Annotated in this window: 42 protein-coding genes (2 of these 42 running past the window's edge); 29 read left to right on the forward strand and 13 right to left on the reverse strand. The window is 45.6% G+C overall.

Annotated features, from left to right (window positions below; all coding sequences use genetic code 11):
• The 4 genes from MKY44_RS14225 to MKY44_RS14240 all read left to right on the forward strand — a co-directional run.
• On the forward strand, positions 1-1,067 hold the 3' end of the coding sequence (locus MKY44_RS14225; protein ID WP_341007579.1) for an FAD-dependent oxidoreductase. It extends 1,165 nt beyond the left edge of the window; only the last 1,067 of its 2,232 coding nucleotides appear in the window; the start codon falls outside the window, past its left edge; the stop codon is at positions 1,065-1,067.
• A 17-nt stretch (positions 1,068-1,084) separates the two neighbouring features.
• Entirely contained in the window at positions 1,085-2,293 is a 1,209-nt protein-coding gene (locus MKY44_RS14230; protein ID WP_341007580.1) for a GDSL-type esterase/lipase family protein, read from the forward strand.
• Between the two features lie 271 nt (positions 2,294-2,564).
• Positions 2,565-7,628: a golvesin C-terminal-like domain-containing protein gene (locus tag MKY44_RS14235; RefSeq protein ID WP_341007581.1), complete on the forward strand. Its 5,064-nt coding sequence runs from the start codon at positions 2,565-2,567 to the stop codon at positions 7,626-7,628.
• A 339-nt stretch (positions 7,629-7,967) separates the two neighbouring features.
• Complete coding sequence (locus MKY44_RS14240; RefSeq protein WP_341007582.1) at positions 7,968-8,855, forward strand: cation diffusion facilitator family transporter; 888 nt, start codon at positions 7,968-7,970, stop codon at positions 8,853-8,855.
• A 128-nt stretch (positions 8,856-8,983) separates the two neighbouring features.
• Here the strand turns inward: MKY44_RS14240 and MKY44_RS14245 are convergent, their stop codons facing one another.
• From MKY44_RS14245 to MKY44_RS14255, 3 genes are all read right to left on the reverse strand, one after another.
• The gene (locus MKY44_RS14245) at positions 8,984-9,454 is read right to left on the reverse strand and encodes a ferritin-like domain-containing protein (protein WP_341007583.1); all 471 of its coding nucleotides are present in this window, start codon (positions 9,452-9,454) and stop codon (positions 8,984-8,986) included.
• Between the two features lie 106 nt (positions 9,455-9,560).
• Complete coding sequence (locus MKY44_RS14250) at positions 9,561-10,001, reverse strand: hypothetical protein (protein WP_341007584.1); 441 nt, start codon at positions 9,999-10,001, stop codon at positions 9,561-9,563.
• Positions 10,002-10,509: 508 nt separating this feature from the next.
• Positions 10,510-11,871 (reverse strand): alkaline phosphatase, encoded by a 1,362-nt coding sequence (locus MKY44_RS14255; protein WP_341009855.1) that lies wholly within the window; start codon positions 11,869-11,871, stop codon positions 10,510-10,512.
• A gap of 351 nt (positions 11,872-12,222) precedes the next feature.
• Between MKY44_RS14255 and MKY44_RS14260 the strand changes: the two genes are divergently transcribed.
• From MKY44_RS14260 to MKY44_RS14280, 5 genes are all read left to right on the forward strand, one after another.
• A complete protein-coding gene (locus MKY44_RS14260) occupies positions 12,223-14,037 on the forward strand; it encodes a family 43 glycosylhydrolase (protein WP_341007585.1) in 1,815 nt (604 codons plus the stop codon).
• 239 nt (positions 14,038-14,276) lie between these two features.
• A complete protein-coding gene (locus tag MKY44_RS14265; RefSeq protein ID WP_036615511.1) occupies positions 14,277-14,591 on the forward strand; it encodes an ArsR/SmtB family transcription factor in 315 nt (104 codons plus the stop codon).
• Positions 14,588-17,056, forward strand: coding sequence for an FAD-dependent oxidoreductase (locus MKY44_RS14270; protein WP_341007586.1), 2,469 nt, complete (start codon positions 14,588-14,590; stop codon positions 17,054-17,056). Before MKY44_RS14265 ends, MKY44_RS14270 begins: the two co-directional genes overlap by 4 nt.
• Positions 17,057-17,309: 253 nt before the next feature.
• Positions 17,310-18,128 (forward strand): MerR family transcriptional regulator, encoded by an 819-nt coding sequence (locus MKY44_RS14275; protein WP_341009856.1) that lies wholly within the window; start codon positions 17,310-17,312, stop codon positions 18,126-18,128.
• Between the two features lie 24 nt (positions 18,129-18,152).
• Positions 18,153-19,325, forward strand: coding sequence for an MFS transporter (locus MKY44_RS14280; protein ID WP_341007587.1), 1,173 nt, complete (start codon positions 18,153-18,155; stop codon positions 19,323-19,325).
• Between the two features lie 204 nt (positions 19,326-19,529).
• On the opposite strand, the gene MKY44_RS14285 is transcribed toward MKY44_RS14280, so the two are convergent.
• Positions 19,530-20,015, reverse strand: a complete 486-nt coding sequence (locus MKY44_RS14285) for a hypothetical protein (RefSeq protein WP_341007588.1) — start codon at positions 20,013-20,015, stop codon at positions 19,530-19,532.
• 153 nt (positions 20,016-20,168) lie between these two features.
• Here MKY44_RS14285 and MKY44_RS14290 point away from each other — a divergent pair, with 153 nt between their 5' ends.
• The 5 genes from MKY44_RS14290 (at position 20,169) to MKY44_RS14310 (ending at position 25,161) form a co-directional block, all read left to right on the forward strand.
• Positions 20,169-20,753 (forward strand): TetR/AcrR family transcriptional regulator, encoded by a 585-nt coding sequence (locus tag MKY44_RS14290; RefSeq protein ID WP_341007589.1) that lies wholly within the window; start codon positions 20,169-20,171, stop codon positions 20,751-20,753.
• Between the two features lie 160 nt (positions 20,754-20,913).
• Positions 20,914-21,783, forward strand: coding sequence for an NAD(P)-dependent oxidoreductase (locus MKY44_RS14295; RefSeq protein ID WP_341007590.1), 870 nt, complete (start codon positions 20,914-20,916; stop codon positions 21,781-21,783).
• Positions 21,784-21,812: 29 nt separating this feature from the next.
• Positions 21,813-22,865 carry an LLM class flavin-dependent oxidoreductase gene (locus tag MKY44_RS14300; RefSeq protein ID WP_133384898.1) on the forward strand — a complete coding sequence of 351 codons (1,053 nt, stop codon included), beginning with the start codon at positions 21,813-21,815 and terminating at the stop codon, positions 22,863-22,865.
• 56 nt (positions 22,866-22,921) lie between these two features.
• A complete protein-coding gene (locus tag MKY44_RS14305) occupies positions 22,922-23,875 on the forward strand; it encodes an alpha/beta hydrolase (RefSeq protein WP_341007591.1) in 954 nt (317 codons plus the stop codon).
• A gap of 317 nt (positions 23,876-24,192) precedes the next feature.
• On the forward strand, positions 24,193-25,161 hold the full coding sequence (locus MKY44_RS14310) for an ROK family protein (RefSeq protein WP_341007592.1): 969 nt from the start codon (positions 24,193-24,195) through the stop codon (positions 25,159-25,161).
• A gap of 198 nt (positions 25,162-25,359) precedes the next feature.
• On the opposite strand, the gene MKY44_RS14315 is transcribed toward MKY44_RS14310, so the two are convergent.
• Positions 25,360-26,169 (reverse strand): helix-turn-helix transcriptional regulator, encoded by an 810-nt coding sequence (locus MKY44_RS14315; protein ID WP_341007593.1) that lies wholly within the window; start codon positions 26,167-26,169, stop codon positions 25,360-25,362.
• Between the two features lie 134 nt (positions 26,170-26,303).
• Here MKY44_RS14315 and MKY44_RS14320 point away from each other — a divergent pair, with 134 nt between their 5' ends.
• Positions 26,304-27,725, forward strand: coding sequence for a family 43 glycosylhydrolase (locus MKY44_RS14320; protein WP_341007594.1), 1,422 nt, complete (start codon positions 26,304-26,306; stop codon positions 27,723-27,725).
• A 122-nt stretch (positions 27,726-27,847) separates the two neighbouring features.
• Here MKY44_RS14320 and MKY44_RS14325 read toward each other — a convergent pair whose 3' ends face one another.
• The gene (locus tag MKY44_RS14325; protein ID WP_341007595.1) at positions 27,848-28,762 is read right to left on the reverse strand and encodes an AraC family transcriptional regulator; all 915 of its coding nucleotides are present in this window, start codon (positions 28,760-28,762) and stop codon (positions 27,848-27,850) included.
• A gap of 217 nt (positions 28,763-28,979) precedes the next feature.
• On the opposite strand from MKY44_RS14325, the gene MKY44_RS14330 reads away from it, so the two are divergent.
• The 7 genes from MKY44_RS14330 (at position 28,980) to MKY44_RS14360 (ending at position 38,545) form a co-directional block, all read left to right on the forward strand.
• Positions 28,980-29,855: a fumarylacetoacetate hydrolase family protein gene (locus MKY44_RS14330; RefSeq protein ID WP_341007596.1), complete on the forward strand. Its 876-nt coding sequence runs from the start codon at positions 28,980-28,982 to the stop codon at positions 29,853-29,855.
• A 21-nt stretch (positions 29,856-29,876) separates the two neighbouring features.
• Positions 29,877-31,343, forward strand: coding sequence for an alpha-ketoglutaric semialdehyde dehydrogenase GucD (gene gucD / locus MKY44_RS14335; protein ID WP_341007597.1), 1,467 nt, complete (start codon positions 29,877-29,879; stop codon positions 31,341-31,343).
• Positions 31,344-31,359: 16 nt separating this feature from the next.
• Positions 31,360-33,336, forward strand: a complete 1,977-nt coding sequence (locus tag MKY44_RS14340) for a YjhG/YagF family D-xylonate dehydratase (RefSeq protein WP_341007598.1) — start codon at positions 31,360-31,362, stop codon at positions 33,334-33,336.
• A gap of 62 nt (positions 33,337-33,398) precedes the next feature.
• A complete protein-coding gene (locus MKY44_RS14345) occupies positions 33,399-35,015 on the forward strand; it encodes a glycoside hydrolase family 43 protein (protein WP_341007599.1) in 1,617 nt (538 codons plus the stop codon).
• Positions 35,016-35,287: 272 nt separating this feature from the next.
• Positions 35,288-36,508 (forward strand): sensor histidine kinase, encoded by a 1,221-nt coding sequence (locus MKY44_RS14350; protein WP_341007600.1) that lies wholly within the window; start codon positions 35,288-35,290, stop codon positions 36,506-36,508.
• Positions 36,505-37,152, forward strand: a complete 648-nt coding sequence (locus MKY44_RS14355; RefSeq protein WP_341007601.1) for a response regulator transcription factor — start codon at positions 36,505-36,507, stop codon at positions 37,150-37,152. The genes MKY44_RS14350 and MKY44_RS14355 overlap by 4 nt, the downstream gene beginning before the upstream one ends.
• 112 nt (positions 37,153-37,264) lie before the next feature.
• Entirely contained in the window at positions 37,265-38,545 is a 1,281-nt protein-coding gene (locus MKY44_RS14360; RefSeq protein ID WP_341007602.1) for an alpha/beta hydrolase, read from the forward strand.
• A 213-nt stretch (positions 38,546-38,758) separates the two neighbouring features.
• On the opposite strand, the gene MKY44_RS14365 is transcribed toward MKY44_RS14360, so the two are convergent.
• Positions 38,759-38,965 carry a hypothetical protein gene (locus MKY44_RS14365; RefSeq protein WP_341009857.1) on the reverse strand — a complete coding sequence of 69 codons (207 nt, stop codon included), beginning with the start codon at positions 38,963-38,965 and terminating at the stop codon, positions 38,759-38,761.
• 324 nt (positions 38,966-39,289) lie between these two features.
• On the opposite strand from MKY44_RS14365, the gene MKY44_RS14370 reads away from it, so the two are divergent.
• The 3 genes from MKY44_RS14370 (at position 39,290) to MKY44_RS14380 (ending at position 40,899) form a co-directional block, all read left to right on the forward strand.
• Positions 39,290-39,592 carry an immunity 53 family protein gene (locus MKY44_RS14370; RefSeq protein WP_341007603.1) on the forward strand — a complete coding sequence of 101 codons (303 nt, stop codon included), beginning with the start codon at positions 39,290-39,292 and terminating at the stop codon, positions 39,590-39,592.
• A gap of 41 nt (positions 39,593-39,633) precedes the next feature.
• Complete coding sequence (locus MKY44_RS14375) at positions 39,634-40,365, forward strand: hypothetical protein (RefSeq protein WP_341007604.1); 732 nt, start codon at positions 39,634-39,636, stop codon at positions 40,363-40,365.
• A 66-nt stretch (positions 40,366-40,431) separates the two neighbouring features.
• Positions 40,432-40,899, forward strand: a complete 468-nt coding sequence (locus tag MKY44_RS14380; protein WP_341007605.1) for an Imm26 family immunity protein — start codon at positions 40,432-40,434, stop codon at positions 40,897-40,899.
• A gap of 137 nt (positions 40,900-41,036) precedes the next feature.
• Here the strand turns inward: MKY44_RS14380 and sdaAA are convergent, their stop codons facing one another.
• The 4 genes from sdaAA to MKY44_RS14400 all read right to left on the reverse strand — a co-directional run bounded on the left by sdaAA (position 41,037) and on the right by MKY44_RS14400 (position 45,412).
• The gene (gene sdaAA / locus MKY44_RS14385) at positions 41,037-41,912 is read right to left on the reverse strand and encodes an L-serine ammonia-lyase, iron-sulfur-dependent, subunit alpha (protein ID WP_341007606.1); all 876 of its coding nucleotides are present in this window, start codon (positions 41,910-41,912) and stop codon (positions 41,037-41,039) included.
• A 45-nt stretch (positions 41,913-41,957) separates the two neighbouring features.
• Positions 41,958-42,626, reverse strand: a complete 669-nt coding sequence (sdaAB, locus tag MKY44_RS14390; RefSeq protein ID WP_341007607.1) for an L-serine ammonia-lyase, iron-sulfur-dependent subunit beta — start codon at positions 42,624-42,626, stop codon at positions 41,958-41,960.
• Between the two features lie 4 nt (positions 42,627-42,630).
• Positions 42,631-44,073 carry a M20 family metallopeptidase gene (locus MKY44_RS14395; RefSeq protein WP_341007608.1) on the reverse strand — a complete coding sequence of 481 codons (1,443 nt, stop codon included), beginning with the start codon at positions 44,071-44,073 and terminating at the stop codon, positions 42,631-42,633.
• 94 nt (positions 44,074-44,167) lie between these two features.
• A complete protein-coding gene (locus tag MKY44_RS14400) occupies positions 44,168-45,412 on the reverse strand; it encodes an MFS transporter (protein WP_341007609.1) in 1,245 nt (414 codons plus the stop codon).
• A gap of 146 nt (positions 45,413-45,558) precedes the next feature.
• Here MKY44_RS14400 and MKY44_RS14405 point away from each other — a divergent pair, with 146 nt between their 5' ends.
• Positions 45,559-47,628, forward strand: a complete 2,070-nt coding sequence (locus MKY44_RS14405; RefSeq protein WP_341007610.1) for a helix-turn-helix domain-containing protein — start codon at positions 45,559-45,561, stop codon at positions 47,626-47,628.
• A gap of 23 nt (positions 47,629-47,651) precedes the next feature.
• Here the strand turns inward: MKY44_RS14405 and MKY44_RS14410 are convergent, their stop codons facing one another.
• The gene (locus MKY44_RS14410) at positions 47,652-48,266 is read right to left on the reverse strand and encodes a TetR/AcrR family transcriptional regulator (RefSeq protein WP_047843147.1); all 615 of its coding nucleotides are present in this window, start codon (positions 48,264-48,266) and stop codon (positions 47,652-47,654) included.
• 176 nt (positions 48,267-48,442) lie between these two features.
• Between MKY44_RS14410 and MKY44_RS14415 the strand changes: the two genes are divergently transcribed.
• Entirely contained in the window at positions 48,443-49,180 is a 738-nt protein-coding gene (locus MKY44_RS14415) for an SDR family NAD(P)-dependent oxidoreductase (protein WP_076210575.1), read from the forward strand.
• A 131-nt stretch (positions 49,181-49,311) separates the two neighbouring features.
• Here the strand turns inward: MKY44_RS14415 and MKY44_RS14420 are convergent, their stop codons facing one another.
• Positions 49,312-50,184: a helix-turn-helix transcriptional regulator gene (locus MKY44_RS14420; RefSeq protein ID WP_074095228.1), complete on the reverse strand. Its 873-nt coding sequence runs from the start codon at positions 50,182-50,184 to the stop codon at positions 49,312-49,314.
• A gap of 208 nt (positions 50,185-50,392) precedes the next feature.
• Between MKY44_RS14420 and MKY44_RS14425 the strand changes: the two genes are divergently transcribed.
• A complete protein-coding gene (locus MKY44_RS14425) occupies positions 50,393-56,779 on the forward strand; it encodes a rhamnogalacturonan lyase family protein (RefSeq protein ID WP_341007611.1) in 6,387 nt (2,128 codons plus the stop codon).
• A gap of 286 nt (positions 56,780-57,065) precedes the next feature.
• Positions 57,066-57,671: the 5' end (the start) of a sensor histidine kinase gene (locus MKY44_RS14430; RefSeq protein ID WP_341007612.1), read on the forward strand. The gene runs 1,107 nt beyond the window's last position; 606 of the gene's 1,713 nt are visible here — the first part of the coding sequence; it begins with the start codon at positions 57,066-57,068; the stop codon falls past the right edge of the window.

Here is a 57,671-nt window from a genome sequence, read left to right on the forward strand (position 1 = left end):
TGGCTTTTGGGTCTACAAGGGTGATGGCAACTTGTGGTTGTATGGGGCAGGCGGTAGGAACGGCTGCTGCGTTATGCGTAAAATATGATACAGACCCCGCGGCCATCGTCAAAGCGCATATGGGTGAGCTTCAGGCGCAGCTGCTTCGAGACGGGCAAACGATTGTAGGGCTTCAAGAGCCGTTGGATCCTTATTTCGCTGACGGATTAACGATTCGGGCCTCATCTCAGCGAAGCTATGAACAACTTCATCCAACCGAAGAGATCTCCTTGGAGAACGCGTTATGTTTGGTCTTGCCGATTCAGACATCTCTGGTTGAAAGTGTGCAGATCAAAATTAAAAATAGATCCGAGCAATCAGAAATGCTGCAAGTGAAGCTGTTTGGCGGGGATCGGAAGGAAAACTATATTCCCACCAGCGAGCTGAAAGGCTACAACTTCGTGATTTCAGCGGGTCACGATGACTGGATTACACTGGACCTCAGCTGCAAGAAGCCAGAAGACGACAAAATATACATCGTATTGGAAGGTACGGCGGACCTCACTGTACACAGCAATGAAGAGAAAATGACTGGAGCGGTTAGCTTCCTTTATAGACCGGAAGAGCCATCCAGGCTAAAGAAACTTAATAAGAGCATTTGCTTCAAAGACCTGATACCATCCCAGGATATGTATAATCCCGCGAATGTCGTCAACGGTTTCTCCAGACCTTATGGTTTGCCGAACGGCTGGATTTCGGAACGTATAGAAGGACAGGAATGGTTGGAATTTGGTTTTGCAAGCCCCAAGAATCTGGATGAAATCCATCTTGTTTTCAATTCACAGCTGAATTTGGAGCATTTCGACGATCCGATCGAGCCACTGATCCAAGATTATAATGTGACTTTAACCTTGGAAAACGGAACCAAGAGTGAAATTAAAGTCCGTGGGAATTATCTTTCGTTGAATAAACTTCAGGTGTATGCACAAGGTGTAACCCAAATCCGATTTGATTTCTGTGCAACATATGGTTCGCCCTATTATGAAGTGTTTGCTGTTAAATTTTTTGCTCTTAAAAACGCTAAGTGAGGTCGGGTGAAGTCGTGATGAAGGAATTTTTTCCTCGAAGAGGGCTGCCTAATGTCATTCAGAAGTTGGAAAATGGAGAAACAGTAACAATAGTCTATTTTGGCGGCAGTAATACACGTTCGAAAGGATACAGGGTCATGACGGCGGATTGGCTGCGAGGGCAATATCCCCATGCGGATATCCGCTGTGTGAATGCAGGCATTGATGGGACAGGATCGGACCTCGGTTGCGCCCGTTTGGAGACCGATGTACTGCGTCATCAGCCTGATCTCGTATTTGTTGAATTCGTTGGAAACGATGGCGGAGTTCCCGAATCCAAAGCGCGGATCGAAGGCATTGTCCGCCAGATTCGTAAGCGCAGCCGGTTTACCGATATTCTGTTTGTATATACGGTTAAGGAGCGGGATTTGACCTCATTTCAATCCGGCGAGTATCAGAAGGGCGCTCGTATGCAAGAGGAAGTCGCCGACTATTACGGCATTCCTTCGATTCATCTGGGCGTAGCGGTCAGTCAATTGGTTTCGGATGGAAAGCTCACTTTCACCTCAAGGGCAGGCGTGGCCATTCCCGGGGCAGTTATTTTCACGCATGATTCGATCCATCCGACGATTCCCGAAGGACACCAGATTTACACGGACACAATCATTCGGTCGTTTGAGAAAATGAGCGAACTTCGAGATCACGTGGGAAAAGTCGAACATCACTTGCCGCAGGACCCCTTGGTCCCGGCCAATCCTTGGGAGTATGCAACCATGTTGCCACTGGATCGTCTTACTCATTTTACCACAGGGTGGTCTTACGTGACCTCTGATGACTTTCCTTTAGTGCGTGAGTATGATTGGTTGTTCCCCGGTCTATGGCGAGCTGTTGATGCCGGAGAGGCGATCACAGTGGAGTTTGAGGGAACTCACATCGGCTTATTTGATATCGGGGGGCCGGATTCTGGCCGATTGAAGGTGTCGGTGGATGGAAGGGAACCCTTCCTTGTTGATCGATTCACACCCTATAACGATCATAATCGAAATCAATATGTTTTCTTGCCGGAGCTACCAAATGGGAAACATACCGTTCGCTTCGAGATTGATCACGAGAAAACTGAAAAAGCGGCCGTGTTTGAGGCAAGTGGCAATGAACGAAGTATGGAACATGTTCGGCAGCATCCAGCTTGGTATGATCAAACGGTCATTCAGCTTGGAAAGTTGTTATTGGTGCAGCCGCCATTATAATGGATTGGTTCACTCGGAACACTTGGATGACCTATATTCTAGCTGACTGCAACTGAGCAATCAATTAGGATGTAGGTTTCTTTTTTTACTTAAAATCGTATAAGAAATTCTTAAAATGAAAGAAATTTCACCGTGATCTAACATGCTAAGATAAAAACGACAGAGCGGGATTAGGCAGAAGGGGAAGGTTAAGTGCTTTTTTACGATCATTTGAGCAAAAGGCAACTCATTTTTGGAAGCGTTATCATTTTAGGGAGAGGCTGTGAATTGTATGGTCAAAATGAAGCTGTTTTTCTTCATCGTTTTCATGTTGACGATCGTAGTTCCTTTCAGCCTGATCGGAATAAGGGCCGCTTATGCGGAGACCTTACCTTATCAGACGATTATCATCGATGACGGGAGTATCAAGATCAATGATGTTGTGACACCTGATGCGGGTAACGAGAACAATGGATATGCGGCTCCAAATTGGACTACAAGCACAGGGGTGAAGGGGTATGATCTTTCCAGCACCAAATATACGAGTACAGCAGGCAGAACGATAACATGGAATCCACGCTTGGAAGCAGGAACGGCGAAAATATCGTTCTATAAGCTGGATTGGGCAGATAAAGCAGATAGCAATGTGAAAATTGAGATCGTTCATAATGGAACCACGGATGTAGTCTATATGGATCTAAGACCCTCATCTGGCGCGCCAGCGGGATGGGTTGATTTGGGAGAGTACTATTTTTCCGGAGCTGGCGAAGAATTCGTTCGATTGACTCGGTCTACCGGCACCACGAACACAATCCTTACACGTGCTGATGCGGTCAAGTTCGAAGGGAATATTGAGCAAAAAGAGCCACATAAGACGATTATCATTGATGATGGAAGTCTCACGATTGATCATGTCGTCACTGTTGATTCAGGCAACGTCAATAACGGATTCTCCGCTCCATATTGGAGCACAAGTGCGGGAGTGAAGGGTTACAATAATTCCAGTTCTAAATATACAGACGCCGTAAATAGAAGCATCACATGGAATCCACGCCTGGAAGCAGGGACGGCGCGAATATCGTTCTATAAGCTGGATTGGGCGGATAAAGCAGATAGTAATGTGAAAATTGAAATTGTTCATAACGGGATTACGGATGTTAAGTTTATGGATCTTAGACCTTCGTCAGGTCCATCGGTCGGATGGGTTGATTTGGGAGAGTATGAGTTTAGTGGTGATGATAGCGAATTTGTCAGGCTGACTCGAACGCAACCTTCTACGGGTACAATTATTACGCGGGCTGATGCAGTCAAGTTCGAGGGGAATATCAGACAGCAAGCACCACCGCTCCCCCCGCTAAGAAGCCGTACCTTAGCGAATCTCAGTTACACAGAGAAAGGCAGCATCGAAAATGCTAACTACAAGGCAACCTTCTATGAAGCAGCATGGGATGGGGGCAAATCCATCGTTCGTGACATGTTCTACAAGAACACAGAGACGGGGAACTGGGTTCCAATCAATAATGAATCGGAAAGACTTGAGGAGCAATGGGTTTTATTAGATGGGAATGCAGGCAGCCGAACCAATTACTACGATACAATGAACAAACGTTGGATTACATTTGACGGGATCACTTTTCCCGACAACCACACGGCGGTATTAACGGATTCTACGCATGGCAGTGATTACGATTTTGAAGTGAACTGGTCCATGACAGGGGATAAACCAGATGTTTCCTTTGCTTTTACACCTCGCCGCGACGGCAACTATGTGATTGGATATCAGTCCTTCACAACAGAGTCCGTATCAGGCATCAATGAAGTGTTAAATGGATTCAGGTCACATGCCAAAATGGTAGGTACGGTGGAATCAACAAGTTTAAGAGAGCTGAGCGCTCCGATGAGCCTGGTTGAGAAAAATGATGGTTCAGGAAATCCATTGACCTATGGCGTATTTGTACCTTCGGCAGAGCTTCCGGTTGAATTTGAACCGACGGGAGGCGTTACGAAACAACGGCTTGGCATGAGCCTGGTCAACAACGAAGGCAGCGTGCAGCCAATCCTGTATGCGCCTCAATTAGGGACTTATTCGCAAATGACCGCAGAAAACACGTATCAATTTCATATGGGGCTAATCGCGCAAAAAAGCAATCTGTATGAGTCCTACGCGGATATTCTTCGCAATGAGTACGATTATTCAGCATACCGCGAAAATGTGTCAGATCAGTCGCTTACTGACGCGATGTTTAATATGATCGATTTGCTTAAGGTTGAGCCACAAGGGGACGACTCTGTGAATTATGTCCCATCACCCAGCGGGTGGTGGAGCCGTGCCAAGGGTTTTATCGATATCGAAAACGAGGATAGCGTTCGAACAAGCTCAAATGCAGTTCTTTTGGGAGCTTATTATTTAACTGGGGATGACCAGCTTTACGATACGAGAGCACTACCGTCCGTCCAGTATGGCGTATCGCGAAATGGTATCGGTTGGTCGCCAACGCAGAAGAAAGTATACGGTGTGCCTTCGTTATGGAAAATGGCTACTCTGCCGTTTGATGTTTCAAGTGTAGCCGCTGTCAACCAAATGATGGGCACTTCGGCAGGCATTGGTGCACTCGCTCAGGAAGAGTACCTTGTGCGTGACCCGGATCAGAAAGACCGGGGTCCTGTCATTCAGCCCCTGATGATGTATCGGATGACGGGAGATGCGCAGTATTTGCAGGCTGCGAAGGATGCAGCCGACAGTTATATCACGCAACATATCGATACGCCTGCATCCGTCGATGTGAGTAAAAATGAGTTCATTTATTATTATAGCAAGCTGTGGATGGAGATCTTGGAGCTATATGAGGAAACGCAGGATCCCAAATACTTGGATGCCGCCTATAAGGAAGCCAAACGCTATGCAACCATGTTTGTTGCTCGCCCGGTTCCTGAAGGTAACGTTACGATTCCTCAGCCGGAGACATATAATTACGCGGAGTCGTTCCATTGGCCGGAAAGTGGTAAATTTCAATATCCTAGGCTCAAGCTTCCCGAAGATATTGTCGGAGGTGTTCAAGCGGAGCGTTGGCTTGTTTCACCGAGCGGATTGACGTTTGAAGCAGGAAGTACAACTGGCTATTATCGTATGAATGCTCAGGAAGCTCCGTTCATGCTGAGATTGTCGCTCTATACAGGGGATGAACTGCTACAGGATATTGCTCATAATGCGGTTATTGGACGATATTCCAGTTATCCAGGTTATTATTATAAAGGCTTCGCCGTTAGCCAACTTGAACCGGACTTTCCTCTGGAAGGCCCAAGCGGGGCTACATCCATCTATTATCACCATATCCCGGGGCAGCTTGGGCAAACGATGGATTATTTGATCAGCGAACAATCGTTGAAATCAAACGGGAGCATTACGTTTCCTTCCGTATTTGAAACGAATTTTTTATGGTTTAAATATCATCTCTATGGGAATAAACCAGGGCAATTTTATGGTAACTCCGACGTTTGGCTATGGATGCCCAAGGGGATTATTAAGACCAACCATCCTCAATTGAATTGGATAACGGGTGAGAGCGGCGATAAATTCTACATCGGGTTAAGCAACGCATCTTCAGAAGAAGTTCAGACTCCAATTGAATTAAATGAACAAATTATTGGGTTCAACCCGGCACAAGATTACGCCGTAACGATTATCCGCGACAATGGTACACCAGAGCAAACGGTAATGAGTGGTGGAATCATTCAAGCTACGGTTTCAGGCAAGGGCATCACCGCGATCATTGTAGAAGGACTCGATATTGATGTGCCGCTGCATCAGGTTAGAACGGCAGATACATCGGATGCAAGTTATTTCTTTGATACACACAGTCCAATTGATGCGGTTAAAGGCATGCTGATCGTTAAGCCTGACGAAACGGTTTATGATGCTTATGTGCAGGCCAAAACAACGAAACCAGCGACAATCCATTATTCATTGGATGGCGGCGCTACTTATACGAGCGTCCCAGATACGATCTATCCGATGGAATGGTCGATACGGATGAATGATTTATCCCAAACCTTCACGTATTACGTGGAATCGGAGGGGAAACAGACCCGTAAGCGGACACTCTATCTGCCGGATCAGGTAACGGAAACTCCAGTCCAACCCGATGGGCAGGATAGTTCAACCATTATCGTGGATAATACGGAGGCGGAGACAGAAGGCGTCTGGATAAGGGATACGACGGCTAACGATTATTATTATGATAACTATGTGTATGCCAAATCTACGTCCGGCACAGCGACAAGCAAAATGAGATGGCGGCCTGAGCTGCCGGAAAGTGTCACTTACAGTGTGTATTACAAGATTCCGCAAATCACCACTGCGAGTGAAAATTGGGCAACAAACGCCTCATTTACCGTTTATCATAGCGGCGGCTCCGAGACGGTGCCAGTTGATGAGACAACAGCGAATGGTACTTGGGTGCACCTAGGGGATTATCCTTTTGCTGCAGGCGATAGCGGGTACGTGGAATTAACCAATAAGGCCAACAAGTCCAGAGTCGTTGCCGATGCAATTATGTGGGTGGACCCAAACAGGGTACCGCAATTGGAGTCTGCTGTGATCCTGTCCGATCGGAACGAGTTGCAGATGACTCAAACCGCACAACTGAGCGTAACCGGCTATTTGGATAACGGTTTGATCGGTGATCTTACACAAGCCGATGTGCAGTATTTCGTTGATCGTACGGATCTGGCTGAAGTGAATAGCAGTGGGTTGGTGACTCTTCTTAATCTCGATGGGAACACGGATCACATTGAGGTATGGGCTACTGTCACGATTGATGGAGTGACCTTAACCACTCCGCACTTGAACATCACGATCAGGGACCTAACGGTTATCGTGGACAGTACAGATACAACTGGGTTATACACGACAGAAGGGTCTTGGAGCCAAAGCAATTTAGCCGGATATAAAATTGGGGTTAAGTCCCGTTACTCTACAGTTCAAGGATCGTCTGCAACGTGGAAAGGCCAGTTCCCAGAGGGGAAATATACGGTCTCGATCTACAAGCTCGTCCATACGACGGCAAACGATAACAATGTCAAAGTGGAAGTGAAACATAAAGCGGGTACCGAGGTCACCTATATCGATGCAACGGTCGGCTCATCGGGTTGGGTTAATCTGGGGACGTTCGACTTTACGGGCGACGGTAGCGAGTATGTTCGATTAACCAGGGTTACGCCTACAACGGTAGACCCGCCAACGCTTCCTGATGATATGATCTATACGAGAGTTGACGCAGTTATGTTCGAACGGCATTCTGATGATTCGGAGCTGCTTGCAAATGAGACACCAGATGAACCGACACTTTCTGAATAAGGGCAGTGATTTATGAATGGAAGTGGGATCGAAGGTAAGTGATGTTATACAAATGATTGTAAAATAACGCTAAGAGCCGAGTGGATCAAAACGATCCATTTGGCTCTTTGTGTCTAAGTGCAAGAAAGTGTGGTTACAAGGGAAGGCAGTCGGCCACCTTCCTCTTACCACCCATTAATCATTTAAGTTTGCCAAATCCAACTTTTTTGGATTCTCTTAAAAAAATTGCCGCGTTCAGATTATGTTTCGTCACACTCAAAACGTTTCTCTAGACCCACACAAATCTTCAATGGTACCATCATACACGTGCTTGAATTGAAGATTGCAGGAGGATATCATGTGGATCAACTTAAATACGATAATTTAAAGCTGGGGGAGCGCGGAGCTATCATCAGCATTATCGCCTACATATGTTTGACCGTATTAAAACTAGTCATTGGCAATATGGCCGGGTCAGAAGCACTCAAGGCGGATGGATTAAACAATGCCACCGATATTGTGGCCTCAATAGCTGTACTGATCGGTTTGAAGCTTGCCCAACGCCCAGCCGACACAGATCATACATATGGTCACTGGAGAGCAGAGACTGTTGCGTCACTTGTTGCTTCTTTCATTATGATGGCAGTAGGTTTACAAGTACTGTTTCAAGCCATTGGTTCTGTGTTTCAGAGTACACATGAATCTCCGGATATCATCGCTGCGTACACAGGCATTTTCTGCGCGGTTATCATGTATCTGGTCTATTGCTATAACAAGAGACTTGCTACATGTATTAAAAGTCAGGCGGTCATGGCTGCAGCTCGTGATAATATCTCCGATGCCTGGGTGAGTACCGGTACGGTCATTGGGATCGTGGGTTCCCAGTTCGGCCTCCCATGGCTGGACCCTGTAACGGCGGTCATCGTAGGTTTTCTGATCTGCAAGACCGCTTGGGACATTTTCAAGGAAGCCACACATCATCTGACGGATGGTTTTGATGTTGAACTGATTCAGGAGTACAAAAAAACGATTGCCGGAATTGACAGCGTAGAGACGGTTAAAGACGTGAGAGCGCGGAACTATGGCAATAACGTTGTAGTAGACGTTGTCATAACAGTTGATGCTGAGCTGGATCTTCAACAAGCACACGATATCTGTACAGACGTAGAGAATGAGTTAATGGAGGAGCATGACGTATACACCGTTCACGTTCATGTGGAGCCGGATATGTTGAAAGAGTGCATTTAAACTCAGGATTATAAAAGAGCGACTCGGCAAAGCAAAAAAACCAGTGAGCTTTACTCATTCACTGGTTTTTTGCTGATTTCAATTGTTCATCATTAAAAGAATCCGCGCGTTGTTTATCCCATACATGACTATCTCGGCAAATTGTAGGTAATCAGATTGTTATATTTATCCGCATGTTTCTGTTCGTCCAGGATGATTCCCCACACCGTGTCTTTATATATGCCATAAGGGAGACCAAACCATATTTTTCTATACTTTTCCACGGCCGCCAATTCACCCTGAAACGCCTTTTGCAGTCCGGCAGGATAAGAGGTGACTGTCTCAACCGGCTCACTGCTTATGCCCGTAATCTCCTGACCTGTCAGATCCTTGTACATTTGGCGGAACATTTTATTATGTCCGCGTTCATCATTGCGGATGCTCGTGATGATGGCAGCCTGATTGGCATCGGGTGACAACTGAATCAGTGAATCATAGAACAGCTCATCGTTTCGTTCTCCTTGCACAGCCGTTTTGATTAATTCAAGCGCTTCGGCTGATGATGTTGCCCATACCGGAGTAAAAGTGTACCTGTAACCATAAGGATATGCCACATACATTACGAATCCCTCCAAGACAAATATGAGTTAAGATATGCACGTATGCCCATCAGCGTTAACCCATATCATCTGTCCTGCCTTATTAGTCGAAAGCTTCAGTGAAACTTCACTTGGTATACCTCAATATTTTACTGTAACCATAAGCAAGAACAAATGGCAGGAGGTATGACAAAAAAGTCCAAAGTATGTTCCATCCATTAAAATAAATGACATGCCCCATCATTTTGGCAAGCCATTCTAATAATGTGAGAGACGAGGCTGAAACAAGAATCGCCACCCATGGCTTGGCATCTTTGACTATGATGGCATACATCATCAGGCATCCGGCAATTGGATAAATTCCAAGATCCATTGGAAGAGCAGCAAAGGATTGATTATGAGTATTCGGAAGAATATTCCAGAAGTAATTAAACCCGATATTGTTGATGCATGCTGCAATAGCCACACCAAGTGGATAATATAGAATAAAGATTGTAAAGCTCCGACGCAGAATCCATGCACCCAATATAATGGGAATGACCATACCCAACAAAAAGTTTCCTAACATGCATTTTTCCTCCAAAGCTTGTTACTTGTATAGCTCACAATAAGCTGCATCACTCCGTTGTCTTCTCTTCCAGAAGGCGATCTACCTTATCTTTAAGTGCATCCAATTTTTTATCATAATGCTTGTACGTATAGAATCCAATGACTGCTTTGACTGCAAAAAAGAGCACCGCAGCAATGACAATGAGAATATAGTTGTGGGCAATCTGCCTTAACCAATCGTTAACTGCATTTATCGGATTTCTCTCCCTTCAATGCAAGCGGTTTTGTATAAGGTAACCAACTCCATGGGATATAATGCATATTAGCAAATTCGGGACAGGCGTACGCCTTACTCGAAGTGAATGCACAAGTTTCGGTCATGAAAAAAGCCAAGTATAGAACGGCTACGGTTGAGGATGTTCATAAAAGGTAGAGTGGCATATCAATAAGGATTTTATGAAAAAAATCCCTTCTCTTCGGATGAAAGAAGAGAAGGGATGATCGTAACCTACTGAATTATTGCTAAACTATTGATGCTTGCTGAGAATATCAAATATGATCTTGGCATTATCTGTGTTGTCGATCAAACCGGCGAAGCGATGACTTGCCGGGCCGTAGGCATAGACCGGAACATCTTCACCTGTATGTCCACCTGTTGTCCAGCCCGTAAATGAACGGTTATCAATAATCGCTTCAATGGCATTATCAATCTTTGTTACATCCGCACTTTTGGCTGCTTCTTTCACCGATTGAATCTCTTCAGGTTTCAACTCCAGTTTCAGATAACTTTTCAGTGTTTCTTCAACCGAAGCACCTTTTGCAATTTGTGCTGCCATGAAGTCAGGTGTGCGCAGAGCAGCTTTGATCGGGTCTACGAAGAAGTTGTATTCTCCGTCTTTTCCAAGCGTAAGTCCACCTGTGGAGTGGTCGGCAGTAGCTACGACAAGTGTTTCACCGTCTTTTTTGGCAAAATCAATAGCTGCCTGAAATGCTGCTGCGAAATCTTCCATTTCACTCATCGCGCCAACGATATCATTATCATGTCCTGCCCAGTCGATCTGGCTGCCTTCGACCATTAGAAAGAATCCTTTGTCGTTCGAACTGAGGCGATCAATCGCTGTATTGGTCATCTCAGCCAATGATGGAGTTGCAGCAGTACGATCAATCAACTTGTCCAGACCTCCGTCCGCAAACAGTCCAAGAACTTGTTGATTCTTATCGGCAAGGAGAGAGGAACGATCCGTCACATAGCTGAACCCGGCCTTCTGGAATTCCTTCGTCAGGTCACGACCCTCGCGTACAAAATTGGATTTCCCTCCACCCAGAAGTACATCCACCTTATGCTTGCCATTAATCAACTCATCATAATAATCGTCCGCAATTGCATCCATATTTTTTCGACTGATATCATGGGCACCAAATGCAGCTGGTGTGGCATGAGTGATCTCCGATGTAGCCACGAGTCCGGTGGACTTGCCGTTTTCTTTGGCCTGCTCAAGTACGGTTTTGACTTCCTTCTGCTCAGGGTCAACGGCAATGGCCGCATTGTATGTTTTCACGCCCGCCGACATAGCCGTTGCTGCGGAAGCGGAATCCGTTACATTTTGTTTATCATCATCCGGATAGGTCATTTGTGCCCCAACAAGATAAGGATCGAATACGGTTTTGTCCATGCCCTTCGTCGAAGGATCATCTTTCATATAACGGTAGGCGGAAGTATAAGAGGTCCCCATGCCATCCCCAATGAGGAAGATGATGTTCTTGATTTGTTTTTTCTCCACACTTACAGCTTGAACGGCACTTGCTTGTCCGCCAGACAAGAGAGTAGAAGCCGATACAGCCAGAGTCAGCGCTACCGCTGGTAATACTCTTTTGGATAATTTCACAATGATTCCTCCTCGTAATATCTCAACAACAAAAATGAATGCATGAATCTATATTCATTTGTTCATCATTAAAAAGATTAGCATTTATATGTAAATGAACACCAAGAACTTTGTATACCTGATGTAAATTAAACAAATACGGCGATAACTTTAATTTCTTTGCATGAGGAGCAAGTCAAACATTCCAATCAGGGCAATAGTTTCCGGCGAAAGATTCACATGATCTTCTTACGAGATTACAAAAATATACTCATTCCGCTGTTTTTGAAGTATGATACAACATAAGTAGAACGCTTTCATTTTTATATTACTGTTAATATAAAATCAATTTCATTTTCAGGAGGCTCTTTACCATTGACCAAAACAACTCCAAATTATGATGGGTATCTCTTTGTACATTTTATTGGCGAACAACCAGACGGAGAGCAGGTTTATTTCTCCTATAGCGAGGATGGTCTTCACTGGAAGGATCTTAATGGGGGCTCGCCTGTGCTGTTTTCCGACCTTGGAGAAAAGGGGGTACGGGACCCGTTTCTGGTTCGTTCAGTCAAGGATAATAAATTTTATCTGATTGCTACGGATCTCCGCATCGCAAGCGGCAAAGGATGGTCTCAAGCCGTTAATGCCGGGAGCCGTGACGTAATTGTATGGGAATCCAGCAATCTCGTAAACTGGTCATCCCCATGGAACGTTACACTAGGTGTTGAGGGCGCTGGATGTGTCTGGGCACCGGAAGCTGTGTATGATGAAATAACAGATGAGTTTCTTGTATTCTGGGCTTCTGCAACGCAGGAACCTCAGGAGCAAGAACGAAAACAAAAAATATACAGCGCTCGTACAAAAGACTTTCGTACGTTTTCTGCATCGGAAAAATACATTGAGCGGGATAATCATATTATTGATACAACGATTCTTTCTTCGGCTGGCTCTTACTATCGATACTCCAAGGATGAAACAACCAAAAACATAAGGGTAGAAAAAGGAGACTCTCTGGACAAAGGGGCGTTTGCTACGCTGCAATCCCCGGTACTGGAGGCTGTGGCAGGTGTGGAGGGACCTCAAATCTTTAAATTCAATGACCGGGAGGAATGGTGCCTTATTGTTGATCGATTTGCTGAAGGCAAGGGTTATCTTCCTCTGTTGACTACAGATCTGGGAAGCGGAGAATTCCGAATCGTCCCTGATGGTGATTACGATATGGGAACGACTCAAAAGCGGCATGGAAGTGTACTGCCAATCACAGCTGAGGAGTGCAGCCGGCTTCTCGCAGCTTTCGGGGATGGTCATCAGGTGCTTCCCGGACAATATGCTGATCCTGATGTCGCACAGTATGGGGATTGTTACTATATGTATCCAACAACAGATGGGTTTGAGGGGTGGTCGGGTACACAGTTTAAGGTGTTTTCTTCTTCAGACCTGAAGCATTGGCAAGACGAAGGCGTGATCCTTGATCTGGGAACAGAGGATGTTGCCTGGGCAACCGGTAATGCCTGGGCACCGGCAATTGCCAGCCGTAACGGAAAGTTCTATTTTTATTTCTGTGGCAAAATGCGGAATGGTGAGAGTGCCATTGGTGTTGCTGTAGCAGATACACCGATTGGTCCATTCCTGGCCGAGTCGCAGCCTTTAATCACAATGGAGCAGTTGAAACGTCTGGACATTACCATGGGACAAGCGATTGATCCCTCTATCTATGTCGAAGATAATGGAAAACCGTATCTGTTATTTGGCAATGGACATGCTGCCATTGTGGAGCTGGGTGAAGATATGATAAGTGTCGTGGAGGACACGATGAGCAATCTGACGGGCTTACATGATTTTCGTGAGGCTGTAACCGTGTTGAAGCAGGGTGGACTATACCACTTTACGTGGTCCTGTGATGATACAGGCAGTGAAGACTATCATGTGAATTACGGTACGGCAGAGCAGTTATATGGTCCAATTACCTATCGATACCCAATCCTGAGCAAAAATGTGGAGAAGGGCATGCTGGGCACAGGTCATCACTGTATATTTAATGATTCCGAAACGGGTCAATACCAAATTGCCTATCACCGTTTTGTCACGCCACTGTCCAGATTTACCTCTGGAAAGGGTTATCACCGCGAAATATGTATGGATCCGCTTCTGTTTGGTAAGGACGGACTGATTCAGCCTGTTATACTCTAATATAAGACGTTTAATTAAATCGCTATCTATAAAGGCCTGATACAGCATGAATGCCTGTCAAATGTCGCTTTTAGCGGTTTTGGCAGGCATTTTATCATTTTTATCTTTCACCTGGAACAAGCCAAAGCCGTAGGGGTGAGCGGGTATGAAACTTATTGAACGCATTCAATCCAGAATACATTTGACAGCCGAATCAATAAATCGTATTATTACGATATAACGATTTAGGAGGAATACTTTTGAACACTCCCGCTTTTGACAGCAATAACATTAAACAGTTCGATGAACCAGCTAATCTGCTGAAAGCTTTGTCTCACCCCATTCGTTTATGCATTGTGCGGGGACTGATGATGAAAAAAAAATGTAATGTTTCTTATATGCAGGAATGTCTGGATCTTCCCCAATCAACAGTGTCACAGCACCTCCAGAAACTTCGTAGTGCAGGTATTGTTGCTACGGAGCGCAATGGTCTTGAAGTGAACTATGTGCTTGCCGATCAACGGGTTGAACAGATTATCAAAACTTTATTTGAAAAGGATGATTGTGAATCATGAGCAAAAAAGTACTTATTGTTGGCGGTGTAGCTGGAGGTGCTTCTGCAGCTGCACGTCTTCGCCGTCTGGATGAACATGCCGAGATTATTATCTTTGAGAAAGGGCCCTATATCTCATTTGCCAATTGTGGCTTACCTTATTATATAGGTGGCTCCATCGATGATCGAGAGCGTCTACTGGTGCAAACGCCAAAAGGGATGGCAGATCGCTTTCGTATTGATGTGCGTACAAGAAGTGAGGTTGTAGCTATCGATTCGCAGAAGCGAGTGGTTAAGATACAGTCTCAGGAGCGCGGTGCATATGAAGAAAGCTATGACGAGTTGATATTGTCACCTGGTGCTAAACCGATCATTCCTGATCTGCCGGGTAAGGACAATCCACTAATTTATACCGTACGAAGTATTCCAGATATTGATCGGATCAAAGACCAGATAAATTCTTCTAACAACCAGTCTTCAATCGTAATAGGCGGTGGATTTATTGGCGTGGAAATGGCTGAGAATTTAAAGGAAGCTGGTCTGGATGTAACGCTGATTGAGGGGAACGCACAAGTACTCACACCCTATGATACCGAGTTAGCAGCCGCATTAGCACAGGAAATGGAGAATCATGGTGTAAACCTGCTGTTTTCCAAACGTGTTCAGGGATTTCATTCCCTAGAGCAGGGCATAGGGGTTGAACTTGCGGATGGTCATACGCTGATAGCTGACATGGTTATTCTTGCGATAGGCGTAACACCGGACACTTATTTTTTGAAAGATAGCGGCGTTTCGCTGGGTGCACGTGGACATATTATCGTAAATGAAGCTTTAGAAAGCAGTGTGCCACATATCTATGCTGTTGGGGATGCGATCGAAGTAACGGAAACCATTCATGGTACGAAGGCAACAATACCACTTGCCGGACCTGCCAACAAACAAGGCCGTATTGTTGCTGACCGTATCGCAGGGCTTCCTTCTACCTATAAAGGAACACAAGGTACATCCATTATCAAAGTCTTTGGAATGACCGCAGCTACGACAGGCAGTAATGAAAAAACACTACAGCGTCTCGGCGTGGACTATCAAACCGTTATCGTACACCCTGCTTCTCATGCATCGTATTATCCGGGTTCAAGCGCAATTACTCTTAAACTGCTGTTTACTCCGCAAGGCAAAATTTTAGGCGCACAAGCAGTCGGTTATGATGGAGTGGATAAACGAATTGATGATATTGCTGTAGCCATTCATTTTGGAGGACATGTCCGGGATTTAACAGAGCTTGAACTGAGTTACGCGCCACCTTATTCTTCTGCCAAAGATCCCGTAAATATGGCTGGATATGCAGCAGAGAATATGATCACCGGACGTGTTCAGACGTTCACCTATAATCAACTGGCTGATCGTCAGCCGGGGCAGTCGATACTTCTGGATGTACGCAGTGAAATTGAGCATCAAAATGGTCATATTCCGGGTTCACTCTCTATTCCAGTTGATGAGCTTCGTCAACGGTTAGATGAATTAGACCCATCCAAAGAAATCTGGCTATACTGTCAAGTTGGCTTACGTGGTTACACTGCTTCGCAAATTTTGCGCCAGCATGGTTTTAGCGTAAAAAACTTGAGTGGTGGTTATAAAACATACCGTCAAGCCCAGTTTAAGCCTGCTCCATTAACTGCTGTAAAACAAGAGCAGCATGATCCTATGGAGAACGTTAAGGAAAAAAAGTCTATTCCCTCTGACTCAACACAGCCGCAACGTATTGATCATGAGTTGAACGTATGCGGATTAAGTTGTCCTGGTCCGCTAATTCAGGTTAAGCAGAAAATGGATCAACTTTCGAACGGGGAAACCCTTCGCGTGAAAGCTTCCGATCCAGGCTTCTATGAAGATGTCAAAGCATGGGCCACAATGTCGGGTTCCACAATCTTGCAGTTGGAAAGAATGAAAGGCGGTACGATTGAGTCTGTCATTGCTAAAAATACAGCACAACCCGTATCGGATTCCCCCATCAGCGATCCTGCCAGCACGATGGTTGTCTTCAGTGGTGATCTGGATAAAGCGATCGCTTCACTCATTATTGCAAATGGGGCAGCAGCGAGTGGACGGAAAGTAACCCTATTTTTCACATTTTGGGGATTGAGCATTATTCGTAAGCCGCAGCCGCAGAAGTTAACCAAAACCATGATCGGCCGTATGTTTGATATGATGTTACCTCGCGGGAGCCAGAAGCTTGGCATGTCCAAAATGAATATGCTTGGAGCAGGCCCGAAGATGATCCGTGGTTTGATGAAAAAACATCATGTGCCGTCGTTGGAGGAATTGATTGAGAGCGCAATTACACAAGGAGTAGAGATCGTTGCCTGCCAAATGTCCATGGATTTAATGGGAATTCAGCGTGAAGAATTAATAGATCAAGTCAAAATTGGTGGTGTAGGTTACTATCTTGGACAAGCATCACAAGCCAATCATAATCTGTTTATTTAAAAAATTAGTAATGCTGAGCAGGATAATTGAATGCGTACCAAGAGAATGCCACGATGAGTGGCATCTTTTTGTTCAAAATAAATGAACGTTTCATTCAAAAACGGTTCTTTGACTTACCCATAACAGCAACATAGAGTGATGACAAGGACGGTGATTGATTTAGCTAGGCAAATGAGAAGCATATACACCCTTGACTTTCCCCTGTACGGGAAACTATATACTCGCATTATGTTAAAAGATTGGAGATGATATGTTGTTCAAAATCAGTGCGTTTTCCAGGCTAAGTAGGGTCTCATTAAAAACACTGCGTTATTATGACCAGATTGGCATACTTAAGCCGAGAAAAGTAGATCACGATACGGGTTACCGTTACTATTCCGCAGATCAGCTTCTCGAGCTTAACCGAATCTTCATTTATAAAGAATTGGGGTTCACGTTGCCACAAATCACACAGCTGTTACAGGAGCATATTACATTGGAGAATATTCAAGGCATGTTTAAGCTAAAAAGAAGCGAAATTCAGCAGATTATTGATACGGAACAAGCCAAACTCGTCCGGATCGAGGAACGCATGCAGCTTATAGAGGAAGAGGGGCACGTCGAAACTGGGCAAGAAATTCGAATCAAAGAGGAGGGTGCTCGGCAGTTTCTTTTTCAGACAGGGTGCGGGAGGGAAGAGGATATCCCGAGTTTATTTCATCAGTTTGATGAATCATTAACAAAAGAAATGCGCCAACTGATCGACGGACCTCAGGTTGTTTTGTGGAAAGAAATCGCAGGACAAGAGGAAGAATTCGAGTTTGAAATAGGTTACTTCTTAAGCTGTGAGTTGCTTTCACCTCCCGACCCATTTCAACTGCGGACTCTTCCTGCTGAGCACATGATGGCCACCATAGCTTATCGTTCCAATGCCACCTTTGCCTGTAAAGCCTGTGTTCATCTGGCTACATGGATTGAGAATAATAACTATCAGATCAAGGAGAACGGAGCTGGTAGGGAATTATATTTACCCTTATCTCAAGAACAAGATGTACAGTTTATAGAAATACAAATTCCAATACTAAATAGATAACTAGAGAAGACGGAGTGGATTAAAGTGAAAAATAAATGGATTATATATATCTTGGCATTGGCTGTTTTTCTGATCGGAACCCTTGAATACATTATTACAGGAGTCATAGAAATGATCGCCTCAGACTTGAGCGTATCTACTTCCGAAGTGGGTTTACTGGTGACTGTATTCGCTCTGGCAGCGGCCATTATCGCTCCAATTCTCATTGCAATTACAATAAATATGGATCGCAAGAAGTTACTGTTGTCCGCCCTCAGTGTGTTTATTGCCAGCAATGGACTTATGCTTGTTGACCTTTCTTACGAAACTTTACTATGGGTGCGAATTATTCAAGGGGCTAGCGGAGGAGTGGCTACCGTAGTAGCAATGGCCGTATCGACACGACTGGTTGAAAAAGAAAAAAGGGGCAATGCCATCGGCATCATTTTGATGGGGCTAAGCAGTTCGCTAGTGCTCGGTGTCCCATTGGGCACATTTTTTAGTGAAATGTTTGGATGGAGAGTTCTATTTATATTCATTGGATTGTTAAGTGTTCTTCCATTACTTATTATCTACAAAAAGGTTCCGGCAATCAAAGAGGAAGAAAAGATCACCCTCAGAATGCAGCTCTCCATTTTGAAAAATCCACTCATTCTGACTGCCTTGCTTATTACGTTATTGTATATCGGCGGCTATTCGACACTGTTCACGTATATTACGCCTTTCTTGCAAGCTACGTCTTCTCTTTCCATGACCGAGATAAGCGGTGTTCTGTTTCTCGCGGGAATTTGCAGCTTTGTCGGATCAAAAGTGGGCGGACAATTGGCAGATGCAAAGGGATCAAAGTTTACAATTTGTCTAGGCCTTCTGTTACAAGGCATAACTCTTCTTTTGTTTGCTCTAGCTGGAGTTAATCTTATAATGTTAATCTTGGTTTTAATGATTTTTATGTTAGCAACGTGGAGCATATCTCCGGCCCAGCAACTATATCTGGTTACACTGGCACCTCGTAATCCCGACATTGCCCTTAGCGTAAATACGTCATTTATCCAATTTGGTTTTGCACTGGGATCTGGATTAGGTGGGATTGTGATCAGTCGTACATCTGTCCTCTATTTAAATTGGTTGGGGTTTGGAGCTGTAGGAATTGCTTTACTTCTTGCTATCTTACTATTTAAGAAATCGAGAAGCAGGACTGGAACGCCAGATCCAGTGTAATTTCAGGGATGGGTAATTCTTGCTTCTCAGTTCTTGGCTTTTTTGAGTTGTAATTGACGGTTTTATGTAAAATAAAAAAAGATCTCTTCAGCATTCACTGCACAAGAGATCTTTTTGGTGTATAACAAAGTTATAACGAGAATCACATTACATAATTATGATAGATTAGAGCAACAATCCATTTACAAATTACTGTTATGTTATCTACTGTCCACCTGTATTCGAAGCCCAGACAGGATACCAGCCCAAGGATGAATTTTCATTATTGTACAGGACCAGATTGCCGTCAGTTTGCATGATGAGCACATTGCCTCTAAGATTGGCTGGCACATTGTCTGCTCCGTACCATGCCTTAGCCCAGGCCAGGTTGTCCGATGTCCAATAAGGTGTGTTTTGCGGATCTGATATGACCAACTTCCCGCTGAAATAATTAATCTGGAGTTTATGTATTCTTGTGTCTTTAGTGTTGCTGTGCCATATCATTTTACGTGACTTGACATCCCAGATCTGCGCATCCCCATAATTATCAAATTGAAAGGAGAACCTGTTATTGTTTGACACTAACCCTCCACCTGCGACATTATACATAATGTCATAAATCAGCCGATCTCCACTGGCAGCGGAAGTCGCGGGTGAAAATGAAATCAAAAACATAAACATGGCAAGGCAAGATAAAAAGACTTTTTTCATAGAACATCCTCTTTTCCTTAATATGTTTTAAGTTACCTATCAAATATAGCATATATATTTCTTTAATGGATAAATTTTCAATAAGGATCGACAATCTGCGAAATTCTTTTCTGGACTGATCAGTTCAGATATGTTATATTTCTGAAACGGGAGGTGTTACTTATCGCCAGGACTAAAGAATTTGACAAAAATCAAGCGTTACACGAAGCAATGCTGTTGTTTTGGAAAAAAGGATACGAGGCTGCTAGCATACCGGATTTACTGGAAGTGATGGGCATTAGCCGATCCAGTCTTTATGATACGTTTTCCGACAAGCAAACCTTGTACAGAGATGCCCTGGAGCATTATAAAAAAGGGAGTTCCAATAAGCAGACTATTCTTGAACAAGCATCAAGCGTAAGAGATGGAATTCTTCAATTTTTTGAGTATCATATTGCTTCGGCATACGATACCAGCCTACCGGGCGGATGTTTTGTAACGAATACAGCTACAACATTGGAGTCACCAGATGAACAGATAAATGTCTTGATACAGACTAGTTTTTCGGATTTGGAACAAGCATTTTGTGAGCTTTTGGAGAAGGGCCAACAATCGGAAGAGATAGATAAAACAACAGATATCAAAACATTGTCTTATTTATTGCTGAATTTACATCAAAGCATAAATATTATGGCCAAAACAGGTCAAAATCCAGAAAGTGCAAAAGAGATGATTAGCTATATAATTGCAGGGATATAATTTTTTTTAGCAATATTGGAATGATTGTTCCGTTATTATATTCCTCATATTTTGAAGGTGCCATTTGAAGAGTATCTGTAAGACCATAATTTTTTTTGATTATTCTGGAACATTCATTCCGTTATAGAAACAATCCATTAACTATAAGGAGATGCAACCAATGAAGGTATCGTTTATTGGACTTGGAAATATGGGCCTTCCAATGGCACAAAACCTGTTGAAAGCGGGTTATGACGTAGTCATCTTTAATCGGACCCCTGAAAAAGCTGAACCATTAATAAAACAGGGAGCACGGTATGTCCAAACACCACTAGAGGCAGCGAAAGAAAGCAATCTTGTAATTACCATGTTATCTGATGATGCTGCTTTGAGAGAGATTGTTGAGGGACCAACTGGAGTTCTGAACGGATTATCTGAAAATGGAATTCACGTATCTGCCAGTACGATCAGCGTAGATCTGGCTCGAAAATTATCCGCTTTGCATGCGGAGAGACACCAGCACTTTGTGTCTGCCACCGTAATGGGGCGCCCGGATGCCGCTAAAGCAGCTACATTGCGCATTATTTTAGCTGGTCCGGAACATGCAAGACAACGAGTACTTCCCATGTTAACAGCATTAAGTCAAGAGATATTTGAGATTGGGGATCATGGCGAAGAAGGTAACATTGTCAAAATAGGCGTTAACTTTCTAATTGCTTCAATGCTGGAAGCTTTGTCGGAAGCGCAGCTCATGGTTGAAAAGCACGGCATTAAGCCGTCCCGATATATGGATGTTGTGAATGCTCTTTTTCAATCTCCGGTATATCAGAACTATGGCGCGATCATGACCGAACAGCGCTTTGAACCAGCCGGTTTTAAAATGAAGCTCGGGTTAAAGGATGTTGCATTAGCTATCGAGGCAGCCAAGTCAGTTCAAGCTCCACTACCTTTAGGTCAGCTTATTCATCAACACCTCTCGGAAGGAATTACCCACGGTTATGGTGAGTTGGATTGGACGGCTTTAATCCGTTGTCTTAAGCATTCCTCTTAAGGAAAGAAAAATATAAGGAGAGATTAATTATGGAAATAGGTGTTACTTCATTCGTAGAAACAAAGCCTGATACGAAGACCGGCGTTGTCATGAGTCACGCACAGCGATTGCGAGAAGTCGTGGAAGAAATCGTCCTTGCAGATCAGGTAGGACTTGATGTGTTTGGCATAGGTGAGCATCATCGTGATGATTATGCAGCATCTTCACCAGCAATGGTGTTGTCCGCTGCGGCGCCCCTCACAAAACGGATTCGTTTGACAAGTGCTGTGACGGTCTTATCTTCAGCAGATCCTGTCCGTGTGTTTCAGGATTTTGCCACGCTTGACGGTCTCTCCAATGGACGTGCCGAGATTATAGCAGGTCGGGGTTCCTTCATTGAGTCCTTTCCACTGTTTGGTTATAACCTGAATGACTACGAGGATTTATTTAATGAAAATATTGAACTGCTTCTTAAATTACGGGAATCCGAAAAAGTAACTTGGAGTGGAGGCCATCGACCAGCGATACATAATCTGGGGGTATACCCGCGGCCTGTTCAGAATTCTATACCTGTATGGATTGGTAGCGGAGGTACTCAGGAGTCTGCCATACGTGCTGGAATTCTAGGTCTGCCACTAGTTCTGGCAATTATCGGTGGAAATCCAACGAAATTTGCGCCACTTGTAGAACTGTATAAAAAGGCGGCAACTCATGCTGGTCATGATGTATCACAGCTTCGGGTAGGTTCACATTCTATCGGATTTGTTGCAGAAGATACAGAAAAGGCCGCAGAACTCTTTTTCCCGTCCACTCAGTACGGCATGAATAAACTAGGCAAAGAGCGGGGGTGGGCATATTATGATCGTTCCAGCTATGATGCTGCCCGTAGCTCTGATGGTGCGTTGTATGTAGGGGATCCGGAAACAGTTGCTCAAAAAATTATTCATCTGCGCAAGCATGTAGGAATTACACGTTTCATGATGTATGTTCCCTTAAGCACGATGCCACATGAGTTGGTAATGCGGGCTATAGAACTGCTCGGTAAAGAGGTTGCACCGCGAGTACGAGAGGAAATTTCCAAGTGGGAAGCTGAAATGAGATAAGGATTAACTAAAAAACATAAATGAACGAATTCATTATTATATTTGGAGGAATTATCATGAGTATTGAGACACGTATATTACCAGAATTAAGAGAGGTTTATTCACAATTTCCAGGGTTTGAGTTGGAGAAAAATTTAGAGTGGAGCAGAAACTTAGTATCGGCTGTCTCTGTGAGGAAATCAGAGCTTGTAAACACAACTAGCCGGAAAATTCCGAGGGATGGAGGTGAGATGCTGGTCAAAATTTATGAGCCGGTCGAACGAACGAATGATTTACTGCCAGCCATGTTATGGATTCACGGGGGCGGATACGTGTTAGGACATCCAGATATGGACGACAAATTGTGCGAACGTTTTGTTCAGACAGCAGAATGTATTGTCGTATCAGTGGATTATAGGCTCGCTCCTGAGCATCCATATCCTGCGGCGATTGAAGATTGTTATGCTGGATTGGTATGGATGACGGAGGAGTCAGCAATGCTTGGCATCGATGTGAATCGGGTTGCAATTGCTGGTGCTAGCGGAGGTGGAGGGCTGACAGCAGCACTCGCGCTGATGGCACGTGATAAAGGAGGTCCGTCTATTATTTTTCAAATGCCATTGTACCCGATGTTAGATAATCGTAACATCACGCCATCTAGTCATGAGATTACAGAAGAGGGTTCAATCTGGAACCGAACGGACAACGTGGCTGCTTGGAATATGTACCTTGGTGAGGCGAACGATGTCAATGGAAGTTCTTCTTATGCAGTACCTTCTAGAGCTGAGAGCTTGGCCGGATTGCCGCCAGCCTATACTTGTGTAGGTCAGCTCGATCTATTCCGGGACGAGACGATGGAGTATGTGGCACGACTAGCACAAGCAGGTGTGGATGTTGCATTTCACCTCTATCCAGGTTGCTTCCACCTTTTTGAAATTCTTGTTCCAGAAACAGAAGTGAGTCAACGCGCTGTTCAGGGTTATATGGATGCAATGGCTCGTGCACTTCATCCCAATAGAACCCTTAATTAAGGATTGATGAATCAGAACCTTTTAGGTTAAAGAAAATTTATAATTAGGAAACTTTATGTCCGAAGAAGTCACTAAATTAGTGACTTCTTTTGTTTGGAGATATAAGTATTGATAAATAATCCCAAAAGTTCGAAATGGGGTTAAGCTCCAAGATTCCAATCAGGATAACTCGTTCTTTAGATTGCTTGTTCAATTTCGAACTCTGTTCCTATACTATAGTGAGTGACTCCGTCGAGCATATGCGGGAGTTGGATGATCCAGAGAATAAAGCAGGGTAACGTTCCTTGGTATCAAAATAAATGAGAGCGGAGATTATTATGCGAAAATACATAATCGGAATTGACCTGGGTGGAACCAATATTAAGTCCGCCATCTTCAACATGGAGTTTCAAAAAATTCATGAAAGAAGTGACCCTACGGAGGCGGCAAAAGGGCCGTTCCACGTGTTAAACCGAATGGTAGACATTATTCAAGAAATGCTGACTTATGAGGGCATCCAGCCAGAATCTATTCTATGCATGGGTATGGGCATTCCTGGATTATTAGATCCTGAGCAGGGACTATCTCTATTTTCACCTAATTTTCCAGACTGGGAAAACATTCATGTCGTTAACCATATGAAAAATCATTTTGAATTTCCTGCTTATATCGACAATGATGTTCGGGTAAATCTGTATGGTGAATGGCTGTTCGGTGCAGGCAGCGGGTATAAAAACCTGATATTGATTACGTTAGGCACCGGTCTTGGATCTGGTATTGTCATTGACGGAAAGGTTTTTTACGGTACTACATCGAGTGCGGGTGAAATCGGTCATATGAATATGTACCGGGAGGGGCGGCCTTGTCGTTGTGGAAGTTCGGGTTGTCTGGGGAGATACGTGTCCGCGATAGGCATCGTCAAAACCTTTACAGACAAGCTTGAGGAAGGCCGGTCAAGTATGATTATGGAATGGGTGGGAGAGGATTGGACGACAATCACTGCCCGTATGATCTCGGAAGCATACGATCTTGGAGATTCACTTGCTGTTGAGGTTATGCATGAGACCGGAGAGATTCTTGGATTTGGTCTTTCCAATGTAATCAATCTGTTCAATCCAGAAGTAATTATTGTTGGTGGAGGAATGTCGGCAGCCGGTGATCGATTACTGAATACAGTGCGTGATACTGTTGAGAATCATGCGTTAAAACTTTCTTCCGATGCATGTAAAATAGTGCAAGCGAAATTAGGCGGGCAAGCAGGGATGATCGGCGCGGCTGCATATGCACGAAATATGATGTCATTATAAGGTATCACAATATGATAATTGATCAATCATGCTTGAGAATATGTCATTGCATCATACAGTCTAAAACCTTAACTTAAAATGACAGCAGAGAACGCTAACAACCTCGATGACGTTTATCCGGTTGGATGGCTAAGGTATGTTTGAACGCCCATTATTGGACAAAGTAGGAATTTTTCCAATGATCTACGTACATCCCTCTTAAGAGTGAGATTTAGCTCCCAACTCTGTTATGTCAGCTGGGATACCTTTACGTCGTTTATGAAACTGTTTAGGCGAGGAACCGGTCATCTGTTTGAACTGCCTGCAAAAATGCTCAACATTACGGTAACCGCATCGATCAGCAATCTCTGCAACCGTATACATATGATGTCTGAGATATTCTTTGGCCAAACGTATTCTGCTATGAATAACATCCTCCATACACGAGAGGCCAAACGATTTCTTGTACATCAACTGCAGGTACCCTGGACTGACGTTTATGATCTTCGCCATTTCTGATATTGTCCAAGGATGGCTGGGATGGTTATGAATTGCCGTTCGAAGCTTCAACAGAGGATAGTGCTGAGGGTTAATATCCTCTTGGACACAAGACTCGAGCAATTTATTGAACAAGGTTCGCAGCAGGCAATTGATGGACGATTCCCGGTAATCGTTCTGAAAAGAATGCTCTGCAACAAGCAATTGGAACAGCTTATGACAGTATTCCGGATCATCCAGCGGGAAAGGTGTGCCTGGCGGAAGGGAGGTATCGGTTACAAACGGTTCATCACTTTCAAAACGAATCCAATCATTAATATAGCGCTCTGAACAAGCCCGATAATATATTTTTTGATACGGTTTGAAAAGTACAGCACAATGAGCCGGGTATTCCTTAAGTTGTCCATCAACCCAAAATTGGGCAGGGGTCTGTGTAATGACTAATAACCAGGCATCATGCCCTTCAGGGATATCAAAAACAAAATGGTTCTGATGTACCGCGTCACATTCCACGTAAAAAATAGAGGTCATGGTTCTTCCCCTTTCTCTTTAAGTTGTAGATAAGAATATTCAATACACTACTTAGCTATTTTCTATTATACGAGAGTTATCTTTATTTCATAGAACGAATGTACTATTACGATGATATGAGGAGTGTAGCTGGAATGAACAAGCAGGGGTTTAACCCATATCTTCCATCCTGGGAGTACGTACCTGATAGTGAGCCTTATGTATTCAATGAAAGAGTGTATGTGTATGGTTCACATGACCGTTTTAACGGACATGCCTTCTGTCTGAACGATTATGTATGCTGGTCTGCACCCGTGAATGACCTGGGGAATTGGAGAAATGAAGGGGTGATCTACCGAAAAACAGATGACCCGCTGAATCCGAATGGCCATATGTGCTTGTATGCGCCAGATGTTACGCTGGGTCCCGATGGGCGGTATTATCTGTATTATGTGCTGGATAAGGTACCCGTTGTTTCCGTGGCTGTATGTGATGCACCTGCCGGTAAATATGAATTCTATGGTTATGTACAATATGACGACGGCACACGTCTGGGCGAAAGAGAAGGGGACGAGCCCCAGTTCGATCCCGGCGTGATGACTGAAGGACAGCACACTTATCTGTATACCGGCTTCTGTGCGGCCGGAGACCAATCAAGACATGGCGCGATGGCCACGACGCTGGGTCCGGATATGCTGACGATTGTGGAAGAACCTGTATTCGTAGCACCTAGCGGGCCTTACAGTGAGGGTAGCGGTTATGAGGGCCATGAATTTTTTGAGGCGCCTTCCATCCGGAAGAGAGGTAATACCTACTACCTGGTGTATTCCTCCATTGTTATGCATGAATTATGTTATGCCACCAGCCTATTTCCAAATAGAGGATTTACATATCAGGGCGTCATCGTAAGCAACTGTGATCTCCATATCGACTCTTACAAACCTGCTGACAAACCCATGTATTATGGAGGCAATAACCATGGCAGCATTGTGGAGATCAACGGAGACTGGTATGTTTTCTATCACCGCCATACCAATGGGGACGCATTCAACCGCCAGGCCTGTATGGAGAAGATATCTTTTGAAGAGGACGGCAGCATTCCTCAGGTGGAAATGACCTCCTGTGGTCCGAATGGTAGACCTCTTGAAGGAAAAGGCGAGTACCCCGCTTATCTTGCATGTAATCTTTTGACCAAAGATGATCAGAAGTACACTGGAGGTTTCGGGGCTGGAGCCTGGCTGGACAGCCGCTTTCCAAAGATCACCCAGGATGGTAGAGACGGTGATGAAGAGGTCGGATATATCGCCAATATGGTTGAATCCGCAACGGCAGGTTTTAAATTCTTTGATTGCCGAGGAATTCGCCAGGTCTCGATCAAGGTAAGGGGATATTGTCACGGGGTATTTGAGGTCAAAACCGCATGGAACGGTCCTGTCCTGGGTACAATCCCGGTACATTTCACCAATCATTGGAAACTCTATTCAGTCGAGATGACCATTCCGGATGGTATACAAGCTTTGTATTTTACGTACAAAGGTTCGGGAAGTGCAAGCCTTGCATCATTTATTTTAGCGTAATCCTCAAACACATGATCTGAGCAATCCAGACAAAACAAAGCAGCTGCTGGTCATCCAGTAGCTGTTTTGCTGACCGATCAGCCTCTGCGGCTCAGACAATTGGGGTTTTTATGATTAAACTTTTAGTCATCTGCAACGTTGGCTTCTCCAGCCTGCTGCGAATGGCTGCGATATTCGCTTGGCGCGATGCCTGTCCACCGCTTGAATTGGCGACTAAAATGCGCATTGGTCTTATACCCCAGCATCATCGCAATATGATCTATGTTCAGGTCGGTTTGCTTTAACAGTCGCTGAGCTTCGTTCAGAAGGGTTTCGGATAGAAACTTGCGCGGAGCGATGCCGTATACCTGCCGAAAAATACGATTAACCTGTGACGGGCTAATGCTCAGCGACTTGGCAATGTCCTGAATCCAGGTTCGATCGCTCTCCTGAATTTCCCCGTGAAGATGGATATATCTTACCGAATCCTCAATGTGCTCAGCAATCTGATGGGCAATGGTTTCTTTTCTCGACAACGTAACGGAGGCTTGCTGAGATAACTGACCGACCAGGGAACCGAGCAGTTCAAACACGGCGGCATGTACCTTCATTTGTTTGGAGGAAGTTAGCGAGCTAGACAAATGCTCTGTGGCCAGACCATACAAGGTAGACAGGGAAGGCGAAAGCCCCAGAGCCAAATTTGAATTTGCCGGATAATAGATGTCTTTGCAACGGTTAAGTTCTCTGCAAAAGGATGTATCGTGTATGCTGAAATGCACGGAAAAATAAGTGAACCCCTCCGGTCCGGCTCCGGTGCAAGAGTGGGTCATACCAGGCCGGATGAACAGAAGGTCACCAACCGACTGACGATAAGACTGCCCGTTGACAACCATGTTCATCTGCCCGTCCATCATCCAGTGCACTTCATACATTGAATGTTCGTGAGACGGATAAGTCCAGCTGGAATCTACTTTTCTTGCATGCAGCCCCAATAATTGAAAAGACATGCGAACATCGGGCAGACGCCCTAAATACACAGCATCCGAAAGCCTGGTCACAGCAAACCAACCCCCTTGTACTATTCTATATACCAACATCCTGTCATCGGAGTATCCTCGTAAACCATCTTTAGTTCAACGGATCTAACCTCATCTTAACAGAAAAAAAATGCGTGAAAAGGGTAAATCGTCGGAGTGATTAGAACATCGTCATGAACCATAGCGGGTGCTATGGTAGTATTATCAACCCGATGGGGAAAAATGGAGGCAAGCTTGAATGAGAATTATTCGATTTCTGGACGGACAACAGAAGTGGTTGGCAGCCGTTACGGATGATGAACAAGCGTATCGTTTGCCACAAGCAGATTTTATGACTTTGATCTATCAAGCAAGAAAGCAGGGAATTTCTCCAGTTCAACTTGTTGAAAGCGCTTTTAAACCATTAAACAAGTTAACTGACGATTGGACTTCCTTGCATCTAATCACTCCATTGGAAGCTCCGGAAGTATGGGCGGCGGGTGTGACTTATCAGCGCAGCCGCGAAGCGCGAAATTATGAAGCAACGGAAGGCAAGCTGGATGCAAAGACCTTTTACGATAAAGTTTATGATGCCGAAAGACCGGAGATCTTTTTTAAATCTACAGCAGCCCGCACTATAGGACCGCTTGAGGCAGTCACGCTTCGCAGCGATTCCAATTGGCAGATCCCGGAGCCTGAGCTGGGGTTAGTGCTTGCCGCAGATGGCAGCATTGTTGGATATATCGTTGGCAATGACATGAGCTGCCGCGATATTGAAGGGGAGAATCCGCTGTATCTGCCGCAAGCAAAAATGTGGCGCAATTCCTGCTCGATAGGTCCGGCCATTCGTCTAGCGGAAACGGTGCAGAATCCATATGCGTTCAGCATCGTCTGCAAAATATATCGTGAAGGAGAAATAGTTGTCAAAAGCGAGGCAAGCACAAGTGAGTTAAACCGAAAACTCGATGAGCTGGTCTCTTTTCTGGCCAGGGATAACGATCTGTTTGACGGTACGGTGTTATTGACAGGCACAAGCATTGTGCCTCCTAATGATTTTACACTTACACCAGGGGACCGCATTGAAATATCCATTAGCGATATCGGGACACTTATTAATCCAGTCATTTCAAACTAATGTACAAGGAGGATGAATGCGATGACCACATTTCAGGTAGAGCAGACATACAGCAATTACATTAATGGAGAATGGGTAAAGGCGACATCCGGTGAAACCGAACCGAGCATCAACCCGGCGAATCGGAAGGAGGTAGTTGGCTACGTACCCACCTCAGGCGTAGAGGATCTGAACCGGGCTGTTGCAGCGGCGAAGGAAGCAGCAAAAGATTGGCGGAGGTTATCGGGTGCGGAACGCGGCAACTATCTATTTCAGGCAGCCAATGTGCTGGAACGCCGGGCCGATGAAGTTGCAGAGGCGATGACCAGGGAAATGGGCAAAACACTCCCAGAAGCCAAAGGAGAGACACTGCGCGGTGTCGCGATCTTAAGGTATTACGCTGGAGAAGGCATGCGAAAAACCGGGGATGTCATTCCATCAACGGACAGCGAAGCGCTGATGTTTACGACCCGCGTACCCCTTGGCGTTGTAGGGGTTATTGCTCCTTGGAATTTCCCGGTAGCCATTCCGATTTGGAAAACGGCTCCGGCCTTGATCTACGGCAATACGGTTGTGTTAAAGCCTGCTCAGGAAACTGCGGTCACTGCGGCCAAAGTAATGGAGTGTTTTGAAGAGGCGGGCATTCCGGCAGGCGTTCTTAATCTGGTATGCGGCAGAGGCTCAGTGATCGGATCTGCACTTGCTGAGCATCCGGATGTGGGGGGAATAACGTTCACAGGCTCCAATGAAGTGGGCAAACGGGTCGGCGGTGCAGCACTGGCACGTGGGGCCAAGTATCAACTTGAAATGGGTGGGAAAAACCCGATTATTATCGCGGCTGACGCTGACCTGGATTTGGCTGTGGAAGCCACGATCAGCGGTGGGTTGAAATCGACCGGGCAAAAATGTACGGCCACCAGCAAGGTCATTATTGAACGGAAAGTATACGATGCCTTCAAAGAAAAGCTGCTCTCGCAAATCCAGGAAATCCGGCTGGGTGACGGCATGTCTTCTGGAAGCTGGATGGGTCCATGTGCAAGCGAAGGACAGCTCAATACCGTGCTGAGTTATATTCAAAAAGGCCAAGATGAAGGTGCCGTTCTGCTCGCTGGCGGAAAAAGAGGGGACGGTCCGGGACTCGAAGAGGGATTCTATGTGCAGCCGACCGTATTTGAAGGGGTCGAATCCCATATGTCCATCGCCCGGGAAGAAATCTTTGGCCCGGTTCTGGCCTTGATTGCGGTAGATTCCCTGGAGGAAGCCATCGAAGCGGCTAATGATAGCGATTATGGCTTGAGTGCTTCCATCTATACACAGAACGTTGGAGCCATGTTGTCTTTCATCCGGGACATGGATGCAGGACTCGTCAGAATTAATGCAGAAACGGCCGGCGTAGAGCTGCAGGCTCCGTTTGGCGGAATGAAGATGTCAAGTTCACACTCCAGAGAACAGGGGCAAGCGGCTATCGAGTTTTTCACGGCCATCAAAACGGTCTTCGTGAAGTCATAAACTGTGGGAGGCTATCATGTACGAACAGATTACGTCGATTATGGGAGAGACCGCGTCCAACTGCTTCGATATCATAGCACATGCTCCAGGGGCTGCCGGACGTCTGCCTTTAACGGATGATTTGCTGCGGAATGCTCCAAGCGGCGACTTGTTTGGCATGTCCCAGAATGTTGGAATGGGCTGGAAGCCCGGGGAATTGAACGGAAAACAATTTCTGATCTTAAGTACACAAGGTGGCATACGCAATGAAGACGGCAGCCCGGCAGCACTCGGTTACCATACGGGCCACTGGGAGGTCGGCCTGCTGATGAAGGCTGCCGCAGAAGAACTGTCAAGCCGGGGAGGAATCCCGTTTGCTGGATATGTCAGCGATCCGTGTGACGGCAGATCACAGGGGACAACCGGCATGTTTGACTCACTCCCGTACCGGAACGATGCCGCTATGGTATTTCGCAGACTGATTCGCTCGCTACCGACACGTAAAGGCGTGCTTGGTGTCGCCACTTGTGACAAAGGTCTTCCAGCGATGATGCTTGCACTTGCCGGCATGCCGCAATTGCCTGGTGTAATCGTTCCCGGCGGCGTCACACTTCCGCCTACCGATGGAGAGGATGCCGGTAAAATTCAGACCATCGGTGCACGGTACGTCAACGGGGAGCTTTCTCTGGAAATGGCTTCGGATTTAGGATGCCGAGCTTGTGCTACACCGGGAGGAGGCTGTCAGTTTCTAGGTACCGCGGCTACGGCCCAGGTTGTAGCAGAGGCACTGGGTATGACAGTGCCACATGCGGCGCTTGCACCTTCCGGGCAACCCATCTGGTATGAAATGGCACGCCAATCGTCACGTGCACTCATCCATATGGAGTCTCAGGGGATGAGGATGGCAGACATTGTCACGGATGCATCCATTCGCAATGCGATGACCGTTCATGCCGCGTTTGGCGGATCGACCAATCTGCTTCTTCACATACCGGCGATTGCCCATGCAGCAGGTTTAACCGTACCCACGGTACAGGACTGGATACAGGTCAACAAAAATGTTCCGAGGCTGGTTAGTGCCCTGCCAAACGGACCGATCTTTTATCCGACCATACGTGTTTTTCAGGCAGGAGGTGTACCGGAGGTCATGCTCCACCTCAGACAGCTTGGTCTGTTGGATGAGTCTGTACCAACGGTTACAGGTACTTCATTGGGTCAGGTACTGGACTGGTGGGAATCGTCGGAACGCCGTCATCTCATGCGGAAGCAGTTAAAAGAGCAGGACGGCATCGATCCGGACAGTGTCATCATGAGTGTAGAACACGCTCAGCGGCTTGGAATCTCATCAACCGTAACATTTCCAACCGGGAATATCGCACCGGAAGGTTCTGTCATCAAATCAACCTCTATTGATCCAGCTGTGCTGGATGAGCATGGCGTATACCGTCATCGTGGCAGAGCAAAGGTGTTTACCACTGAACGTGAGGCGATCCATGCGATTAAGACCGGAGGTATTCTGGCTGGCGACGTTGTTGTGCTTCTTGGGCGAGGTCCATCGGGCACCGGAATGGAGGAGACGTACCAGCTTACATCTGCGCTTAAACATTTGCCTTTTGGCAAATACGTGTCACTAATTACGGATGCCCGGTTCTCCGGTGTTTCCACCGGAGCGTGTATTGGTCATGTTGGCCCCGAAGCGCTGGCAGGCGGACCGATTGGCAAGCTGCGGAACGGAGACCTGATTGACATCGCGGTTGATCGTAACACGCTGGAGGGTAGCATTAACTTTGTCGGAGAAGGCGATCTGGAGTTTTCGCCGGATGAAGGTGCTCACATCCTGGCACAAAGGTCCTTCCATCCGGATATGAGGCCTGATGAAGCTTTGCCGGATGATACAAAGCTCTGGGCTGCATTGCAATCGGTCAGTGGTGGGACTTGGAGAGGGAATGTGTACGATGTAGAGCGGATCATAACCGCCTTGGAAGCCGGCAAAAAAGCGCTAGGCTGGTACTGATATCCACCTTTTGTGTATCTGCTGTTGTACAGATCATCACTTTCATACCGGAGGTTTCTTCCATGAATAAGATCAAGAAAATGATCACCAATCCCATCCTTCCCGGTTTCCATCCCGATCCGTCCATCTGCCGAGCAGGGGAGGATTATTATATCGCCACTTCCACCTTTGAATGGTTCCCTGGTGTACGGATTCACCATTCCCGGGATCTGGTTCATTGGCGGCCAATTGCTTCTCCGCTGACTCGTGTAACGCAGTTGAACATGGAGGGCAACATTAATTCCGGAGGCGTATGGGCACCCTGTCTTAGTTACGACAACGGTGTGTTTTACCTGATATACACCGATGTCAAAAGCCGGGTAGGTGCTTTTAAAGATACCCACAATTACCTTGTGACAGCAACGGATATCGAGGGCCCTTGGTCCGAACCGGTGTATCTGAACAGCAGCGGTTTTGATCCTTCCCTGTTTCATGATGAAGACGGACGCAAATGGCTGGTCAATATGATATGGGATCACCGTAAGGGCAACAACCGGTTTGCAGGCATCGTTCTGCAGGAATATTCCGTCCAGGAACATAAGCTGATCGGACCGGCCATGAACATATTTAAGGGAACAGAATTAGGCCTGACCGAAGCACCCCATCTGTACAAACACAAAGACTATTACTATCTCATTACGGCTGAAGGAGGAACCGGTTATGAGCATGCGGTTACCGCAGCACGTTCCCGTACGTTACAAGGCCCTTACGAGGTCGATCCTGCCAATCCGATCCTCACTTCATACGGCAGACCGGATTTGGCTCTGCAAAAGGCAGGCCACGGTAGTCTAATCGAAACGCATACCGGTGAATGGTACATGGCTCATCTGGTCGGACGACCCGTTCATCACAAATATTGCATTCTTGGACGTGAGACCGCACTTCAGCTCTGTACGTGGAGTGAAGACGGCTGGCTGAGACTTGCGAGCGGTGACCGATATCCGGAGGTTCAGGTGCCTGCACCAATGATCCCGTCACACCCGTTCGAACCGATTGCTGAAATGGATCACTTTGATCACTTCGAGCTTCGGCAGGATTGGAATACACTTCGTATCCCACCCGACTCGACTTGGCTCAGCTTGACGGAACGTCCCGGTTACTTGCGATTGCACGGCATGGAGTCGATGAGTTCAACGCATAGGCAAAGCATGATCGCACGGAGACTTCAGGCCTTGGAGTGTGAAGCCGAGACGTGTCTGGAATTTGCGCCGGACCATCCACAGCAAATGGCCGGATTGATTTTGTACTACGATACCCAGGACTATCTCTATTTACGTGTAACGTATCATGAAGAGAAAGGACTGTGCCTGGGGAGTATTCAGTCCAAATACGGGGTATACGACGAACTGCTGGAGGATATTCCACTAGAGTCGGGGAACATTCTCCATTTAAAGGCTGTGGTGGATCAAGATCGCGCCCGCTTTTACTATGCGTTAAATAGTGATTCATCCTGGAATACAGCAGGCGAGTGGGTTGATATCACACATCTGTCCGATGAATCTCCGGAGTATATCCGGTTTACGGGAACCTATATCGGTCTTTGTGTGCAGGATCTTGGCGGAACCCGAAAACATGCCGATTTTGATTACTTTTTGTATAAAGAAACCAAGCATGCAGCTGGTGTATTGGAGAACATGTGACGGTCTTCCTGGAAGGAGCAGGCGACCATGAAATGAAAATGGGGAGTATAGCAGCAGAATAGAAGAATACATGCTCACAGAAGAAAATTGATCAGGGGATAGTGCGTGGCGGTAAGGCTGCGTGTGATCGTGACGATTCTGCTGGAGCTGGACTTCGAGACACCTCGTACATTAACATAGATGGAGTGAGTCAATGATCGGTACAGTAATGTACCGTTTTTTTGTGTTTAGGAAGATTGTTTTGAAATAGTACCTGATAGAGGTGATCAAGCATGAGTGATTATTCGATAAACCAACCGTATACAAGCTCCCGATCTGATATTCAAAATGTTCTGCGTGATTCTCGTCTGCCTGCTTTGATCTGGGGTATTCTGATTTATTTTTCTGCATTGTACTCCCAGCTACCGATGTTGCCCACATGGTTTGAATTTATGATGTTTACAGCCCTCATTCTGGTTCACATTCTGCTGCATTGGTATGCCGGATACGTTGTCGATCGAAGACCCTGGATTTATTTTGTGACACAAGGATGTATTGTCTGGGGGTGTGCGTTATTTATGCCTAATGCTCATTCTCTCATCTTTGTAAGTCTATTGACAGCTTTGGCGGGTCAGAGTATTGGCGTATACGCTCAACGGATGAAGGTGCTTCTGGTATGTATCTTTTACTGCACCTTGTTTTCTGTCTCCCTGGTTTGGCTCGGGACTACCGAGGATTTGCCATCTACAGTACCATCGCTCTTCTTCATCATGTTTTTCGTAATCGGCTATGCTGCTTTGTTCTATAAACAAGTTCGTGCCAAATTGCGGACCCAGTCGTTTTTACGTGAATTGGAACGAGCGCACAGGAAAGTGGAGGAGCTAACGATTGCCAATGAACGTCAAAGGATGGCCCGTGATTTACATGATACCCTTGCACAAGGGCTGGCAGGTCTTATCATGCAGCTTGATGCCGTGGATGCGCATTTAGAAAATGATAATAACCATCGTGCACACGAGATTGTTAAGTTGTCAAAAGCCCAAGCAAAGCGCACGCTTTCAGAAGCGAGAAGCGCAATTGACGACTTGCGTTCGTCTGCAGAGGTCATAGATATTTCTAAAGCAGTGAAGGAAGAGGCTGAACATTTCTCACATATAACAGGGATTCGTGTTGTCACTCAGTTATCGATGCCCCATCTGGTGGTGGCGAAGTTGATCTTCGAACATAGCTTACATATCATCCGAGAATGCTTGGCCAATACAGCTAAACATGCTAATGCTACGAATGTAGAAGTCGTGGTTGCTGCACGGGAAAACGAAATCGAGCTAAGCATAACGGATGACGGAATAGGGTTCGATACCATCCTCATCGAGAAACAATCCGGTAGTTATGGCTTAATTGGCTTATATGAACGAACCCGAATTATGGGCGGGGAGATCGAAATTGAAAGCGGAAAGCAGGGAACCAAAGTTTCTGTTCGCATTCCATTACAACAGGAGGACACCACCGTATGACAATCAAGATTCTTATCGTGGACGACCATTTTGTCGTTCGTGAGGGACTTAAGCTGATCCTGGAAACCAATCAAAGGTACGAGGTAGTTGCAGAAGCATCTAACGGTATGGAAGCGATTCGACGGGTAGATACATACAAGCCGGACATTATTCTATTGGATTTAAACATGCCTGAAATGGGCGGCCTTGATACCATGACAGCGCTCAGAGCTAAAGGAATGGATATACCGATCATTATTTTGACTACATATAACGAGGATGAAATGATGATCCGCGGGCTGGCTTTAGGTGCTAAAGGGTATTTGCTAAAGGACACGGGACGAGAGATGATATTTCGTTCGATTGATGCAGCGATGCGTGGAGAAACGTTGCTACTTCCGGAGATTACCGAGAAAGTCTTTGCTCACACGGCATCAGGAAAGGCGAAAGAGTCACCTTCATCGAAAATATCACTTACAAACAAAGAGCTGATCGTGCTTCAAGCGATTGCCCGCGGCTCCCGAAGTAAAGAGATCGGCTTTGATATGGGCATATCCGAACGGACTGTAAAGACTCATTTAACGAGTATCTACAATAAATTGGGTGTCGATTCGAGACCGCAGGCCGTCGCCGTCGCGGTGGAGCGTGGAATATTGCATTTATAATCGAACGTTTCATAGATTTGCCCGATCGTACATGTGGGGATTGCCCTTTTGTACGATTTTTTATTTTTTCCCTCCGTTTATGATAGATGCATGAATACAAATTGGAGGAAAAATGATGAAAAAAAGACTGACAACGATTCTGGCAACTGTTCTCTCACTGACCATGCTCTCCGCCTGCAGCAGCACTAATAGCGGGACTTCCACACAGGAGGAAATTCCTAAACCTGAAAATAGGGTTGCTTCTGATCAGAATGAGTTTCCGAAACCAATGGGAAGTTATACGGTCGGACGTACACAGATGGACTTCAAGTACACAGCATCTAACCATTCAGAAAGAGAACTGACGGCATTATTTTTCTATCCGTCCGACAGCAATGAGGGCAAGCCAACGGCAGAGTATGCATTTCCGGAGTTTCATTCACTAAGGGATGAGCTTTTGGTTAGATTAGGAGGAACGGCGGGTGGTGAGCAGCTTTTTGATTCCAATTTCAAGACATGGTCTTACGACGATCTGGCCTTGTCTGAAAAGGACAAACAATATCCGGTTTTATTCTTTGTTCATGGCGCAGGCGCTTACCCGCAACAAGGTACTTTGTTCGCTCAAGACCTGGCAAGCGCTGGCTATATTGTGGTATCCATCGGCCATGCCGAAAGTGGTGTGTACAAACTTAAAGATGGACGAACGGTTGGGTTGTCAGATAAATTTATGGATGAAGTAACGAAATACGGAATGGAAGCGGCCACCCTAACACCACCTGAAATTGTGACAGAAAAGCTCGAGGAAGAAGAAGCTATTGAGATTGCTCGCAAATTAACTTCGGCGCCTGAAGCAGTCAAGTTTGCAAAATATGCCGTTTTACAGAGCGAGGATGTTCGATATGTTGCAGATAACTTGTACAAAATGAATACAGGTGACATGGAATCCATGTTTGAAGGCAGATTGCAGCTTGATATCGGAATGGGTGTGTTCGGACATTCTTTTGGAGGAACGACGGCGGCAATTGTTAGCCGTGACGATGACCGATTTGTCGGCGCTGTAAACCTTGACGGTAATTTGTTAGGTGCCTTGGATAGTGATTTTAAGAAACCCTTCATGCAGCTCAGCACTGTACTTGCCTATAATACGAATGCATTTCTTCTTGAATCCAACAGCAAGGACACCTACTTTGCCATTATTGATAATGTAGTCCATGGTGACTTCTCCGATTCCTTGTTTACAACTACGGATAAAGCATCCAGAGGAACCCGGGACGCGATGGAACAACGCAACATTATCACTTCTTATACAAAGGCGTTCTTTGATAAATATATGTTGAAAAAGGAAACTGATATTGACAGCCTTACCTTTGACGGCGTACAGATGATTAAAAAACCTCAAAAGCCTCAGAATTGATTTGCCTGAATTCGGGAGGGTTTATTGCGTAATAAAAGGAGAGAACCGGGTGGTCGGATTTAACTGCACGTGATTCAACTCTGATCTTGAAATTAAAATGATAAAGAGACCTTACTTTTGCTTTAAAACGTTAAGGTCTTTTTATCATTTGGGGAAATATATTTCGAATGAGAGAATGATACATAACTTAAAATAGTTCATATTTAATAAGTTTTAATCATTGATTTGTTCAAGACTCACAACCGTTCTAATGGGTGGCGAGGGTTCTAGTTGGTCTAAGCCAGCAGTGATTCTTACTCTTTGCCCTACTTCAATTGTTTCATATGTTTCTCTATTGACCAAATAATACGAAGCTTCCTGGTCTTGTGCTAGTTCTATAAAATCCTCAAGATTTCCATTCTCCAGGTCTTGCTTACTTATATTTTGTAGTAAAAGAAATTTATACTTATCATTTTCATCTGTTTTAAATACTACAGTGCCTCGAAAACTGGATAATTCTTTTTCTCATCCTTGTTAGAACAGCCCGCAAGTATAATCATACTAATGAAGATAAACAATATTATTTTTCTCATAATGACCTCCTTGATTTGAGATAAAGTTTTCCCCTTGCTTTTAAGTATAACCTACATAAAAAAAGCAAATTATTACTAAAAGGTAATTCATACGAAAAAAGTATGAAACATGGCATGAGGATTCCTTTAAATGATAATTCCCTAGAGTAGAAAAAACTAAAAAGAGGTCACAATGATGGATACCCTAAAATGGATTCAAAGCTGGTATTATGAAAACTGTGACGGTGATTGGGAACATTCATACGGTGTGCGAATTGATACGGTGGATAATCCTGGTTGGTCTGTCGAAATCGATTTGACGGATACCTATTTAGAAGATGTGCCATTTGATTCGATTGAAGAAGAGAGAACTGAAGAAGATTGGTTCTACTGTATCGTGAGAGATGGAGTGTTTCACAGTGCAGGGGGAGCCAAAAATTTAGAAGAGATGCTTAATTGCTTCAAAAACTGGGCTTCAAGTTTGGATAGAAGTTAATAATGCACTAACCATCGGGAGTAATCTAAGGAGAGAAGCAGATGTATCTAAAAGGATTCAATTTGGATTTACCGTATATTGTAGATGATGAAAATATTGAATCTATAATGAAAAAACAAAAATGTGAGTACAACGAAGCAACAAAATTAGATTATGCGTTGAATTGGAAATGGAAAAGACGCTCTTTTAGTTTGGAAACTCGCTGTATTACAGCGATGTATGAACGTCTGTTGGGGAAATACAAAACGAAAGATTGTTGGAAAGTCCTAATAGAGTGTGTAGAAAACATTACGGATGAACGGATTGTTAACGTTTCTGGTGTGTGTTCGGTACCGATCCAATTTAGTTTGAATGACTTTAGTGGAAAAAATGAGTTGGAGAAAAAAAAGGCTACGCTTCGCCTGCTAATGGAAGGCATAGAGAAACTTGCTCTACGTAATAATTGGGATATTAATCCATTTATGGAGACAGCTTTGCAAATAGAGAAGTTAGATTATGTAAATGAATGGACTTGGAAAAAAGACGTAAAGAGCCCTAATAAGAAGTACAATGCTAGAGTCATATGTCATCATAATGTAGATAGCATGGATATATTCCTATCTATTTTACAACGAGATGGTACGCAAGTACTTTTAGAGAAGATTATATCAGAACAACCAGATGAATTTGCCTATGCTGAACATCTAGGTGAACTTACATGGGTATCTGATTTTGAAGTTGCTTTAATTAATAAAACAGTTACTGAAAGGCACTCTGCAACCCTGAAACATTAATACGCTGTTAAAAATTCCACTTAGAAGACTAGGTCGAATAAAAAAGAAATAGTAAAGGATACAATAATGAAAAAAAGAGTTTCGGTGAAGATAGGAGATGTCTTCTCGATAAGACTTAATCAGGATTGGAATTGTTATGGACAAGTTGTTTCTGAAGGAAGAATATCAGATTGTATGATTGTATTTAATTTGTTATCAATGGAACACCCAACAGTAAGTGAAATCACTTCTAATCCAATCATTTTCTTAATACAGACTGTAAACTCCAGGATTGAAGATGGTATCTGGAAAGTGATTGGTAATGCTCCAATACCTAGGATGACATTTCCCATGTACAAAGAGGAAACTGAAGATGGATATACATTGGTAGATCATAAGGGTGATATTGTGACTGAAACTCCCAGTGCTTCACAGATTGAAGTTGCCTCCGAACTGGAGTCTTGGTCACCTGTTAGTTTAGAAAAAGCAGTCATTGCTAGATTTGTAACTGGAGAATGGGACCCGTATTATAATGAGTTTATTTATACAGGCTAGTTTTATGTTCAATTGTCTAGAGAAAAGAAAAAAGTCCAATTACTTACCGCTTAGGCTTGTATTTAAATTAATTTTTAATTAGGCATGCATTTATCTTGAGGATTTTATTCCTCTCGTATAAATGACATGCCCATTTTTTATTTATGTTGTAAATCCCTTGTGATTTTGCGTCCTGTCGGGGTCTGGGCGAGGCCGCCGGCTGCTGTTTCGCGTAGCGATTCAGGCATGGCTGATCCGACCTCCAGCATGACCTGTACCACCTCATCCGAAGGGATGACACTGCGTACGCCGGCAAGAGCCATATCGGCGGCTCCGAGAGCGGTAATTGCGCCAAAGCCATTGCGCACGATGCAAGGTATCTCTACCAATCCGGCAACCGGATCACAGATCAGGCCGAGGGTGTTTTTCAGAGCAAGTCCAACGGCGTGGATAGACTGAGAAGGGGACCCGCCCCGGATATCCACCAACGCCCCGGCTGCCATCCCGATGGCAGAACCCACTTCCGCCTGACAGCCACCTTCCGCACCAGAGATGAACGAATTGTTGGCGATGACGTAACCAATGGCTCCAGACGCGAACAGGCCGTAAACCATTTGTTCATCAGTCCAACCAAACCGTTCCTGGCTGCTAATAAATACCCCAGGGATGATACCGCAGGAACCCGCCGTCGGCGTAGCAATAATTCGGCCCATCGAGGCGTTGACCTCGGACACCGCGAGTGCGTAACTCATCGACAGACTGGCATGGTCGCCTAGCAAGGATTGCCCATCTGCACGGTAAGCCATCAGTTTACGGGCATCCCCACCAGTCAAGCCGCTTTTGGAAGTTGTATCGGTATGCAGACCTTGATGCACCGCGCTTTTCATAATTCCGTAATACTCATGCATTTGTCCGAAGACCGCGTCCTTGTCTTCGCCCGACTCATGACATTGCTCTTCCAACATGAGCTGTCCGAGGGTAAGGTTACGAGTCTCCGCCAGTTCGGCAAGTTGTTTTAACGTTCGGAAATTCATTGGCGAAACTCCTTTTTTTGAGAAAGCTGAAGTCAGATATTTAAGCTATAGACAGAGTAGAGTGACACCATGGACTTCCGGAAGCACCTCAATCTGGCGGACCACGACAGGATCCATCTTGCCATCACATTCCAGTACCATCATGGCTTCGCCGCGTCGGTTCTTTCGATCCACGGACATGTGTCCAATATTAATGTGATTATCCACGAGCAACCGAGTGACCACAGCAATGACGCCCGGTTCATCGCTGTGACGGATGATGAGTGTAGGGTAGAGGGCCGTCAACTTCAGGTTGTAGCCATTGATCCGGACGATTTCGATATTTCCCCCACCGATCGATGTGCCTACCATATTCAATGTGCGATTTCCTGCAGCATTGGTTAATACAATCTCGGCCGTGTTCGGATGAGGGTACAGACCTGTCCCCGGACGGATGATAGTTTCCATACCGGCAGTATCTGCATGGGCAAATGCTTCAGGCAGTCCGGGATCATCCGTGTCCATGTCGAGCAGACCACCGACAATGGCGGTGTCGGTTCCATGTCCTTTGTACGTTGCGGCAAAAGAACCAAACATGAGGATCTCCGCATGTGAGGGACACTCCCCGAACAGATGTCTAGCTGTACGTCCAATCCGTGCTGCTCCAGCGGTATGGGAACTTGAAGGCCCAACCATGGCTGGGCCAATAATAGAAAATACGTCTTTGAACCTCACGGGCTTATTCTCCCCGTTTCGGAGGTTGCACATCTGCTGGAACGAGACAGTCGTAGGATTCCCCGCCGAGTCTGTCCAACAATTCCTGTTGCGCTTCCTTGATGATCTCTGGATGTAAAATGGACTCAATAGCCGTAGCCGCCATTGCTTTGGCTGCGAGCAACATACCTTTGTGAGCAAAGCTGCTCTTACCCTGAGCAACGGTCTGCCATGCGTGAAGCGGCGTGCCAAATGCCATCGTCGTTGTAATACACTGTGCTGTCGGCACATTCCAGCTAACATCTGCAACATCGGTTGAACCGCCCATGAATGTTTCCTTCTCATCCGAATAAGGGGCAACAAAGTTCGGCAGCGGCCGCTCGGCAAGAAGAGGAGCAAGCTCAGGGCCAACTAACGCACCAGCTTCCTGCTGATTTTGGAGCGGCAGCGTATCATAGATCGCTTTGGCATAGTTGTATTCATTCTCTTCATAATCAGGAGCGCCGAAGGCAACGAGATGCTGATGCATCACTTTTTCAAGCGTACTGTTCGGGATCAGGTTGGCGCAGGCACCTTCATATTTAAAATCCATCGTTGTTTCGGTCATCAAGGCAGCCCCTTCTGCCACTTTCACCAGACGTTCAAACAGACTGCGTACCTGTGCGCTCTTGGGAGCTCGAACGAGATACGTGACCTCTGCTTCCGCTTGCACTACATTGGGAGCCAAGCCGCCTGAGTTTGTGATCGCATAATGAATTCTGGCCTGATCAATCATGTGTTCCCGCATATAATTCGAACCGATATTCATCAGCTCAACTGCATCGAGAGCACTGCGTCCCAGGTGAGGAGCGGCAGCAGCATGAGCACTAATACCTTTAAAGGTAAATGTACCGTGAATGACTGCATTGGAGCTTCCATGCATAACGGCATTCATAGAATGAGGGTGCCAGGAGAGGGCAGCATCTACATCTTTAAAATAACCTTCCCGAGCCAGATAGGTTTTACCGTATCCACTTTCCTCGGCAGGACATCCGTAAAAGCGCACCGTACCTGGGGTCTCCGGATGCTCCTGAAGATAGTCTTTGACCGCGACGGCAGCAGCCAATGCACCGATGCCGAGCAGATTATGCCCGCATCCATGACCGTTTCCACGCGGCTGAACAGGTTGATATGTGCTGATTCCGGCTTCCTGGCTGAGATCGGCAAGTGCATCGTATTCACCCAAGAGAGCAATGACGGGCAGCCCCGAACCATATGAAGCGATAAATCCAGTTTCCAATCCCGCCACACCTTTCTCGATCGTGAAGCCTTCGGATTCCAGCATCCCCATAAGCAGCTCTGCTGATTGGAATTCATCGAAACGGGTCTCTGCAAATCCCCAGATTTGGTCACTGGCATTGGTGAACATATCGTGTTTTCCCTCAATCGCTTCCGATATAAATTGAGTCAAATCTACAGTTGTAGTCATAATTCATAGCACCTCTTATTCGTTAAAATGGTTGTATTGTCGAATAGAACATGAACTAAATGTGGAAGTAACATATGGCGGCAAACTCTTGTGTTTATACGGCTTTTGCTTGCATCTCAGTTGTGTTATCCTGATCCGAATTCGAACGACGAGAGAACATCAAGGTAATGGAGCAGATCAGAGCGAAAGCGATCAGCATGATAAAGGCGGTGGCATAAGATCCCCCGGAAGCTTCAACCAGGAATCCGATCAGCATCGGAGTCAGGAAACCTGCAAGCTGAGCTCCTGTGTTAATGAATCCATTGGCTGTCGCAACGACAGATTCGGGCATCGTTTTAAGGGACTTCGAAATGATTAGTGTTGAGATAAATCCGGCCATTGCCGTAACGATTGTCATGTACGTAATGAATGTGGTGATGCTTCCCGCGGAGCCCATCAGATACAGGAACAAGGCCACAAGTACACCGAACACGGAAGCGATAATTCGATCTTTGCCTGCCGGGATACGGTCAAGCACATAGCCGCTGAGAATCATGGTGAAAATGCTGACCAAAGCCGGAATGGCGGCGAGCAGTCCCATTTGAGTCATATCCAGTCCTCGGACATTGACCATGTACGTCGGCATCCAGGATTGAAGCCCCCAGTTCACTGCATAGATACTGAAGTAGCTGATGAACAAATTCCAGATCATGGGCGTCTTCAGGACGGTTTTCAGTGACGTTTTGGGTTGTTGGCCCGAGCCGGAGGTCGCAAGTGCAGGCTTGGCGGGTTCTTTTAATAAAAAGAACATCATGGCTGTGATAAGGATGCCCACCGCACCAATGATATAGAACAGGTTGCGCCAGCCAATGGTCACAAGGGCATGTCCGGTTAGAATCGGAGTGACAACCCCCATAATGGCTGCGGATGACAGCATAATGGACATGGCTCCACTGCGCTGATTAATGGGAAAGTTCGTGGCGATGGCCTTGGAACCGGAAGGGAAGAAGCTGCCTTCTCCGATCCCAAATAGGAAACGAACAAAGATAAGAGAGAACAACGACCAGGCTGAACCAGTCAGAATAGTGAATACGGACCACGAGAACAAGGAAACGAGAATAACTTTCCGATAACCGAAACGGTCGGCGAGTGCTCCGCCTGGAATTTGCATAATGGCATATCCGAGAAAAAAGCTACTGAGGATGATTCCTTGTGCAGAAGCACCTAGGCCCAGATCCTGAGTAATGCCTACAATGGCATAGTTGATGACGAAACGATCCAGGTTGCCAAGACACCAGCCGAGAAACAAGAGAGTGAGAACAATGTACTTGAAGTGTTTACTGTGCATGATTTTAGACATCGCGTTACCTTCTTTCTCATCGAATGTTAACTAAATTTCTGTGTTGCTTTAAAGTTACAGTATGTAGGGGTTTCAAGACAATGTATATCTCTGTATAATTATCTTATTCATGATGTGAAAACCTACATTGACAGGGGGCGGCTTCGTTGAATGGAATCTTACATAAAATCCTGCAAGAACGCTTGGGAAACTGCGATTACGAGGTGTGGATCAGCAGCAACTGGGCGGATTGGATACTGATCGAAGCGATAGGCAGAAGAGAAAGTACACCGCCTTGTTTTGCGGAACAGCTTCCACTGCAACATCCCAAAGTAGAACGGGAGTCAGAAGAAAATATGTTAGTTTTTCTTCCATACAATAACAATATATGTGTGTCTATCCGGGTATTTAAGAACTGGGAGTTTTCTGCGGAAGATTTAGTTACACTGTCGTCTTTGCTTTACCCATACTATACGGAAGCTGTGGCAAGCAAGAATGAACGAGCCTTGAATGAAATAATGAACAGCATTAGGGATGTGACTCAACTTCTGGATCTGAACGAGTTGCTTGGACGGATTTTGGTAAGTGCACTATCGGTTATCCCTTATGAGTGCATAGGTGTGTTGTGGAGGTATGACCCTGCGATCGACGCGTTAACGGTCAAGGCAAGAGCAGGGGAGATGGGTGAAGGCATGCTGAGAATGAAGCTGAAACCAGGTGAAGGGATCATCGGAAACACCTTTAAGCGAGGTACACCAAAGCTCTACAACGGTTTATCAACAGTAGAAGACGACTTTGGCAATATGACATTGGACAACAAATATCATCTGAACTCAGCGTACAATTTTCAAAATATAGGTTCAATCATTTCGGTGCCTATCAAGGTAGAAGGCCAATCGGATTGTGTGTTAATCGTTTATCAAAAAGGGAGGGTCCCGCTATTCACGGAGTCGGATGTTAGGCTACTGCAAAGCTTTGCAGATCAGGTTTCGATTGCGATCACAAATGCCAAACTGTACGAGAATCTGAGCAAACAGAACGAGACACTCATGAAACGGGATGAGATTCACTCCTCGCTTATGCGGCTTTCGCTGCAAAATAAGGGCGCGGTATCTATTGTTAACGAACTGGCACGTGTTATTGGCGTATCGATGACCTTTGTGGATTTTATCGACAACGAATGGATTCCGAAACGCAGCAAAATCATGAATGGCTGGAATGCAGAAAGTCTTCGCAGCTTGTACGAATCCTTGCATCATCCGGATTATCTGACGTGTATCGAGGGAGTAGCCGACCGATCGTATCAATATCTATATCCGATTGCTTCAGCCAATCAGTGCCTTGGTTATCTCATTATCCAGATGAACACAAAGCTCGAACCATTGCAGTTGATTGCGCTGGAGCAGGGAAGCTCCATTTTGGCCCTGGAATTAATGCGCAAGCAGTCCCTGGCCGAATTTTATTTTAAGAAAACACAGCAATTTTTCAACGATTTGAGGCTCAGTCAGGATTCAGAGGATTATTGGCAGAAGTCCGGGGAGATCGGAATCGTTCCTTCAACCTCCATCGTGGTGGGACTGCTGGAGTTTGCGGAGTGGGTCAACCCTTCTACGCTTAGCGCGTTGTCTGTTCAATTGGTAGCGTATTTAAGAGAGAAAATGCCAGCAGGAGCGCTGCCCATTGCGTTTGGCAATGATAGACGAATTACAGTACTGCTTATGCTGAATGAGTCGCACAAGCCTGGCAAACTGGAACAACAGTTCAGCGCATTGCTGCCGGAGTGGGAACATCGTAATCATGTGAAATTGTTGGGGGGATTAAGTTCAGTGCGGTCTGGTGTCGATGCCATTAATACGGGATTCCAGGAAGCGGACAAGGCGCTTGCATACCAGAAGACAAGGGGAGAACAAGGGACGATCCGATATACGGATATTGGTGTTAACCGGTTGTTTATCCGGCAACCGGCTGAGGATTTGAATGCGTTTATGGCAGAGATATTTGAGCCGCTTCGGCCTGCCAAAGGGCAGACCGGCGGACTAGAGGAAACTCTCATGACGTATATGGCATGCGGAAGTTCTGCGGTCCAAGCTGCGGCAGCACTTCATATTCATATCAATACTTTGTATCAGCGTATTCATAAAATCGAAGAGATTCTGGGCATGTCCCTGAGTAATCAGGAGCATCTGCTCCATCTGCAACTGGCCTGTTATCTAAGGCAGACATATCGTTCATCGTGATGTTCAAATCAACTTACTTGAGATCAAGATTCAAACGTGTTACCGACATAATGAAAAGAGTGAATATGCGTTTTGGTAAGATCAATCACGTTTTTGATAAATGCCTCACGTGATTCACGATATCCGCTTAATATCCAATTGTTCAACAGTCCAAAAAAACCGTAGGCGGTATAGTACTTGAAATAATCCATATTGACTGGGGAGTTGTTGATCGTCTCAAAGACAAATTGCTCCTGATAGATTTTGAGTATGGTTTGTGGAAAGCCTGTATGTAGACCGGGTAACGTATCATCGTATTGAATCAGTTCGAAGAAGTCACGGTGTTCGTAGATATAATCCACGATTTGAAAAGATTCGGCATCCAGCTTGTTTGTTGAAACCTTTTGACCGTGCCAATAGGGTTTGCCTACTGCGCCCCTCAATCCTTCGAGTGTCATACTCAACAACTCTTCGGCGAGAATATACTTATCCTGGTAGTGTAAATAAAACGTGCTGCGATTATAACCCGCCTGATCAACGATGTCTTTGACAGAAACACCATGAAATCCTTTTTTCTTAATGAGCTGAATCAGAGCGGTTTTTAGGTGCTCCTTGGTTCGATTACGATGTTGAGATGTCACAATAAGTTCATTATTCATTCAAGAAAACTCCTATAAATATAGACATAGTTTTATAAAGTGTCTACGAGGTAGACACTTGGTCACATCTTAATGATTGGATTGTTACAATTTTAAGCATAGAATTAGTTTTGTAAACATCATATAGCACTATTTATATAGGCGCTATTCAAAATATTATACTGGGGGATTTATTCATGGGCAAACTTCAAGATAAAGTTGCAGTCATCACAGGAGGAGCATCCGGGATTGGTGCAGCGACAGCTCGCTTATTCGTTTCCGAAGGAGCTAAAGTGGTCTTGGTGGATCTGAATGAAGAAAAAGGCAAGGCGTTTGAGCAGGAACTGAAAGCGCTTAAAGCAGAGGCTCTCTTTATTAAAGCAAACATAACAAGTGAAGAAGAGGTTTCTGAGATTTTCAAACAAACCGTAGAAGCATTTGGTCAAGTGGATATCGTATTCAACAATGCGGGAATCGGACGTGTTCATCCGACGCATGAGCTTGATTATGCCGAATGGCGCAATACGGTCAATGTTGATCTGGACGGCGTATTCTTGGTTGCACGTGAATCGATTCGCGAAATGCTGAAAATTGGCGGAGGTACAATCGTCAACACGGCTTCCATGTACGGATGGGTTGGTTCGCCTGGTTCAGCAGCCTACAATGCAGCTAAAGGCGGCGTTGTAAACCTGACTCGTTCGCTCGCGCTCGAGTATGCTGAGCAGAATATTCGGGTGAACTCCCTTTGCCCAGGCTTTATCGATACACCGATTATCCCGGAAGAGAGCAAGCAAGCACTTTCTGCGGCAACACCGATGAAACGTCTGGGTCAAGCAGAAGAGATGGCGAAAGCCGTTCTGTTCCTAGCTAGTGACGATTCTTCATATATGACAGGAAACAGCTTGATCATAGACGGAGGATACACCGCTCAATAAGTGCATCAATTATCGAAGCACAAAAAAAGAACATAGTTCCATTAAAAGTCGCTATTCTAGCGGCTTTTTTTATTTTTATTGGTACAAGAGCAGTTCCCGAGCCAAGGACAACTAGCAAACAGCGAGTTTAGCTATTCATAATAGATGGCCTCGTAAGGAAACTCTAGCTTATTCATGCGATATTCTTTGGGAGACATGGACATATATTGACGAAAAACTTTGCCGAAATAGCTGGGACTCTCAAAGCCGCATTGTTGACCAATTTGGGAAATCGGAAGTTCCGTTGTACGTAGTAATCGTACTGCAACCTCAATGCGTCTGTCTTTGAGATAGGCTAGCGGTGATGTTTTCTCGGATTTCTGAAATAACCTGCACAAATAGTGTTTATTGATATCACAATGACTGGCCAGCAGATCCAGTGTCAAAGGGGAGGCATAATTCTCTCGAATAAACTTTTTACATTTCTCAATCGTTGTTATGGATAAGGCACCGATATCCTTCTCCGCATCCCGACTCGTCTGTACCAAGATAAGCAACCACCGATAGACTTGCATGGACAAGCGATACTTGTCCGTAACTTTCTCTTGATGAATCAAATGGATAATTTGCCATAACTCTTGAATCAAGGGAGAGTCCGCGTTTCGTCGAATGACATGTCCCTCATTATCATGGATCATATCCCAAATTCGGTTGGCTTCATCCCCGCGAATGTTGATCCATATAAATTCCCAGGGTTCGTTGTTCTCTTGTTTATAGTAATAGCAATGTTCTCCAGAGATTTTAACAAGTAGGGCATGTCCCTTTGGTAAAGGAATCGTTTGATTTTCAATATCCAGATAACCCTGACCATTAAGTGTGTATTGAAAAACGACGTGCCCCGGGTCCGGTCTATCATCACTTGGACAACGATATTCCTCGCTAGAAACGATCTGCCATCCAATAGAGTCCAGTGTCATGATTGATGTATCGTCATTACGAAAAGCATAAGAAACCGTATGAACCATCGTTTCATCTCCTTCCTAAAAAAGTCAATTATTTTATATAATACGTCACATTTTTTAGATTGTCTGTCTTTTTTTAGACCTGTAAGATAAATGTAAGCGGTAACATAAAGAGGAGGTGGCTGTAAATTGTGTTCATTTGACAACAAACAGGGCAGGATCGAACTGATGATTCTAAAAATGAATTCTTAGATAAGGAGGAGTTAATCGAATGATCCGAAGAACTGTTTCCATCCAGAAATCGATGTTTGTATCTTTTTTAGCACTCCTTATGGTTATTTCACTGGCTGTTCCTCCGGCACCGATGCGTGCAGAGTCATCATCAAACGGCCTGCCGGGTCGCCAAGCAGAATACCTGAAAAGGGGTTTGGTTGCGGTTCTTGTGGACAACGGCGTTTTTTTAAGCTGGAGGTATTTAAACAACGACCCAGATGATATCGCTTTCAATATATATAAAAATGGAACCAAAGTGAACGCATCACCCATAAGCGATGTGACGAACTATGTGGACACCACTGGTTTCGACAGCTCGCAATATCAGATCTCCACCGTTATTGCAGGCAAAGAGCAAATGCAACCGGAGGTTGTATCAGTCTGGCATAACGATTATTTGCCTATTCCGCTCGATAAACCGGCCGATGGCCGGACTAAGGATGGTGGAACCTACTCTTATTATGCAGGTGACGCGTCCGTAGCTGACTTGGACGGCGATGGCGAATATGAAATCGTCTTCCTGTGGAGTCCAAGCAATTCCAAGGACAATTCGCAGGCCGGTTATACGGGCAATGTCTATATCGATGCCATCAAACTGGATGGCACAAAGCTGTGGAGGATTGACCTGGGAGTCAATATCCGCGCCGGAGCGCATTATACGCAGTTAATGGTATATGACCTCGATGGCAACGGAAAGGCCGAGGTTGTTGTCAAGACGGCGGACGGCACGAAGGACGGCCAAGGCACGGTCATTGGTGACGGCACGAAAGATTATCGCAACGACGGCGGATACATACTGTCAGGGCCGGAATATCTCACACTGTTTAACGGTGAGACTGGCGCGGCTGTGTCTACTGTGAATTATGATCCACCAAGAGGCAACGTCAACGATTGGGGTGACGGCTATGGCAACCGTGTAGACCGGTTCCTTGGCGCCATCGCTTATCTGGACGGTACGAAGCCAAGTGTCGTGATGAGCCGGGGTTACTATACCCGCACTGTGCTTGTTGCTTATGATTATGTTGGCGGGGAACTCGTCAAGCGCTGGACGTTCGACACGAATGAAGCAGGATCACAATATCAATCACAGGGCAACCATAATCTAAGTGTGCTGGATGTCGACAAGGACGGCAAGGACGAAATTATGTTTGGCGCCTTGGCCATTGATGATGATGGCAGCTTGCTGTACAGCACTGGACTCGGCCACGGTGATGCCATGCATGCCGGCCAGCTCGATCCAAATCGAGAGGGGTACCAGGTCGTAAGCGTGCATGAGCATTCGGATGCGGCATACGGACTGGAGATGCGCAATGCGGCAACAGGCGAAATCCTCTGGGGTGAGAAAACAGGTTTTGACACCGGTCGCGGGATGTCGGCGGACATTGATCCGAACTATCCGGGTTACGAATCATGGGCCACGACCGTTACCAACGGGCAAAGTGTACCTGTAACCAATACCTATTCAGCAACAGGAGAGGCTATCTACACTGTGGAGGAAGGGCCCAAAACCGCCAATTTCGCCATCTGGTGGGATGGAGATCTTCAGCGGGAGCTGTTGGACCATGAGTGGGATAATAGCACAGCCAAAGGAATTCCGCTCATCTATAAGTGGGATTACCAAAACAAAAAGCTGAATGAAATCTTCCGGGCAACCGGTACGTTAACGAACAACCATACCAAAGGCAATCCGGCACTTCAGGCGGACATTCTGGGCGACTGGCGTGAGGAGCTTCTGCTGCGGAGCGAAGATAGTTCGGAGTATCGTCTCTACACAACGACCATTCCTTCAGACTATCGCATCCCTACGCTGATGCAGGATCCTGTGTATCGACTTGGCGTAGCCTGGCAAAATGTAGCCTACAACCAGCCGCCTCATACCGGCTTTTATCTTGGAGCGGAAGCTACAGCATTCCCTAAAGCCGACTTGGCGCTGACTCGCGAAGCTGAAATGCTGGAGCCGGTCTACCGTTTTAATTTCGGTACAGAGACTACGTCAGGAAGTACGAACATACAGGATACGCTCTACGCACAAGATCCGGGATACGGCTTCAAGGATACAAGGGATGTTACGGTAGGGGCAAACCAGGTTTCGGTTGCGACAGGTACGACATTTGCTGTTGACCTGCCCAATGCAAACTATAAGGTGACGCTGCGATTGGGCAATGATGCAAATGACTCGAACGTTGGAGTCAAATCTGAATTCGTCCAGAAGCTCGCCGTAACCAATGTGACAGCAGGGACACCATTGGAGTATTCCTATGATATTGCTGTGGTGGATGGACAGCTCGATCTTCTCTTCACGGGTACAGCCATAGACATCCAAGACGTCATCATCGAGAAATATCCAGAGAAAGTAGCCGGTGCGGCAACAACGATCTATATGGCCGGTGATTCAACCATGCAATCTTACAGTGAAATGCAGGCTCCTCAAGAAGGATGGGGACAACAGTTCGGACGCTATTTCTCCAATGGGGCAGTGATCGTGAACGATGCGATCGGCGGCCGAAGCAGCAAATCATTCATGGTAGACGGTCGTCTGGATACGATCCTGCAGCGAATTAAGCCGGGGGACTTCTTCTTCATTTCCTTTGGTCATAACGACGCTAGTGCAGGGATACCGGACCGGTATGCATCACCGGAGGATTATAAGGTCTACTTAACTCGTTATGTAAACGGTGCCAAACAGCGCGGCGCTACACCCGTATTGCTCACTCCGGTTGGACGCAGAGACTTCAATACGGTGACTCAGGAGTTCAACGTCAGCTTCCCGGCATATGTTCAGGCTGCCAAAGAAGTGGCTGAAGAGCTTGGCGTGCCGCTGATTGATCTGAGCAAGTTAAGTATTGCGTACTACGACAAAATTGGTAATACCGCTACGGAAAAAGTATTCCTATATGCTAATCCGGGTGAATATCCAAAATACCCGAATGGAATCAACGATAATACCCATTTCAGCAGCCATGGTGCACAGAAAATTGCCGGACTCGTTGCTGGTGCAGTCAAAGACATGGAGCTGAGCATTTCGTCGCTGGTTATCGATCCGGATATCACCGAGCCAGAACCAGAGCCGGAAACCCAGCTCTATGAGGAGGATTTTCAAGGCGACGCTGCGGGCTACCAGTATGCGATGGTCAATGCCACGGGTATTGCAGGAACCATGACAGGAACCGTTGTTGACCAGTCCGGAAATAAGGTATTGTCCGTCGCGGGTTCCGGATCGGGCAATCGGGCCAAGGTGTTCCGTCTGTTTGATGCCGTAAACGGCGATCAGGTGAACGTGAACTTTGACTGGCAATCCGGTAATGTGAGTGCCTATCCATCAGAAGGTCATCTCACGATCCAGGATTCGAACGAAAATGCCCTTTTCACGCTGTTTACGAAAACCGGAAGCACCAAAATTCATTATTTTGTCGGTGCATATAATCCGGACTACGGTACAGGGGATACGGCCATACCTGAAGGGGGAACAGCTACAGATATTTCCAAGAACCAGTGGGTCAATGTGGATGCTACCGTTAATTTTGCCGAGAAAACATTGGATCTGACATTAACGAACATAGCCGATCCGACAGTTACCCAAACGATTGCAGATATCTCGCTGAGTTCCGCCGCATATGCGGACAACGTCAGATCCATGCGGTTCTTGGGAACAAGAAAAGGCGGTGGAGGCACGTTGAACTGGACTACCCAGATCGATAACGTGCGGATTGAAGGCACTCAGCTCTCTTCGGAGAGTGGCGATCAGACGGCCTTAATCGCTCTGTACGATGAGATCAAAGCAATTGATCTGTCGGAATATACAGATGCATCGAAGGCCGTGGTGAACCGGGCTTTGGCAACTGCGGAAGCTATATTCAATACGGAAGCCACGCAGGCTAAAGTTGACCATACATTTAACATGTTAACTGTGGCGAAAGATTCATTGACAAGTGAACCAAGCGAAGAGATAAGTGAATACAAATTTGACTTTGGTTCTGGCAGCGCAGCCGACGGATACATCAAGGTAGATGCCAAAAGAGCGTACATTGAAGGCAATGGGTTCGGCTTTGCTGATACGGCGCTGACCAAAGATGAGAACCGGGAAACCGGAGATTTGCTCAAGGAAGATTTCACACGAGTAAACGGTACCTCTTTCCTGGCGGAAATGGAGCCGGCGAATTACCGGGTAACGATGACCATCGGGGATGCGGAGGAATCAACCAGCGCAAATGTCGTGGTAGAGCAGATGACAAAGCTACCGCTTACAAGCATTGCCAAGGGCGAATTCAAAGAAATCACGTATGACGTTGCCCTGATTGATGGGGTATTTAACTTCAACTTTACCGGAAATGCACCGAAGATCAATGCGCTGAAGCTGGAGCGACTGCCAGATCACAGTGCAAGTGATAAACCAGTTATTTATTTGGCCAGTGATTCCACGGTGGCCAATTACGCGGAAAACTATCGTCCGCAAGCAGGCTGGGGAGAAACATTGGGTGGATTTTTTGATCCAAATGAAGTCAGTATTGATAACCGGGCAGTTGGAGGCTTGAGCAGCAAGACCTTCCTGGTCGGTGGATATCTCAACGATATTTTACTCGACATTCAAGAAGGCGATTATCTGTTCATGCAGTGGTCTCATAACGATTCCACACCTTCACGTCCAGAGCGTTATCTTACACCAGAGCAATTTAAGGTATATCTCAAAGAATACATTAACGGCGCTCTGCAGAGAGGGGCAATTCCAGTTCTGGTCACGCCAGTGAATCGTCGTGATTTTACTGGAGAGGTGCTGAACAAGAGCTTCCCGGAATACGTAAAGGCGATGAAAGAAACAGCACAGGAAACCGACACGCTCATCATTGATCTGAACCAAGCCAGTTGGGAGCATTTCCAGGAGCTTGGCACAGAAGGAACCAAATCGATATTCATGTGGGTAGGTACAACCGAAGACAATACACATTTGCAAATGAACGGTGCAATCAAGGTGTCTGAACTGGTGGCACGACTTGTAAAGGAATTGAATATTCCGCTATCTGATTTTGTTACGTTGGAAGGAGAAACTCCGGAGCAGGAAGCCCCGCATACTACGGCAACTGTGGAAGGAGAATTGCAGAACGGCTGGTATACTTCTCCGGCACAAGTAACCTTCACAGCAAGCGATGAAGATTCCGAAATCGAAGGGACCTATTATCAAATCAATGGTGGCGAAACGGTGAGTGGCACACAGTTGACCCTAACTGAAGAAGGTACACATACCATCACCTACTGGAGTGTCGATGTTGACGGCAACAAAGAGAGTGAACAGTCTTTGTCCATATCGATTGATCTCGTACCTCCAACCATTGAAATTCATGGTCAAACCGAGTACACCATTGATCAGCATGTGGAAATTGGCTATACAGCCTCCGATTCGGTATCCGGTGTGGAAGAACCGGAGGGTGTGCTTCTCGACACTCCTGCGTATACACTGGAACCCGGCCTGAACCAGGTTACGGCAACCGTCTCCGATTTGGCTGGGTGGGAACAGACGGTAGAATATCGTTTTGGCGTTATTGCTACATTCGACAGCCTGATCAATCTGACCAATGCCTTTGCAGATGAATCGATCGATCCTAATGCTGGTGTTCTTGCTGATCAACTCACAAACACGTTACAGCAGGCCAAACAGGCAGCAAATGATCGTGAAGGAGCAAAAGCGCGTCAATTGCTTGCATCCTACGGTAATGACGTTCAAGCAGCTAGAGGAACCGTATTTACAAATGAGCAGGCAAGTGTTCTGATTAAGTGGGAGGAATGGCTACATCAGACAACGCCACTAGCAAATGGTGCCCCTGGCACTCCGGTGTTATCTGATAATAATGGTTACGACACGGGGCTCAAAGACGGAGACTATACAATCACTATGAATCTGTGGTGGGGGAATAATGGCAATCAGTTCAAACTGTATGAGAATGGTGAATTGATTAAGGAAATTTCTCTGGTCGATCAATCTCCATCCGCCCAATCTGTTCAAGTTGATATTACTGGAAAGAAAAATGGCACCTATATCTATACTGGAGAATTGATCAATGCACTGGGTTCAACCATGAGTGTTCCACTGACAGTCATCGTCACGGATGCTTCCCCGGGGCAAGCCGTTCTGTCGAACGACAACTGGGACGGTAACGGCAACTATAATGTCAACATGAATCTGTGGTGGGGAACAAACGCAACCGAATACGAACTTTACGAAAATGGTGTATTGATTGACACACAATCGCTGCAATCTCATTCGCCTGGTGCACAGTCTGCGGTTACCTCAATCTCTGGAAGGGTACCTGGAATCTACGAGTATGAAGCTGTACTTCGTAATTCTTCAGGGGAAACCAGATCACACAAATTAAATGTGACGGTGCGAGAGTAGACTGAAATGTTTGAGCATTCCATTAACAAGAAGTAATTACAACTGAAGTAAGGTACGCATATATTAAGTGCTATTCCTCATCATTTTGAGGAGTAGCACTTTTTATATGCGTACAGTATGAAAGCGTTTGACTTATTTGAATATCAATCTATAATGATGAAAGGAAATTGGACTTGGACGAGGCCTATGGAGAAAACGATAACCGGCATAGCTGTATGTATATCCACAGCAAGCTTCCATACGCAGGAGGCTTGCTGTTTCATTTTCAGAAGGAGAATCGGTCCCCATGACACTCAAAAAAAGAATCTTTTTATTGTTCTTTCTCAGTGCGTTTATCCCCTTTATCAGCATATTTGCGATTTCTTACTATACGATTGACTCCATTTTCGCAAATAAGATCGATGATGGCATTCGCAGCAATTTACAGCAGGTGACATCTTCATTGGAGAATTCCATCACCAATCTGAATCACGTTACACAGCAATTGTCTTACGGTGGTACTGTAGGCAAAAGGTTGGATGAATTTTTGAATCCGTCCTCCGATATCTTCGAATTAATCGAGGCCAGGGACGAATTAAAGAGCGAGTTAAGTGTGGTCACGTTTACCAATCCGAATATCGGATTGACCTTATATTATTTCCAGAAAGAAGGCACTACGCAGTTCGGCAACTTTCCGATTAAGGATCATTTTTCTCCTGAATCTTTGCCAGTGCTCTTCCAAACTTATGGCATTAAGTATTATGGTCCCCATATCAGCATGAACCGGTTTGATGACCAACTCGTTCTGTCTGCCATGCGAAAAGTACAACTGCCCAAAAGAGACGACGTGTACATATACGTAGAATCCGGCTTTCGCCTTACACAGGATATCTTGGGTTACAATCAATACAAC

The organism is Paenibacillus sp. FSL R7-0026 (assembly GCF_038004485.1).
Taxonomy (GTDB): domain Bacteria; phylum Bacillota; class Bacilli; order Paenibacillales; family Paenibacillaceae; genus Paenibacillus; species Paenibacillus xylanexedens_A.

Coding starts and splice junctions, on each gene's coding strand:
- MKY44_RS14230 (WP_341007580.1), top strand. CDS start 1,085: ATGAAGGAATTTTTTCCTCGAAGAGGGCTGCCTAATGTCATTCAGAAG.
- MKY44_RS14235 (WP_341007581.1), top strand. CDS start 2,565: ATGGTCAAAATGAAGCTGTTTTTCTTCATCGTTTTCATGTTGACGATC.
- MKY44_RS14245 (WP_341007583.1), bottom strand. CDS start 9,454: ATGTATGTGGCATATCCTTATGGTTACAGGTACACTTTTACTCCGGTA.
- MKY44_RS14250 (WP_341007584.1), bottom strand. CDS start 10,001: ATGTTAGGAAACTTTTTGTTGGGTATGGTCATTCCCATTATATTGGGT.
- MKY44_RS14270 (WP_341007586.1), top strand. CDS start 14,588: ATGAGCAAAAAAGTACTTATTGTTGGCGGTGTAGCTGGAGGTGCTTCT.
- MKY44_RS14285 (WP_341007588.1), bottom strand. CDS start 20,015: ATGAAAAAAGTCTTTTTATCTTGCCTTGCCATGTTTATGTTTTTGATT.
- MKY44_RS14295 (WP_341007590.1), top strand. CDS start 20,914: ATGAAGGTATCGTTTATTGGACTTGGAAATATGGGCCTTCCAATGGCA.
- MKY44_RS14300 (WP_133384898.1), top strand. CDS start 21,813: ATGGAAATAGGTGTTACTTCATTCGTAGAAACAAAGCCTGATACGAAG.
- MKY44_RS14305 (WP_341007591.1), top strand. CDS start 22,922: ATGAGTATTGAGACACGTATATTACCAGAATTAAGAGAGGTTTATTCA.
- MKY44_RS14310 (WP_341007592.1), top strand. CDS start 24,193: ATGCGAAAATACATAATCGGAATTGACCTGGGTGGAACCAATATTAAG.
- MKY44_RS14315 (WP_341007593.1), bottom strand. CDS start 26,169: ATGACCTCTATTTTTTACGTGGAATGTGACGCGGTACATCAGAACCAT.
- MKY44_RS14320 (WP_341007594.1), top strand. CDS start 26,304: ATGAACAAGCAGGGGTTTAACCCATATCTTCCATCCTGGGAGTACGTA.
- MKY44_RS14330 (WP_341007596.1), top strand. CDS start 28,980: ATGAGAATTATTCGATTTCTGGACGGACAACAGAAGTGGTTGGCAGCC.
- gucD (WP_341007597.1), top strand. CDS start 29,877: ATGACCACATTTCAGGTAGAGCAGACATACAGCAATTACATTAATGGA.
- MKY44_RS14340 (WP_341007598.1), top strand. CDS start 31,360: ATGTACGAACAGATTACGTCGATTATGGGAGAGACCGCGTCCAACTGC.
- MKY44_RS14345 (WP_341007599.1), top strand. CDS start 33,399: ATGAATAAGATCAAGAAAATGATCACCAATCCCATCCTTCCCGGTTTC.
- MKY44_RS14350 (WP_341007600.1), top strand. CDS start 35,288: ATGAGTGATTATTCGATAAACCAACCGTATACAAGCTCCCGATCTGAT.
- MKY44_RS14355 (WP_341007601.1), top strand. CDS start 36,505: ATGACAATCAAGATTCTTATCGTGGACGACCATTTTGTCGTTCGTGAG.
- MKY44_RS14360 (WP_341007602.1), top strand. CDS start 37,265: ATGATGAAAAAAAGACTGACAACGATTCTGGCAACTGTTCTCTCACTG.
- MKY44_RS14370 (WP_341007603.1), top strand. CDS start 39,290: ATGATGGATACCCTAAAATGGATTCAAAGCTGGTATTATGAAAACTGT.
- MKY44_RS14375 (WP_341007604.1), top strand. CDS start 39,634: ATGTATCTAAAAGGATTCAATTTGGATTTACCGTATATTGTAGATGAT.
- MKY44_RS14380 (WP_341007605.1), top strand. CDS start 40,432: ATGAAAAAAAGAGTTTCGGTGAAGATAGGAGATGTCTTCTCGATAAGA.
- sdaAA (WP_341007606.1), bottom strand. CDS start 41,912: ATGAATTTCCGAACGTTAAAACAACTTGCCGAACTGGCGGAGACTCGT.
- MKY44_RS14395 (WP_341007608.1), bottom strand. CDS start 44,073: ATGACTACAACTGTAGATTTGACTCAATTTATATCGGAAGCGATTGAG.
- MKY44_RS14400 (WP_341007609.1), bottom strand. CDS start 45,412: ATGTCTAAAATCATGCACAGTAAACACTTCAAGTACATTGTTCTCACT.
- MKY44_RS14410 (WP_047843147.1), bottom strand. CDS start 48,266: ATGAATAATGAACTTATTGTGACATCTCAACATCGTAATCGAACCAAG.
- MKY44_RS14415 (WP_076210575.1), top strand. CDS start 48,443: ATGGGCAAACTTCAAGATAAAGTTGCAGTCATCACAGGAGGAGCATCC.
- MKY44_RS14420 (WP_074095228.1), bottom strand. CDS start 50,184: ATGGTTCATACGGTTTCTTATGCTTTTCGTAATGACGATACATCAATC.
- MKY44_RS14425 (WP_341007611.1), top strand. CDS start 50,393: ATGATCCGAAGAACTGTTTCCATCCAGAAATCGATGTTTGTATCTTTT.